Below are 55,894 nucleotides of genomic sequence, written 5' to 3' on the forward strand. Positions count from 1 at the left end.
CAGCGGCAACGCTGCCCCGCGCGAGCCGCGTGCTCCGCGTGAGCCTCGCGAACCGCGTCGCGAGTCGAGCGGCAACGGCCAGGGGCAGGGGCAGAATCAAGGCCAAGGCCAGGGTCGTAATGGTGGCGGCAGCCGCCAGCGCCAGGCGCAAGGCCAACGCGACGGTCAAGCTGCGCCCAAACCGCGCAACGGCCAATCGCAAGCGCGCGGCCAGCGACAGGGCAACGGTCAAGGCCAGGGCCAAGGCAATGGCAATGGACAAGGCGGGCAGGGCGGTCAACAACGCCGTGCATCGAACACGCAAGCCGCGCAGCCGGCCCACAAGGGACAGCCGGCCAAGCAGCCGTTCAATGGTTTGTTCGCCAAGGCGGCTGCGTTGCTCGGCGGTCGTAAAGCCTGACGTTCATGCACGACGACGGCCAACCCGCATCAGCTGACGCGCCCTACGACGGCCTGACGCCAGACAGCATCCTCGATGCGCTGGCGGAGGTCGGGCTGATGCCGGACGGCCGCATGTTCGCGCTCAACAGCTACGAAAACCGCGTGTACCAGGTCGGCGTGGAAGACAGCGCGCCGGTGGTGGTCAAGTTCTACCGCCCGGGCCGCTGGACCGACACGCAGATCGTCGAAGAGCACACCTTTACGGCCGAGCTGGCAGCGGCGGAAGTCCCCGTGATCGCGCCGCTGGAAATCGATGGCCGCACGCTGCACGCGTTCGAACGCTGGCACTTCGCGGTCTTCCCGCGCTGCGCGGGCCGCGTGCCCGCCATCGACCAGGACGACACGCTCGAATGGATGGGCCGCTTCCTTGGCCGCATCCATGCCATCGGCGCGCAGCGGCCGTTCATGGCCCGTCCGGCGCTCGACATCGACACCTTCGGCGTGCAATCGCGCGACTGGCTGCTCGAACACGATTTCATTCCGCCCGATTTGTTGCCGGCGTGGCGCAGCGTGGCCGACGCCGCACTCGACGGCGTGCGCCGCTGCTACGACCGCGCGGGCGACGTTTCGCTGCTGCGCCTGCACGGCGATTGCCACGCCTCGAACGTGCTGTGGATTGAAGAGGCCGACGCCAAGCAGGGTGATCCGCTGCGCAGCGCCGGCCCGCATTTCGTCGATTTTGACGACAGCCGTACCGGCCCCGCTGTGCAGGACCTGTGGATGCTGCTCTCGGGGGATCGCGCATCAATGCAATCGCAGCTCGCCAGCCTGCTGGCCGGCTATGAGGACTTCTGCGAATTCGACACGCGCGAGCTGTATCTGGTGGAAGCGCTGCGCACGCTGCGCTTGCTGCACTACAGCGCGTGGTTGGCGCGCCGGTGGAATGATCCGGCGTTTCCTGCCGCGTTTCCGTGGTTCAACACGCAACGCTACTGGCAGGACCGGGTGTTGGAATTGCGCGAGCAGATCGCGCTGTTGGACGAACCGCCGCTCTGGTGACACCGAGCGGCGGTTTTTCTTTGAGGCTAGGGCTTAGGCGAACTTGCCGGCCTGGAAGTCACGCACGGCCTGGAAGATTTCTTCCTGCGTGTTCATCACGAACGGGCCGTATTGCGCGATCGACTCGTTCAGCGGCTTGCCGGCCACCAGCAGCACGCGCGCCTCGGCATCGCCTGCACGGATGACCACACCGTCGCTGCCCTCCGTGTTGGCGAGGATGGCCATCTGCTTGTCTTCCACGCGCTGCAGCCCGGCGTTGCCGGCTGCTTCGGCGTCGCCCACCAGCGCACTGCCACGGAACACATAGACGAACGCGTTGTGTCCGGCCGGCAGCGCCTGCGCAAACGACGCGCCCGCCGGCAGCGTGATGTCGAGGTACAGCGGCTGTGTCGCTTCGCGCGTCATCGCGCCTTGCACACCGTGCGATTCACCGGCGATCACGCGCACGGCCACGCCGTCTTCCGTCGTGAACTCGGGGATCTCGTTCGACGGAATGTCGCGGTACCACGGCGTCGTCATCTTGTCGCGGGCAGGCAGGTTCAGCCACAGCTGGAAGCCTTCCATCACACCGTCTTCCTGTTCCGGCATTTCCGAGTGCACGACGCCGCTACCGGCCGTCATCCATTGCACGCCGCCGTGTTGCAGCAAGCCTTCGTGGCCGGCGCTGTCGCGGTGGCGCATGCGGCCCGCGATCATGTACGTCACCGTTTCAAAGCCGCGGTGCGGATGGTCGGGAAAACCGGCCAGATAGTCGTTCGGGTCGTCACTGCGGAAAGCGTCCAGCATCAGGAACGGATCGAGCCGGCGTTGCAGATTGTTCGTCAGCACGCGAGTGAGCTTCACGCCCGCGCCGTCCGAGGTGGGACGGCCGGTGATGATGCGTTCCACGCGGCGGCCACGTTGCACGAGCTGCACTTGCGGTTGCACGAGGGTTTCCATGTTGTTCTCCTGAAATTCGGCATTTGTCATACGCCGAATGTAGGGTAGTTGCCTCGTTTGCACTAGTCGGTTATTGTGGGAAAAAATGTTGCTTCAGGCGAGACAATAACAATAACGGCCGGCGCGCATCACGATAAGAGGAGGAAACCATGGATCTGAATCAATTGGCGCTGTTCGTGCGCGTGGTCGAAGCGGGGAGCTTCACGGCAGCGGCAACGCGGCTCGATTTGCCGAAATCGTCCGTCAGCCGCGGCATTGCCGCACTTGAGCAGGATTTGAACGTGCGACTGTTACAGCGCACCACGCGCACGCTCCATCTGACGGACGCGGGCCAGAGCCTGTATCAGGTGGCGTCACACGCACTGGAAGACATTGAACGCGCCACGACCTGTGCTGGGGAACTCCAGGACCTGCCGCGCGGCAAGGTCCGGATCACGTCTTCGGAAGACGTCGGCCGTCTGTTGGTAGCCCCGGTGGCGGCGCGCTTCATGCAGCAGTATCCGGAGATCGATCTGGACGTCGTGCTGACGCCGCGCAATGTCGATCTCGTGCAGGAAGGGTTTGACCTTGCTGTCCGCGTGGGGCGCTTGGCCGACAGTTCGCTGGTGGCGCGGTCGCTTGGCGTGTTGCGCATCGGCCTGTTTGCCTCGCCCGATTACCTGCAGCGCCGCGGTGCGCCCGACACAGTGCAAGCGCTGGCCGACCATTGCTGCCTCGATTTTCGCGGTACCGGCCGCGGCGAAACGCAATGGCGCCTCGTCGGCCCCGATGGCCTGAAAACCGTGGCCGTGCGCGCCCGCCTGAATGCCGACAGCCTGATCTACCTGGAAACGTTGATCGCGTCGGGCGCCGGGATCGGTCCGCTGCCGCTGTACGCGAGTGCCGTGGCGCGCGCCAACGCGCCGCTACCGCGCTTGGTGCGCGTGCTGCCCGACTATGCGACCAGCGGAGAACCGATCAACCTCGTCACACCGTCCGCTCGGTTCGTTCCCAAACGCGTCCGCCTGCTGATCGATATGCTGACCGAGTCGATTCGGCGAGAACTCGAAAACGCCGATCCCACCTGAGTATCGCCACCCGGAACGCGGGCGCGTCAAATGTTGTCACGAGTGCTCCGGTCACGCATATCCCACGGCATCATGCGCTTCGCATGTGCGGACCAGTACGTCGACCCTCCTTGACGTCATCCCCCGTAAGCGTCCCAGTGTTTCCCCCCGGTGCACTGCGATGTGTCCGGCACATGCGACCCTTGGGTGTTTCCGATCCCGTCACGTTGTGGGAAGCACCGCCGCCCGGACCTCGTTGTCCGGGCTTTTTTTTGTCCGGATTCCGTGGATATGGCGTCGGGCGGTTCAAGGGTCTTCACAAATTAGGACTCTTCTCATGGTTCGTAGCAAACCCCGCCATGAAAATTGCCGGCACGTAACACATGCAACGGATCGCCGATGGGTTGGGCGCTATCAACGCCAGCTCCAGCCTCCTGGCACGCATGTGCACAATTTCCATGGAGCCCGACATGCGTATCGCCTTGCTCGAAGACGACCCCTTCCAAAGCGAAGTCATCGTCCAGATACTGTCCCAATCGGGGCACGACGTGATGACGTACAACGATGGCGCAACGTTGCTGCGCATGCTCGGCCGTGCCTCGTACGACATGCTGATTCTCGACTGGCACACGCCCGGGATGCTGGGTATCGACGTGCTGAGCGTGGTGCGCAGCCGCCACCGGGAAGTGCTGCCGATCCTGTTCGTCACGGCTGAAGAAGGCGAGAAGAGCCTGGTGCGCGCACTCACGCAAGGCGCCGATGACTACATCGCCAAACCGTTCCGCATCGCTGAACTGCGTGCGCGTGTCGATGCGCTGCTGCGTCGTTCCTATCCGATTCCATATGGCCGCCTGCCGTTCGCGGTGGGGCCGTACCATTTCAGCCCGCAGCGACAGCAGGTCACGTTGCACGGCGAGCGGGTGACGCTGACAGCGATCGAATTCCAACTGGCATTGCTGCTGTTCTCGAACGTGGGCCGCACTCTTTCGCGCGACCACATCTTTGGGCAGGTGTGGGGCCGAAATTCCTCGGAGTACACGCGCACGATCGATAGCCACGTCTCCCGCATCCGCATGAAGCTGAATATCGAACCCGAGAACGAGGTGCGACTGGTTGCGGTGTACAAACACGGTTACCGGGTGGATCACTTGAAGCCGGCCGACGACATCAATGCGCTGTCCGACATGGACGTCGCATCGTACGGGGCCTGACCGGAAGCGGATTGATCTGCGCGGGAGGGGCGTCACGGCAGGAATGCGGGGCGCCCTTTTTTTCGTTCATCGGCTGGTATGCTCGGCACCTCTCATTCTTTGGACGAGGCCGGTGTGCCGCTTGTGAATCTCAATGCAGAGGCCGAAGCGCTGCCGCGCGCATGGTCGTCTCGCGTGCTGGAGCGTTTTGGCGGTGCCAACTTCAAGGTGCTGCGCATGGATGGCACGACGTATCCCGACGAAGTGCACGACTATGCCGAAGGCCTGCTGGTGATCGATGGCGAGTTGCGCCTGCGCATCCACGACCAAGCGGTGACGGTCTCGCGCGGTGAGCTGTACGTGGTGCCTGCCGGCGTGCCGCACAGCGTGGACGCCGGCAGCGCCGGCACGCTGGTCATTCTGGACGTGTAAGCGGGGCGTCGTCTGCCTCCGCAAGCTGCTTGATTCGCTGCAGCATCATCCGGCGGATCAGCCCGCTCGGAATGCGGATCAGCAACCAGTAAGGCGTGAAGCGGCGGCGCGCCTTGGTGCTGCAGCAATGCACGCACGTGCGCGTGGTCAGCAGCGTGCCGGCGCCCTCGGGCTGAGCGGCGAACGTCATGACAAGCTTGGCGACATCGGGGTCGGAGAACGCGCGAAATGCACTGGCTTCCACGCGAATGAGCCCGCCGGCGGCCTCCCAGAAACGGCCCACCAAGCCTACGGCAAATTCCTGATTTCCATCGCGGCCGAGAACCGTGAAATCGTGCAGGCCGAATCCGGCATCGATCCGTCGCGCACTGGGCCTGCCCAGCGCGGCGGCGATGCGCGCCGGGATGGCGCGCAGATGCAGGAATAGCCTGGCCACCGGGAAATCGGTGACATCGAGTTGCGAGACCATGTCGAGCACGCGTGCCGGGCATGCGTTGACGCGTATATGGTGCTGCTCGCTGAATTGATGCTCGGGAAGGAAGGTCTGCAACAGGCTCATGGCGATGGATGGCGTCGTGTCATGCCAGGGGCTTTTCGCTCCCAGCCGTGGAAGCCGCGGCCGGAGCGAATGCGGCATCACGTGCGGGCGGTTCTGCCAGGCTGCGTTTCATCAGCCATGCGACACCGGGCACGCGCAAGCCGGTGGCAAACACCACGTCTCGGATCCAACCGCCGTATTGCGCCTGGAAGCATGGCGTCAGCGCGCGGCTTAGCGTCTGGTAGGCCTGCACGGTGCGCAGACGGCGGGCGTGATAGGCGAGCGCGCCATCGGCGGCGCCATGGGCTTGCACGCAGGCCGCCAGTGCGAGTGCATCTTGCGCGGCCAGCGTGGTCCCCAGGCCGAGTTGCGGGCTCATGGCATGCGCGGCATCGCCGATGACGCAGTAGGGCGGTTTGGCCAACGCGCGCGGCCACGTGTGGCGATAGACGGCAAAAGGCATATCGTCGTGCGAGCCGATCTGCTCGACCATGGGCGCGGCTTGCGGCCACAGGCTCAGCACATGCGCCTTCCACTGTGTGATGTCGGTCTGGCGCCAGGCGTCGACGGCATCGCCGGGCAGGCTCCAGAACATCGACAGGCGCGTGCGGCTGCCATCCACGTCGGTGGGCAGCAGGCCCATCATCTCGCGCGTGCCGCGAAAGCGCTGCTGCAGCACACGCGGGTTCCACCCATCCACCCATCCTTGGAACCACAGCGTGCCCCATCGGTAGGTGCTCGACGGGCCGGCCAGGCCTGCGGGCTCACGCAGCGCAGACGCCGCGCCATCGGCAATCACAAACAGGTCGAAGGTGGATTCGCCCTGCGTGTGCCCGACCCGCGCGCGCGGACCATCATCAAGCAATTGCTGGATCGTGCAACCAAAGTGGAATGCTGCACCGGCATGCACGGCGGCGTCGTACAGCATGGACGACAGCGCGTGCCGCGTGACGGCGCGGCCGGGCGTCTCGGCGTAGTCGATGTCGAGCAGACGCCAGCCGCGATGGCTTATACCGATCAGCCGATCGATCGGCGCGCCGATGCCCTCGAGCTCACGGCCCACGCCGAGCGCCTCCAGCGCGCGGATGCCCTGCGGCTGGATCAGCAGGCCCGCGCCCATGGCGGTCAGCTGCGGGTGCTTTTCGAAGACGTGCACGTCGTGCCCCTGGCGGGCAAACGCGATGGCGGCGGCGAGGCCGGCGTTACCGGCGCCGGCAATGCCGATGGACAGCGGGCGGGATGCGGACATGAAGGCGTGGCGGATCGTTTGCGCAAGATGATAACGATACGGCACGCACGTTAAGGCTGTTCGCGCAGGCTGCGGAGATAATGCGCAGACCTCCCGCCCACCTCACAAGACCGGACGCGCCATGCAGATCAAATGGCTGGAAGACTTCAAGGAACTGGCCAAGACGCGCAGCTTCAGCCGCGCCGCCGAGAACCGCAACGTCACGCACCCCGCATTCGGCCGCCGGATCAAGGCGCTGGAAGAATGGGTGGGCACCGCGCTGGTCGAGCGCAACGAGCACCCGGTCACGCTCACGGCGGCAGGGCGCTTGTTTCTGGATGCAGCGGCCAATGCCGTCGACGGCCTGAACGATGCGCGCTTGCTGCTGAGGGAGGCGCAACTGCCCGTGGCGGTCAAGATCGGCACGGGGCGCACGCTGGCGCGCACGTTTGTCCCCGGGTGGTATGAGACGCTGGCGCGCCAGCGCGGCGTGTTTCCGCTCAGCGTGACGACGGGCGGCACGCAGGAAGGCGTGTTGGCACTTGCCGATGGCACCGTCGATTTGCTGATCGCCTACGCCAGCCCGCAGGCCGATGCGTTGCTCGATCCGCGCAAGTACGACCATTGCCTGCTGGGCAGCGAGACGCTCGTGCCGGTGAGCGCCCCCGACAAGCGCGGCCGCCCGCGCTTCACGCTGCCCGGTTCGGCCGCTGCGCCGCTGCCGTGGCTGGCCTTTGCGCGGGGGCTGACGTTGCGGCAGATGCTGGACAGCCATCTGGCCGCCGCTGATCGCAAGGCGCATCTGCAGCCTGTGTTCCAGGCGGATTTTTACGAAGCGGTGGAAGAGATGGCCTTGCGTGGATTCGGCATGGCGTGGCTGCCGTATCGGCTGGCCAGGCCGCATCTGAACGCGGGTGAACTGCGCCCCGCTGGCGACGACGCCTGGCACATCCACGTCAACATCCGCATGATGCGGGTGCGCAGCAACCAGAGCGTGCTGCTCGACGAGGTGTGGCAACGGGCCGTCGATAACGCCAATGCCCGTACCGATCTCGCCTGAGGCGCATCGCAAAAAGCCCAACCTTGTGCCGAAACGGCACAAACCGCCTCGGCGCGGCACCTAGACTCCTCCGCAACCTTCGCCCGCCAGCGCTGTTCGGCAAAACAGGCGGATCGGCACAGACCACGGGGAGACAACCATGCCAGCCCACACCCTCAACGCGAGCGGCGCAGCAGCACGCGCCGCCGACACCCATCGACATCCCGCGCCCTGGCGCGCCGTGCTGGCTGCCAGCGTCGGCAACGCGCTCGAATACTACGATCTGCTGATCTACGGCTATTTCGCCATCACCATCGGCAAGCTGTTCTTCCCGACGGGCGATGCGTGGAGTTCGCTGATGCTCTCCGTCGGCACGTTCGGCGTGTCGTTCATCATGCGGCCGCTGGGCTCGATGGTGCTTGGCAGCTATGCAGACCGCGTGGGCCGCAAGGCCGCGCTGACGTGGTCGATCCTGCTGATGATGCTGGGCACGGCGATGATCGCGTTCGCGCCGACATACGCATCGATCGGTCTATGGTCGCCGGCCATCGTGATCGTGGCGCGGCTGCTGCAGGGCTTTTCGGCCGGCGGAGAATTCGGATCTGCCACGGCGTTCATGATCGAGCACGCCAACGGCAAGCGCATGGGCTACAACGCGAGCTGGCAGGCCGCCACGCAGGGTCTCGCCACCTTGCTGGCAGCGGGCTTGAGCGCGTGGATCACCTACGCGCTGACCCCGGCACAGGTGGAGTCATGGAGCTGGCGTGTGGCGTTCCTGTTCGGCTTGCTGATCGGGCCGATTGGCGTCTACATCCGCCGCCATACGCCGGAAACGCCGGAGTTCGTGGCCATGCAGGCGGAAGCGCCGGCCGCGCTGCAGGAGCGCTCGCCGCTGCGCGACACGCTCACGCAGGGTTTGCCGGGGCTACTGCTGGGCGCGGGGGTGGTCGTGGCCGTCACCGCATTCAACTACGTGCAGAAGGTCTACATGCCGACCTATGCCATCAATCAACTCCACATCGCGACCAGTGCATCGCTGGTCTGCACGATGATCACGGGCGCGATGCTGATGATCATGGCGCCGGCGTTCGGCCTGCTGGCGGATCGTTTCGGCAGCATCCGCGTGGTGTCGATTGCGATGGTGGTGATTGCGCTGTCGACGTATCCGATGTTTGCCACGCTGGTGGCACAGCCGACGTTCTGGACGCTGCTGGTCATGCAGGCCATCGTTGGTGTATTGCTCGCAGCCATCCTGGCGCCGCTGCCTGCGTTGCTCGCCGACATTTTCCCGACGCGTACACGCGGCACGGGCCTGGCGCTGAGCTACAACCTGTCGGTAACGATCTTCGGCGGGTTCTCGCCGCTGATCGTCACGTGGCTGATCGGTGTCACGCACATCAAGACGTCGCCAAGTTTCTATGTGTTTGCGACCACGCTGATCAGCCTGGCCTCGCTGTGGACGCTGCGCGGGCGCGCTCGTGCGGCTCGCAACTGAACAGACTTCTCGTCACACCGAAGGATTTCGCATGATGACCCTGGAGGCGCTGCGCGCCACGCTCCCGGTCTACCCGATCGAGTTGCGCAAGCCTGATATCCGCCGTTGGAAAACCGGCACGCACGGCATCGATTACGTCCATACGTTCGACAGCGGAATGCCCGGCCCGCACGTCATGATCAACGCGCTCACGCACGGCAACGAGCTGTGCGGTGCGATTGCCGTGGATGCGCTGCTGGCTGCCGGCGTGTGTCCGGCACGTGGCAGGCTCACGCTGTCATTCGCCAACGTCGAGGCGTATGAGCGCTTCGATATCAACGACCCGGATGCCACGCGCTTCATCGATGAAGACCTCAACCGCGTGTGGTCTGCGGACAAGCTGGATGGCCCGGGCAACACGCTGGAACTGCGCCGCGCGCGCGAGTTGCGCCCGGTGATCGACACGGTGGATTACCTGCTCGATATCCACTCGATGCATGAGAAGGCCGAGCCGCTGATGCTGACCGGTCCGCATGCCAAAGGCGTCGCATTGGGCCGCCAGGTCGGTGCGCCTACGCATCTGATGATCGATGCCGGCCATGCTGCCGGCCGCCGCCTGCGCGACTACGGCGGCTTTGGCGATGCCGCCAGTACGAAGAACGCGCTGCTGATCGAATGCGGTCAGCACTTCGAGCGCGTGAGCCGCGATGTGGCGCTGGATGCGTGCGCGCGCTTCCTGGTGGCGCTGGGCACCGTCGATGCATCTACGGTATCGGAATGGCTGGGCATGGCGCCTGCGCTGGACGTGCGCTGCATTCGCGTGACGGATCCGGTCGTCGCCAACTCCACGGCGTTCCGCTTTGTGGACGACTATCGCGGCATGGAAACCATCGCGCGCGCCGGCACCGTCATCGCCACCGATGGCGAATCGAACATCGTCACGCCATACGACAACTGCGTGCTGCTGCAGCCGTCGCTGCGGCATCTGGCGCCCGGCGTGACCGTGGTCCGGCTCGGCAAACCGGAAGGCGGGGCTTAAGCGCCGAGCATGGCGCGCAACGTGCCGAGCACGACCTGGCGGCAGTTGCGCACCATCTTCTCTTCGGGGTCTCGATAGCCGGTCAGAAGCCACGCTGCACCGACGTTGGTCAGGGCGCCCACCAGGGCCAGGCCGATGATGCGTTGGTCGGCGCGCAGCTCGGCGTCGTCGTCATCCGGGGCGCCGGGCAGTTGGGCATTCGCCATGATCTGCTTGCCAAACTCCAGCAGGTTGCGCTGGTAGGTCGCGTCCGTTTCCGGGCTCACGCCCATCACTTCGAGCAGCAGCACGCGCGCCGCGCAGGGGTCACGCAAGAACGCGAAAAACGCGTGCAGGCCGGCGTCGACACGTGCCTCCAGCGTGTTGCTAACAGCGGCGGTGGCGTCCGACACCTGTGCGCGCAAGTCTTCGGCATGCTGCTGGTAGGTCGCACGCAGCAGGGCTTCGGTACTGTCGAACGCGGCGTAGAAATACCGATCATTGAGCTTCGCTTCCTGGCAGATCGCGCGCACGGTGGCCTTGCGAAAGCCCACCGTGCCGAAGACCCGCGTGCCAGCGCGGATCAACGCATCGCGGCGCTCTGCTGCGCGTGCCTCCGGCGGCACACCGCCGTACGGGCGGCCTTTTCTGGCGGGTGCGTCGGCTGTTTCAAGTGTTTTCTCCATTTCGCTATTTGACGTCAGGACGCCCGAAAATTAAAGTGGTGACGAATCACACCACATTTAAGACGAAATTTGCCACGCCCGCAGCCGGGTCGCGAACAGGAGACCGCATGGACACGACGATGAAGCACAGCGCCAGCCGGACCGCGCCCCGCAACCGGGCAGCCGCGCCGGATACCGACCTCGACGTGCTCATCGTCGGCGCGGGCCTTTCGGGCATTGGCGCGGCGTATCACCTGCGCGAGCGCTGCCCGTCGGCGCGTTTCACCATCCTCGAAGGGCGCGAAACCATCGGCGGCACATGGGACTTGTTCCGCTATCCGGGCATCCGCTCGGACTCCGACATGTTCACGCTCGGCTACAGCTTCCGGCCGTGGCACAGCAGCAAGGCCATCTCTGACGGCCAGACGATTCTCGATTACATCCGCGACACCGCGCGCGTGTTCGGCATCGACAAGTCGATCCGTTTCCGCCACAAGGTGACGGGCGCGAGCTGGGATTCCACCGCCGCGCGCTGGACCGTGCAGGCGCTGCGCAGCGATGGCACGCGCGAGGAGCCGGTGCAGTTCACCTGCAAGTTCCTCTACATGTGCAGCGGCTACTACGATTACGAAGAGGGCCACGCGCCGACGTGGCCCGAAATGGACACGTTCCAGGGCCGCATCGTCCATCCGCAGCACTGGCCGAACGATCTGTCGTACGCGGGCAAGCGCGTGGTGGTGATCGGCAGCGGCGCCACGGCCGTCACGCTGGTGCCCGCGATGGCCGGCACCGCGCAGCACGTGACGATGCTGCAGCGCTCGCCCACGTACATCGTGTCGCGGCCGGAGCAGGATGCCGTGGCCAACACGTTGCGCCGCTGGCTGCCGTCGGGCCTCGCTCACCGGCTGGTGCGTACGAAGAACGTGCTGCTGACGATGTACTTCTATAGCCTCGCGCGTCGCAAGCCCAAGGCATTCAAAGACTTCATCATCCGCATGGCCGGCAAGCAGATCGGTCCCGGCTTCGACGTGCGCAAACACCTGACCCCGCGCTACAACCCGTGGGACCAGCGCCTGTGTCTCGTGCCGGATGGCGATCTGTTCAAGACGATTCGCGCGGGCAAGGCGTCGATTGCGACGGACGAAATCGCACGCTTCACGCCGACCGGTCTGCAGCTCAAGAGCGGTGAACATCTCGACGCCGACGTGATCGTCACGGCCACGGGGCTCAAGCTGAAGGTGCTGGGCGGCGCGGCCATCACCGTCGACGGGCGTGCCGTGAATCTGGCCGAGACAGTGTCGTACAAGGGCATGATGTACAGCGGCGTGCCGAACCTGGCGTCGTCGTTCGGCTATACGAATGCGTCGTGGACGTTGAAGGCCGAGCTGATTGCGCAATACGTCTGCAGGCTGCTCAACCACATGCAGGCCAACGGTTTCGATACCTGCGTGCCGCGTCTTGATGACGAAGCCATGAGCCGCGAGCCCGCCGTCGATCTGACCTCTGGCTACATCCAACGCGCGGCGGCCATCCTGCCCAAACAGGGTGACAAGCAGCCGTGGAAGTCGTATCAGAACTACGCGCGCGATCTGATGATGCTGAAGTTCGGCACACTGGCCGACAGCGCCATGCAGTTCGAGCGTCGCGCTCAGCCGATCGGCGCGGCGCAGCCCGCCTAACCGCCTCCCGCTTTGGGGACACTATGACCAGCATCGTTCTTGGCGTCATCGCGCTTGCCATCCTGGCGCCTGTTGCGTTCACGTTTTTCATCGCTCGCCGCGTCACCAAGGGGTTTCCGCCCGAAGGCAAGTTCCTCGATGTCGGCGCAGATCGCGTGCATTACACCGATCGGGGCAAGGGGCCGGCCATCGTGTTCGTGCATGGCCTGTGCGGGAATCTGCGCAACTTTGCCTACCTGGATATGGAACGGCTGGCGCGCTCACACCGCGTGATCGTGATCGACCGACCGGGGGCAGGGCGATCCGTGCGCGGCGCCGATTCGCCGGCCAATATTTACGCGCAGGCGCGCATGGTCGCGCAGTGCATCGAGAAGCTTGGGCTCGACAAGCCCGTGCTGGTGGGGCATTCGCTTGGCGGGGCGATTTCACTGGCGGTCGGGCTGAACCATCCGCAAGTCATTCGCCGGCTCGCGTTGATTGCGCCGCTCACGCATGCAGAGAGCGCGCCTCCGGGTGCGTTCGGGGGCCTGGTGTTGCCGTCGCCGCTGGTGCGCAGGCTGGTGTCATGGACGCTGGCGATCCCCCTGTCGATCATCAACTCCCGCAAGGCCATCGCAGCGGTGTTCGCGCCCGAGGCCATGCCGAAGGATTTCCCGTTCAAGGGCGGCGGTCTGCTGGGGCTGCGTCCGCACGTGTTCTATGCGGCATCGTCGGATCTGGTCGCCGCCCCGGAAGATCTGCCCGACATGGAGCGCCGTTATGCATCGATGACGGTGCCTGTCGACGTGTTGTACGGCCGCGGAGACCGCATCCTCAACGTCAAGCGCCAGGGCGAAGCGCTCAAGCAGAAGCTGGATCGTGTGAACCTGCGCATCATCGACGGCGGCCATATGCTGCCCGTGACGCAGCCGGCGTTGACGACGGATTGGGTGTTGGCGGTGGCCGCCGAGGCGCCTGTGCAAGCCAGGGCGCTTGCGTAATGTGATGACCCTGGCGGCTGCCAGGGCTGCAGCAGAAAAGCAAAAAGCCCTGCCGAAGCAGGGCTTTTTGGTATTTGGTGGCGAATCAGGGACTCGAACCCCGGACCTGCGGATTATGATTCCGTCGCTCTAACCGACTGAGCTAATTCGCCGAAGAAGCGGGATTCTACCGTCTTCGGCGAATATGTCAACCCCCTGCGTCAGTCGTTGCGATAAATATCCACATCCTTGGTCTCGCGCACGAACAGCACACCGATCACGAAGGTGATGGCCGCGATCCAGATCGGGTACCACAGACCATGGTAGATATTGCCGTTCTGGGCTACCAGGGCGAACGAGATGGTCGGCAGCAGGCCCCCGAACCAGCCGTTGCCGATGTGATACGGCAGCGACATCGACGAGTACCGGATGCGCGTCGGGAACATCTCCACCAGCATCGCCGCGATCGGGCCGTAGACCATGGTCACGTAGATCACCAGGATCACCAGGATCACCAGCACCATGACCGTGTTCATCTGGGCGGGATCGGCCTTGGCGGGGTAGTTGGCCGCCTTGAGCGACTCGCTCACCTGCTTCTTGAAGTCGGCGATCTTCGTCTTGCTGTCGGCGTCGAAACTCTGACCGTCCGGCGTACGGGTGGCGTTGAGCGAGCTGATCTGCTTACCCGCGATCGACACCGAGGCCACCGTGCCGGCCGGGCCTTCGACCGTCTCGTAGCTGGCCGACGCCTGCGCCAGCGTACGCTTGGCGATGTCGCACGACGAGCGGAAGTCCACCTCGCGGGCGATCGGGCTGCCCTGGAACGAGCACTCCTTCGGATCGACCGTGATGGTGATCTGCGCGGTCTGCTGGGCACGCTCCAGCGCCGGGTTGGCGTAGTGCGTGAGCGCCTTGAACAGCGGGAAGTAGGTCAGCACCGCCAGCAGGCAGCCGGCCATGATGATCTTCTTGCGGCCGATGCGGTCCGACAGCGACCCGAAGAACACGAAGAACGGCGTGCCGATGGCAAGCGCCACGGCAATCAGCACGTTGGCCGTGAAGGCGTCGACCTTCAGCACCTGCGTGAGGAAGAACAGCGCGTAGAACTGGCCCGTGTACCAGACCACAGCCTGGCCGGCGGTCAGGCCGATCAGCGCCAGGATCACGATCTTCAGGTTGCGCCATTGGCCGAACGCTTCCGTCAGCGGGGCCTTGGAGGTCTTGCCCTCGGCCTTCATCTTCTGGAATGCCGGCGATTCGCTCATCGACAGGCGGATGTACACCGACGTGGCGAGCAGCAGGATCGAGACCAGGAACGGGATACGCCAGCCCCAGTCGTCGAACGCCTTGCCGGTCAGTTCGCGCACGGCCAGGATGACGACCAGCGAGAGGAACAAGCCCAGCGTGGCCGTCGTCTGGATCCATGACGTGTACGCGCCGCGGCGGCCGTGCGGGGCATGCTCGGCGACATACGTGGCAGCGCCGCCGTACTCGCCGCCCAGCGCCAGACCTTGCAGCATGCGCAGCGCGATCAGGATGATCGGCGCGGTGACGCCAATCGTGCCGTATGACGGAAGCAGGCCGACGATGAACGTCGACGTACCCATGATGACGATGGTGACCAGGAACGTGTACTTGCGCCCGATCATGTCGCCCAGACGGCCGAACACCAGCGCGCCGAACGGGCGTACCAGGAAGCCAGCGGCAAACGCCAGCAACGCAAAGATGAAGCCCGCCGTGGGGTCCAGGCCCGAGAAGAACTGCTTGGCGATGATGGCCGCCAACGAGCCGTAGAGATAGAAGTCGTACCACTCGAACACCGTCCCCAGCGACGAGGCGAAGATGACCTTCTTCTCCTCCTTCGTCATGGGCGCGGGCTGCACGCGCCCGGCGGGCGCGTTCGGTGCACTTTGCACGGTTGCCATGTTGTCTCCTGTTTTTGTCGTAGGTCGTCCCGCTGGGCACTGACATGACAACGCAAACGCTTTTCGCCCGCGGAAGTGTCAAGGATTGTGGGAGCCGAAACTTACGGCGTTCTGACAGGCATGTGCCTTTCGATGCACGCGAGGGGCGGTTCCGATCTCAAAGAAATCAAGCACTTGGGCTTGCGGCGTGGACTGCTGGTGCTGCGATCTGCCCCCTTGCCGGAATGCGTGCGCTGCATCATCGAACACCAGGCCGGCGGTGCTTCGCCAGACGGCATGCGCACCTACTGCGAATGTGCAAACGCACAAGATGGGGGGCGATCGCCAACCTCGCTTCGGGCGATCCGAGCGGCCGCGCCGCCCGTTTTCCACTGGATGTCGTCTGCGGTTTCTTACGTTGTTTTGCAGCGCTAGGGAAAACCACTATCGCAGTAAACCGCCGCCGACGGCGTGAGTAAGAGTTCAGTCAGTTTCGCTATCCAGAATCGCCGCACACATTCCAAGAGCAAACCAGGAGACAGGCGATGCAGGATGGATTGGTAGGAAAAATCGAGGCGCATCCGAAATATGCGCAGCTCAAACAGCGGCGCAACAAGCTAGGCCTCGTTCTGACAGTGCTGATGCTGGCCGTGTACTACGGCTACATCGCGCTGATCGCATTCGATAAGCCGTTTCTCGCCAAGCCCGTGGGCACAGGCGTGATGAGCGTGGGCGTGCCCGTCGGTATGGCGGTGATCATCTTCACCGTCGTCATTACCGGCATCTACGTACGCCGGGCCAACAGCGAATACGATCAACTGACGCAGGACATCCTGAAGGACGTCGCCAAATGAAGAAGATGCTTTCGATCCTGCTGGTGGCGTTGCTGGCCGCTGGCGCCTGCGGAGCCGCTCTGGCTGCCGGCGGCGATGTCGGACAGACCGCCAAGCAGGAAACCAACACCACTGCCATCGTGCTGTTCGCATTGTTTGTGGCCGGCACGCTTTGGATCACGAAGTGGGCTGCCAAGCGTACGCGCTCTGCGGCAGATTTCTACACGGCCGGGGGCGGCATCACCGGCTTCCAGAATGGCCTGGCCATCTCGGGCGACTACATGTCGGCAGCGTCCTTCCTGGGCATTTCCGCCGCCGTGATGACTTCCGGGTATGACGGCCTGATCTACTCCATCGGCTTCCTGGTCGGCTGGCCGATCATCACGTTCCTGATGGCAGAGCGGCTGCGCAACCTCGGCAAGTTCACCTTTGCAGACGTGGCCGGCTACCGGTTCGAGCAAGGCCCCATCCGCAGCTTTGCCGCCGTGGGCACGCTGGTGGTGGTGGCGTTCTACCTGATCGCTCAGATGGTGGGTGCAGGCCAGCTCATCAAGCTGCTGTTCGGGCTGGATTACTGGATCGCGGTGGTCATCGTCGGCGCGTTGATGATGGTCTACGTGCTCTTCGGCGGCATGACTGCAACCACCTGGGTGCAGATCATCAAGGCGTGCCTGCTGCTGGCCGGCGTGACGTTCATGGCCATCATGGTGCTGGCGCAGTACGGTTTCAGCCTGGAGGCGCTGTTCGCCAAGGCCGTGCAGGTCAAGACGGCCATTGCAGCCAACGCAGGCAAATCGCCTGACGAGGCCGCCAAGATCGGTCTGTCGGTGATGGCGCCGGGTGGCTTCATCAAGGACCCGATCTCGGCCATCTCGTTCGGCATGGCGCTGATGTTCGGCACCGCCGGTCTGCCGCACATCCTGATGCGTTTCTTCACGGTGCCCGATGCCAAGGAAGCGCGCAAATCAGTCTTCTGGGCGACCACCTGGATCGGCTACTTCTACATCCTGATCTTCATCATCGGCTTTGGTGCGATCACGCTGGTCCTGACGAACCCGGAACTGTCCGACGTGGCCAAGGGCGTCATCAAGGGCGGTGCGGGCACGGCCAACATGGCTGCTGTGCTGGTGGCCAAGACGGTGGGCGGCGATGTGTTCTACGGTTTCATCTCGGCCGTGGCCTTTGCAACGATTCTGGCGGTGGTGGCGGGGCTCACGCTGTCGGGTGCGTCGGCGGTGTCGCATGATCTCTACGCCACGGTCTTCAAGCATGGCAAGGCCAACAGCGCAGATGAGCTGCGGGTGTCGCGCATCACCACGTTGGTGCTGGGCGTGATCGCCGTGCTGCTGGGCATCGCGTTTGAGAAGCAGAACATCGCGTTCATGGTGTCGCTGGCGTTTGCGGTGGCGGCGTCGGCCAACTTCCCGGTGCTGTTCCTCTCGATGCTGTGGAAGGGCTGCACCACGCGTGGAGCCGTTATCGGCGGGTTCCTGGGGTTGATCTCGTCGGTGGGTCTGACGATCGTGTCGCCATCGGTGTGGGAAGCCACGCTCGGCTATCCGAAGGGTTCGGCGTGGTTCCCGTACACGTCGCCGGCGCTGTTCTCGATGACGATCGGCTTCGTCGGCGTGTGGCTGTTCTCGGTGCTGGACAGCAGTGTTCGCGCCAAGAACGAGAAGGCGTCGTTTGCCGCGCAGCAGGTTCGCTCGGAAACGGGCCTCGGTGCGGCTGGCGCATCGGGCCACTGATCGGCAACTGCTCACGCTGATCGGAGGCGGGCGACGCATCGCATCGCCCGCCTCCAAGGCAACCATGCCCAGCGCTTTCAGCTTCGCCGTCTGGCCGTTCGACTGCCTGAACCAGGACGAGCAGCGCCTGGTGCGCGAAGCCGTCGACATCGGCTACTACCCGGAAGGGCAGACCATTCTCGATACGGGTGTTGCACCGCTGCACCTGTTCCTGATCATCAAAGGCCACGTCGCCCAGTACGACGGCGACGAGCTCATCGCCACCTATGGCCCCGACGATTGCTTTGACGGCCGAGCGCTGGTGGCCGGCAAGGCGAGCAGCCGCTTCGTTGCTGCTGAAGAAGTCGTCGTCTATCAGGTTGCGCGGCAGGCCGTGCGTGACCTCATTGCCGCCAACGCCACTTTTGGCGCGCTGCTGTTCTCCGATCTGGGCAGCAAGCTCAGCGCCATTGCGCAGCGGCAAAGCATGGAAACGATGCAGTCGCTGGCCGTCTCGCACGTCAGCGACGCCTTCATCCGGCCCGCCCATTTTGTTGACGCCGACACGGACGTGGTGTCCGTGGTCAAGCTGTTCCAGGCACATAACACTTCCAACGTGCTGGTGCGTGATGGCACCAGCAGCCCACCGCGCGTGGGCATCTTCACACGCAGCTCCTTGCAGCGCGCCGTCCTGCAGGGCACACCGCTGGATCGTCTGCCGGTGGGGCAGATGAGCCAGTTCTCGCTCATCACCGTGCCCGCCTCCGCACAGATCGGCGACGCCCTGACGCTGATGCTGCGCCACCGCGTTCACCGCCTGGTCGTCACGCAGGGGGACGATATTCTGGGTCTGCTTGAATCGCTGGATGTGTTCAGCTTCCTGGCCAATCATTCGTATCTGCTGACCGTGCAGATCAACCTGGCGCAGGATCTAGACGCGCTCGCGCAGGTGGCCGCGCAGATCACGCGGATGGTCGCGCTGCTCACGCGTGGCGGCTCACGCATTGACCACGTTGCCAGCCTCGTACGCGAAATCAACGCGCGCCTGTTTGAGCGTGCCTGGCAGATGATCGCGCCACCGGAACTGGTGGAAAACAGTTGCCTGTTCGTCATGGGCAGCGAGGGGCGTGGCGAGCAACTGCTCAAGACCGATCAGGACAACGCGCTGGTGCTGCGCGATGGCTATGTGCCTCCGGGTGATCTGCAGCACATCGTCACGCGCTTCTCCGACGCGCTGGCCGCGTTCGGCTACCCGCCTTGCCCCGGCGGCATCATGCTCAGCCGGCCTGAGTGGTGCATGAACGCAAGCGACTTTGCGCGGCGCATTCGCGAATGGCTGATCCTGCCAAGCCCCGAGGGCTTGATGCATCTGGCCATCTTCTTCGATGCCCATGCGGTGTGCGGCGATGCCGCGTTGCTCAAACAACTGCGACGGACGTTGCTGGAACTGACGATCGACAACGACGCCGTTCTGGGCCGCTTTGCCGCTGCTGTTGAAGCCTTCAGTTCCGCGCCGGGCTGGCGCGATCGCCTGCTGGGGTTTGCCGATCCCGATCCGGTCATCGACGTGAAGAAGGAGGGCATCTTCCCGATCGTCCACGGCGTGCGCAGCCTTGCACTCGCCCACCAGATACTCGACGAGACCGGCACCGTGCCGCGCCTGGACGCGCTTGTGCGTGCCGAGGCCCTCGATGCGCAGATGGCTGGCGAGCTGGCCGAGAGCCTGCACTTCCTGATGACGCTGCGGCTCAAGGCCGGGCTCGCGGAGCTCGAGGCGCGTCAACCGCTGTCGTGCGACGTGCATCTGGCGCGCCTGTCGTCGCTGGAGCGTGACCTGCTCAAGGACGCGCTGGGCGCGGTCAAACGGTTCAAGGCGCTGCTGCGGCAACGCTGGCGGACGGAGTGGATGTGATCATCGGCGGCGGTTTTTCTGCCTGGCTGCAGGCACTGCGCAAGCGGCGCCTGCTGCGCAGGTTGCGCGATCCGGCGTTCCGCTTCCTGTTCGACGCTCCGCCCTTAGACGAGTGGATCGCGCTCGATTGCGAGACCACCGGCCTGAACGTGCGCACCGACGAAATCATCTCCATCGGCGCCGTCCGTATTGTCGGCAATCGCATCCTGACCAGCGAATGCCTGGAGTTGCTGATCCGCCCGCAAGGCGAGATGCGCCCCGAAAGCATCTGCGTGCATCGTCTGCGCAATCGCGACCTGGACAGCGGTGTGTCGATCGAGCAGGCCGTCCACACACTGCTGCATTTCATCGGCAGCAGGCCTTTGGTGGGCTACTACCTTGAGTTCGATGTGGCGATGCTCAATCGGGTGGTGATGCCTATGCTTGGCATCGGTCTGCCGCAGCCCAAGATTGAAGTCTCCGCCTTGTATTACGACCATCAGTTTCGCCAGCTGCCGCCGTATCGGCAGCAGGGCGATCCCGATCTGGACCTGCGCTTCGCCACCGTCATGAAGGAACTGGATTTGCCGACGTGGGACGCGCACGAGGCGCTCAACGACGCGGTAATGGCCGCGTTGGCCTTTGTGAAGCTGCGCCACTTGGGGGCGGCATAACGCGCGCGGCGCGGTGTCAGATGGACGGCGGCTGGGTGGGTTCCGACCCGTCGCCCTGCGCCGCTTCGTCGTCTTGTGTGGCTGCATCCGCAGCGCGGTTGGTGCGCCATGCATACAGCACGGTAATCAGCACATAGACGATGGGCGCACCCTGCGCGCCGACCCAGTAGGCGAAGGTCCAGTCCGAGTTGAAGACGTGCATCGACAGGTCCCGCGCAAAGAAGGCGACCACGAACGTCACCACAAACCACATCGCGAGCAGCGCCGCGATCCAGCGCATGTTGGCAACCCACCGGCGGCGCGCCGGGGTTCCGGGCGTGATGCTCATGCGGTGGCCTCGTCGCCGAGGGAGGCGCGATGCAACGTGATGCGAAAGCGCGCCCCCGCCAGCCGCGGCGACGCCTGATACACGTTGTCGAGCACCTCGATGTCGCCGCCGTGCTGCTGCACGATTTCCCGCACGATGGCCAGGCCCAGCCCGCTGCCCTCGGCCTGCGTGCCGAGAATGCGGTAGAAGCGCTGCATCACGCGTTCGCGCTCCGCCACGGGGATGCCGGGGCCGGTGTCGTCCACGTCGATGAAGACGAACGGCTCGAACGGCGCGGTGGTCACGCGCACGGTGACATGTCCGCCGTCGGGCGTGTAGCGGATCGCGTTGTCGAGCAGGTTGTTGAGCATCTCGGCGAGCATCGTCGCGTTGCCCGAAATCGTGACGGGCGGCCCAGGCTCCTCGAAGCCGAGGTCGATCTGCTTGGCCCACGCCTTGGGCAGCCAGTCGGCCACCACCTGGCGCGACAGCGCGCAGATATCCAGCGGCACCATGCCGTCGGTGGCCCCCATGTTTTCCATGCGCGCGAGCGAAAGCAGCTGCTTGACGAGGTGCGCGGTGCGATCCGAGCTGTCGGCGATATGTGCGAGCGTGCGGCGCAGTTCGTCGGGCGACTGTTCGCGCTGTGCCAACTCAGCCTGCATGCGCAGACCGGCCAGCGGCGTCTTCATCTGATGCGCGGCATCCGCAATGAAGCGCTTCTGCGTGTGCACCGATTGCTCAAGGCGCCCGAGCAAGTCATTGAACGATGCCACCAGCGGCGTCAGCTCCTGCGGCGCGGCACCTTCGTCGATGGGGCTGGTGTCGCCGGGGTTGCGCGCGCGGATGCGCTCCTGGATCGCATTGAGCGGCGCCAGCCCGCGCGTGAGCCCAAACCACACCAGGATCACCGCCAACGGCAGGATCACGAACTGCGGCAGGATCACGCCCTTGATGATTTCGTTGGCCAGTTGCGCGCGCTTGTCGAGCGTCTCCGCCACCTGGACCAGAGCGGGTTTGCCGTCCGAGCCCGGCCGCTGCACAAAGGTATAGGCAACGCGGATCTCTGTGCCGTGGATGTGGTCGTCGCGCAGTTGCACGAGGCCGCCCGCATTGGCGTCTTCTTCGGGCGGCAGCGGCAGGTCGCGGTCCCCGGAGACAAACTCGCCGTTGGTGCCCAGCACCTGGTAGTAAATGTTGTCGGTTTCGTCCGCACGCAAAATCTCACGCGCGGAGATCGGCAACTGCAGCGTCACGCGTCCGTTGACTTCGCGCAGTTGCTGGCTGAGCACGATCGCGCTCGATTCCAACGCGCGGTCGTATGGCGCATTCGCAATCGACTTGGCCACCAGGTACGTCACCGCAATGCTCATTGGCCACAGCAACAGCAGCGGCGCGAGCATCCAGTCGAGAATTTCGCCGAAGAGGGACCGGGCGACGGGCCGCGTGGCGTCGTCTTCGAGGTGGGGGAGGGTATCGGCGAGGTCGCTGTCGTCGTCGCGGCCATTGGCCCCGGGCGCCGTGTCGCCGCGCTCGCGCAGCGATGCGCGATGCCGACGCCACGGCCAGGCCAGCCGATCACCCATGGGCAGCAGTCGCGGTGGTGGTCGTGGGGGTGGCCATGCGTTCCAGGCAATAGCCCAGCCCGCGCACGGTCGCGATGCGGAGGCCTTCCACTTCGATCTTCTTGCGCAGCCGGTGGATGTAGACCTCGATGGCGTTGTTGCTGACTTCTTCGCCCCAGCCGCAGAGGTGGTCGACCAGCTGCTCTTTCGACACCAGGCGGCCGACGCGCGCCAGCAGAATCTCCAGCAGCCCAATCTCGCGCGCCGAGAGTTCCACCACCTGATCATGGATATAGGCAATGCGCCCGACCTGGTCGAATGCCAGCGGGCCGTGGCGCACGAGTGTGGCGCCGCCGCCCGTGCCGCGTCGCACCAGTGCACGCACGCGTGCTTCCAGCTCGGACAGCGCGAAAGGCTTGGCCATGTAATCGTCGGCGCCCAGGTCCAGGCCCTTGACGCGTTCTTCCACGCTGTCGGCGGCGGTCAGGATCAGCACCGGCAGCATGGCCCCGCGCGAGCGCAGGCGTTTGAGGACCTCCAGCCCCGACATACGGGGCAGGCCCACATCGAGAATCAGCAGGTCATAGGTCTGGGCCGTCTGCGCGGACAGCGCCGCGTCGGCAGTCGCCCCGTCGGAGGCCTGGTCGACGGCATAACCCGCCTGGCGCAGCGAGCGTGTAAGCCCGTCAGCCAGCGTGGCGTCGTCTTCGGCAATCAGGATGCGCATGCGTGTCTCCCCGCGATGCCGGGCAAGATACCTTGCCCATCCCGCCCGCTACATTGTTTTCGCGCGACATCTGTTCTGGAGACTTGTCAAAACCACTGGTTTTTTATACAGTACTCCGAATTCGCGGTGCTGTAGTCTTGGCGGCGCTAAAGTCATGGAATAGGTCGCGTCGGGGCAATCAGCCAGCGGCCCGTTGTTGCAGGCAACCGCTGGAATCGCAAGCCCTTGCGGCCCATTTATACACCAATTTGCACGAAGGACGACCATGGAAGACGGTAAGAAGGCAGCCGCGATGAGCGCAGAAAAGCAGAAGGCGCTGGCTGCCGCGCTCGCGCAGATCGAAAAGCAGTTCGGCAAGGGTTCCATCATGAAGATGGGCGACGCCGAGGTCGAGCCGGTCCAGGTCGTGTCGACGGGTTCGCTCGGGTTGGACGTGGCGCTGGGCGTTGGCGGCCTGCCGCGCGGCCGCGTCATTGAAATCTACGGTCCGGAATCGTCGGGTAAGACCACGCTGACACTGCAAGTGGTTGCCGAGATGCAGAAGCTGGGCGGCACGTGTGCCTTCATCGACGCAGAACATGCGCTTGACGTCACTTATGCGGACAAGATTGGCGTCAGCGTGCCGGACCTGCTGATCTCCCAGCCGGACACGGGTGAGCAGGCTCTGGAAATTGCCGACGCGCTGGTGCGCTCGGGCTCGGTTGACCTGATCGTCATCGACTCGGTGGCCGCGCTGGTGCCGAAGGCTGAAATTGAAGGCGAAATGGGCGACGCGTTGCCCGGCCTGCAGGCCCGTCTGATGAGCCAGGCGCTGCGCAAGCTGACCGGCACCATCAAGAAGACCAATTGCATGGTCATCTTCATCAACCAGATCCGCATGAAGATCGGTGTGATGTTCGGCTCGCCGGAAACGACCACGGGTGGTAACGCACTGAAGTTCTACGCTTCGGTGCGTCTGGACATCCGCCGTATCGGCTCGATCAAGAAGGGCGACGACGTGGTCGGCAACGAAACCAAGGTCAAGGTCGTCAAGAACAAGGTGGCGCCGCCGTTCCGCGAAGCCATTTTCGACATCCTTTATGGCCAGGGTGTGTCGCGCGAAGGCGAAATCATCGACCTTGGTGTGGAAGCCAAGATCGTCGAAAAGTCTGGCGCTTGGTACAGCTACGGCGGTGAGCGCATCGGCCAAGGCCGCGACAACTGCCGTGAATACCTGCGCGAGAACCCCGACCTCGCCCGTGACATCGAGAACAAGGTTCGCGAAGCACTGGGCGTGACGCCGATGGGCGCCGTCGCAGTGGCCGAGGAAATCGGAGAAGAGTAATTGGGTTGGCCGTCGGCGCAGATCGACGGCTCTATCGAGCTTCATACGCCTGCCGTCCCCCAACGGCGGGCGTTTTCTTTTTGAGCCTGAAATCGTATGCCGTTGCCGCGCCCACCGTTATCGCTGAAGGCTCGTGCGCTGGGCTATCTGTCTCGGCGCGAGCACAGTCGCGTCGAATTGCGCCGTAAGTTGGTGCCGCACGCCGAGTCTGTCGAAGAGGTCGACGCGCTGCTGGATTGGCTGGAAGGCGAGAATTGGCTCTCCAACACGCGCTTTGCCGAGAGCATGGTGCACCGCCGCGCTGGCCGTTACGGTACGGCTCGCCTGATGCAGGAGCTGAAAACCCATCAGCTTGGCGCAGAGACGCTGGGCGAGGTCAAGGCGCAATTGCAAAGTACGGAGGCGGCGCGAGCCAAAGCCTTGTGGGAAAAGCGCTTCGGCCGCCCGCCGGCGGACCTGGTCGAACGCGCCAAGCAGGTGCGCTACATGATGGCCCGCGGTTTCTCCCGTTCCGTCGTGTCGCGCATCATCGCCGGGGCCGATGAACTGTTGGAAGATGGCGACGAGTCGGCTTGAATGCCGTCCATCTCCCAACAATTCGCTCGGACAATCCGGCTGCGCATGAATCGCGTTGGTTGCACCTCACGCGGTTGTTGCAACCGCTTTCGCACTGCATTGCAGCAGGCGACCGGCTTGGCCGTGACGACGTGTTAAAATACTGGTCTTTGATACCGCCCCGAACCTCAATTCTGGTTGCAGGGCGGTATGTTCGTGTGTGGCGGCTGATGCGCTGTCGCATACGTCCCGTAGGCGATGCGCGCGATCCGCGTGTGCCGCCTCCATCGGTCCTATCGGTCTGTCTGGTCCATGCCTCTGTCTGCCCCCGTCCCGCGCGTCATGCGCCACCGCCGTGCCATCACGGTGGAGGCCTATTTGCGGGAAGACGGCCTGTGGGACATTGAAGCGCGCCTGACCGACACCAAGCCTCGCGATATCCCCCTGGCCAGCGGCGGCGTGCGTCCCGAAGGCCAGCCGCTGCATGACCTGTGGCTGCGCGTGACCATCGATACCCGCATGAACGTCGTGGATGCCGAAGCGTGTTCCGACTGGGTGCCGTACCCTACACATTGCGACACGATCGGCCCGGCCTACCGCAAACTCATCGGCCTGAACCTGATGAAGGGTTTTCGAAAGGCCTCGCGTGAGAGACTCGGCGGCGTGGCGGGCTGTACGCATCTGACCGAGTTGTGTGGCGTGCTGCCGACCGCCGCCATCCAGGCCTTCGCCGGCGATGTCTTTCCGGTGCGCGATAACTCCACCGACCTGCGTCCGATCGAGCCTGGCGAGAAGCCGCCGTACCAACTCCACGGCTGCCATGCCCTGCATCTTGAAGGCGAGGTGGTCCGCAAGCATTACCCGCGCTGGTTTGCATACCAGCCTGAAGCCAAGATCCAACCGCCACCCACCGAACTCGCGCCCGAGCCCTCGTCCTGAAGGGCACCGCGCTGTTCGCGTTTTCAATACTCATCACACTCACTCTGCCTAGCAAAGGAAACACGCATGAATATCCATGAGTACCAAGGCAAGGAAATCCTGCGCAAATACAATGTGCCGGTTCCGCGCGGCATTCCGGCCTTCTCGGTCGACGAGGCCATCAAGGCTGCTGAAACCCTGGGCGGCCCGGTGTGGGTCGTGAAGGCGCAGATTCATGCGGGTGGCCGTGGCAAGGGCGGCGGCGTGAAGGTTGCCAAGAGCATGGAGCAGGTCAAGGAATACGCCAGCAGCATCCTCGGCATGACGCTGGTGACGCACCAGACCGGTCCGGAAGGCAAGCTGGTCAAGCGTCTGCTGATCGAGGAAGGCGCGGACATCAAGAAGGAACTGTACGTGTCGCTGGTGGTGGATCGGGTGTCGCAGCAAGTGGCGCTGATGGCCTCGAGCGAAGGCGGCATGGACATCGAAGAAGTCGCCGCAACGCACCCGGAAAAGATCCACACGCTGCTGATCGATCCGCAAGCCGGTCTGCAAGACGCGCAGGCTGACGACATCGCCCGCAAGATCGGCGTGCCGGATGCTTCGATCGCGCAAGCTCGCCAAGCCCTGCAAGGCCTGTACAAGGCGTTCTGGGAAACCGACGCTTCGCAAGCTGAAATCAACCCGCTGATCCTGACCGGTGACGGCAAGGTCATCGCACTGGACGCCAAGTTCAACTTCGATTCGAACGCGCTGTTCCGTCACCCGGAAATCGTCGCCTACCGCGATCTGGATGAAGAAGACCCGGCGGAAATCGAAGCCTCGAAGTTCGACCTGGCCTACATCTCGCTCGACGGCAACATCGGCTGCCTCGTGAACGGCGCCGGCCTGGCCATGGCGACGATGGACACCATCAAGCTGTTCGGCGGCGAGCCGGCCAACTTCCTCGACGTGGGCGGCGGTGCCACCACCGAGAAAGTGACCGAAGCCTTCAAGCTGATGCTGAAGAACCCGGACGTGAAGGCGATCCTGGTCAACATCTTCGGCGGCATCATGCGTTGCGACGTGATTGCCGAAGGCGTGATCGCGGCGGCCAAGGCTGTGTCGCTGTCGGTGCCGCTGGTCGTGCGCATGAAGGGCACCAACGAAGACCTCGGCAAGAAGATGCTGGCTGACTCGGGTCTGCCCATCATCGCCGCAGACACGATGGCAGAGGCCGCCGAGAAGGTCGTGGCCGCAGCCGCCGGCAAGTAAGCCGCCCGCTGACCCAACCATACGCGAACGCGGGCGGCGCCTCGAAGTACGCAACCGTACGACGGCGCGGCTCGCTGCAACCAAGGATTACAGCATGTCGATTCTGATCAACAAAGACACCAAGGTCATCACCCAGGGGATCACCGGCAAGACCGGCCAGTTCCACACCCGCGGCTGCCGCGACTACGCCAACGGCAAGAACTGCTTCGTCGCCGGCGTGAACCCGAAGAAGGCCGGCGAAGATTTCGAAGGCATTCCCATCTACGCAACCGTCAAGGACGCCAAGGCACAGACCGGCGCAACCGTGTCGGTGATCTACGTGCCGCCCGCAGGCGCCGCTGATGCCATCTGGGAAGCTGTCGAAGCCGAACTGGACCTGGTGGTTTGCATCACCGAAGGCATCCCCGTGCGCGACATGATGATGGTCAAGGACAAGATGCGTAAGGCCGGCAGCAAGACGCTGCTGCTGGGTCCGAACTGCCCGGGCCTGATCACGCCGGACGAAATCAAGATCGGCATCATGCCGGGTCACATTCACCGCAAGGGCCGCATCGGCGTGGTGTCGCGCTCGGGCACGCTGACGTACGAAGCCGTGGGCCAGCTCACCGCGCTGGGCCTGGGTCAATCGTCGGCAGTCGGTATCGGCGGCGACCCGATCAACGGTCTGAAGCACATCGACGTGATGAAGATGTTCAACGATGATCCGGAAACGGACGCCGTGGTCATGATCGGCGAGATCGGCGGTCCGGACGAAGCCAACGCGGCTTACTGGATCAAGGACAACATGAAGAAGCCGGTGGTTGGCTTCATCGCTGGCGTGACGGCTCCTCCGGGCAAGCGCATGGGCCACGCCGGCGCGCTGATCTCGGGCGGTGCCGACACCGCACAAGCCAAGCTCGACATCATGGAAGAGTGCGGCATCAAGACCACCAAGAACCCGTCGGAAATGGCGCGTCTGCTCAAGGCGATGCTGTAATCGGCAAGGTTTGAGGTTGTGCGAGAACGGGGGCTTCGGCTCCCGTTTTTGTTTGATCGCGATGCAGCATGCGATCCAGGCACGACATGTGTATAAGCACCCAAGACGCTGCAAACCGATTTCCCCGCCAACCCGCAAGGACATCTTCGAGAACACTATGGCGCTCACCTCAAGCGCATTCTGGTTCGCACTCGGCTCCATCATCCTGACCAACATCGTGCTGTCGGGCGACAACGCGGTGGTCATCGCGCTGGCCGCGCGCAACTTGCCAAAGCGCCAGCAGAGGAGGGCCATTTTCTGGGGCAGCGCCGGCGCCATTGTGCTGCGCGTGGTGTTGACCGTGCTGGCCGTCAAGCTGCTTGCGCTGCCGTACCTGAAAACGATTGGTGCACTGCTGCTGGCCTACATCGGCGTGAAGCTGCTGACGGAAGCCGAAGACGAAGCCGCCGATCGCCATCAGCGTGCCGGCCTGTGGCCCGCCATCCAGACCATCCTGATCGCCGACTTTGTGATGTCGCTCGATAACGTGGTCGCTGTGGCCGCCGCGGCCGAGAAAGGACCGCCCGGCACGACGTTCCTGCTGCTGGTGTTGGGGCTTGGATTGTCCGTACCGCTGATCGTGTTCGGCAGCACGCTGCTGGTGGGGGTCATGGCGCGCTTCCCGGTCATCATCACGCTCGGGGCGGCGCTGCTTGGCTATCTGGCCGGCGACATGCTGGTCACCGATCCGATTGATGCGGCGTGGTTCGAGCGCGCCGTGCCGTATGCGGATGTAGTGGTGGGGTGCGTTGGGGCGCTGCTGGTCGTGAGCGTAGGCCGATGGCTCAGCCGGCGAACGTTGCGCCAGGCCTAGTCCGAACGAATCCCCACGGAAGTAGGTGATGACGGGTTCTGTCCGGAATTCTGTCAAGAACGGTCAGATTCACGCCAGAAATTTCGACAAAGCGCGCCAGTTCGTTTCCCTGAATATGGTGTGTGCCTTGGCATGGTCCGTGCACGTGGCCTCCCAATAACAAAATGCCTTTTGGGGAGAGGTCATGGGCTTCAAGCAGAGCAAGGGAACAAGGCGTCAGGCGGGCGGTTTTACGCTGATCGAATTGATGATTGTGGTGGCGATTGTTGGGATTCTGGCGGCGTTAGCGATTCCGGCTTATCAGGACTATACGATTCGGTCGCGGGTGACGGAGGGGCTGATCATTGCGGTGCAGGCGAAGGCGCTGGTGGTGGAGAATGCCGCAAACGCACAAAGCAGCCTATCTTTGGGCGCCGCTTCGCTACCGGCCACACGCAATGTGGCCTCATTAGATGTTGATAGTAGCTCTGGTGAAATTTCAATCGGGTTCACCTCTAGTGTGGCTGGAGCCGGCAGCAATACGCTAATTCTTACACCCTACTCGGGCACTGCGTCATCTACTTACGCGAACCTGAGTGCAGGATCTGCGCCTCCAGCGGTCGTGATGTGGGCCTGTTCGGCGAATGGCAAGCAAATGCCACCGAACGTCAACCGGATCGGGACGCCAACTTTGGAGGCTCGGTATGCTCCGGCGGAATGTAGATAGCGATCGTTGCGCGCAGGCGGGCGCTGGCGCACGCCATTTTTCTGTGATCAGGCGGCCACTGATGACTTGGTGCCCGCTCTGCAGAAATTGACGATCCACGTCACGGCATGTCAAAAACTGTCACTCCATGCCCAAGCAGTAGAGCGAATAGCGACAGTTTTGACACACAAGTTCACAGAATCGAGGTGGCACAGTCCCTGCTCTAATGGACCTGCATCATCCTTAACCAAATTTTTCCGGGGGAAAATTCAATGAAATCGATGCGTCGTCTGAACAAGCGTGTCCAGAAGGGTTTCACGCTGATCGAACTGATGATCGTGGTCGCGATCGTCGGTATTCTGGCCGCCATTGCCATTCCGGCTTATCAGGACTACACCATCCGCGCTCGAGTGACGGAAGGTCTCTCGTTGGCTGCTGCCGCTAAGGTGCTCGTGGCTGAAAACGCCGCGAACGCTCAAAGCGATCTATCGTCGGGCTTTGTAGCTCCCGCTGCCACGAAGAACGTATCGGCCATCGCCGTTGCTTCGTCCAACGGTGCCATCACGCTGACCTACACTTCTGCTGTGTCGAATGGCGTGACGCTGAGCCTGACGCCGTATGTGACGGTCGGCGCAACGAACAGCAACTTGGTTGTCAGTTCGGCTCCGGGTGCACCGATTCAGTGGAAGTGCGCTGCTGCTGGCGCAACTGCTCCGTCGGGCGTTACCATCACGGCTGGTACGCTGCTGGCTAAGTGGGCTCCGGCTGAGTGCCGCTAAGCTGCACTAACCGTTGATTAAAGAGCGCCTTCGGGCGCTCTTTTTATTTCGCCGATCCCATTTCACTTCAAATGCCTCAGTCGCGATTTTTGTTGTGGCCCCTTTGGGTTTTCGCAGCGGTTTGCTTTTGTGTGCCCTTCTTGGTCGCACCGCACACCTATCCAATTCCAACGTTTTATGCCGAATCCACGTCTGCATGGTGCTGGACTGCCTTCGCGTTGGTCGTGCTGGGGCTTAGTTGGCGTGGTAGGGCTGGCCCGCCAAGGATTGCGCTCGCTCCACTCGCTTTGAGTGTGGTGCTCGTCGTGCAACTGGGAATCGCGACCCCTCTCAATCCATTTTTTTCCTTTGCCGCATGTGTTTGTTTGCTGGCAGCGATGATTGTTTGTGGTTTGGGTGCTCGATGCCGGGACATGCCGGGTGTGGTTGAGGCCGTTGCGGTCGGTACGATTTTGGGCGGATTGGCAACGGTCGCAGTGGAGCAAGTCCACCTGTGGCGACTCCCGGGAGTACCGGACATTCTTGTCGGATTGCCCCCCACCGGGCTTGGCCGCCGCATGTGGGGCAACTTGAACCAGCCAAACCACGTGGCTTCGTACTTGGCGTTCGGTCTTGCCGCCTGCCTCTTCCTCTGGCAGCGACTCCGCTCGTTAGGTTTGCGCATTGTGCTAGGCATCGTGGTGCTGGTCTTTCTGTTTGGCACTGCGCTCACTGTTTCCCGCGTGGCGTGGCTACACCTGATCGCCGTAGGTGTGTTCGCGGGATGGTCTTTGGCCTCAAGAGCGACAGGCCGTCGTCGGTGGCTCGTTTTCGCGACGCCGGCGGTGGTATTGGTGATTGCCTATCAGTTGTGCAACTGGTTGATGGATTACGGCAACGTTCTGTGGCAATGGGGCTTGCCGACGTCATTGGGTGAACGCATGCAGCAGGGGGCGGGGTTGCGCCCACTGCTGTGGAACCATGCATGGCACATGTTCATTGCGCATCCCTGGCTCGGCGCAGGGTGGGGCGATTACGCGTGGAACCAATACGTCCAAACCGATGTGCTCGGTCATGTTGAGATGTCAATGAATGCGCACAACATCGTCCTCGACCTACTTGCAAAAGTCGGCGCGGCGGGGTTGCTTGCAGTTCTGCTGCCAGCAGTCGGGCTGATCTCGCTTCTCTGGAAGTCTCGGCTGACACCCGCAGCGGCTTTTTTATGGTCGGTGGTTGTTGTGCTGATCATTCATTCGATGCTGGAATATCCGCTGCACTATCTTTATTTCTTGATGCCTTTTGCATTTGCGCTTGGCTACCTGGATACGCGCACGTTGCGTTTTCCATCGCCCAGCATGACTTGGGTTCTGAGTGGCGTAGTTCTGGTGTGCTGTGGGGTACTGTCCACCCGAATGTGGATTGACTACAAGTCAGTCGAGCGTCTGTACTACGCACCTGGCGGGTTAAGTAAGGAGCTGCCGATATATCAAGCAAGCGGACAAATGCTTTTGGTGCCTTACGCAACGCTGGCCATTGCAATTAACTCGGGAATTACATATGAAATGGCGGCCGTTATGGCAGCATTGGAGCGCCAAGCAACCCAGTTTTATCCGGGAGCTGCTACATCGCAGCGCTACGCCCTCACGTTGGCGTTCCAAGGGAAGACGGAAGAGGCTGTGACGCAAGTTCGGCGTCTGCATAATCAATACTGGACCGACTACGCAGCGCAATCATCCCTGCTCACTCAATCCTGCGCGCAGAAGGCCGATGATCTTAAGGTGTTCTGCAATCGACTGAAGTCTGAGGGCCTGCTTGTTGGTATCAATTAGGGCCGTGAGAAAATTCTGAATGAAATTGAACGCCTCATTGAGGCGTTTTATTTTTTCATGCCGACTGATTTTGTGAAAATGAGTTGCGTCTTACGTCAACACACTATCGATTGATTACTCTCCTCTCCACCTCACCGGATTCAATGAGGGCTTATTCCGTTTTTTTTGGAGGGAGGAGAAAAATGCAGTTGCATTGCCTGTTCAACGCGCGACGCCAGCGCGGTTTTACTTTGATCGAGTTGATGATCGTCGTCGCGGTTGTCGGTATTCTGGCCGCGATCGCTGTGCCCGCCTATCAAGACTACGTCACACGTGCCCGCGTCAGCGAGGGGTTGGCCCTAGCCGCCTCGGCCAAGACCACTGTGGCAGAGAATGCCAGCGCAGGCGTGCCCTTCGACCAAGGCTATGCTTCCGACACCAAAGCCACGCGCTACGTTCAAGCGAAGGGCATCGTGATCAGCCAAAAGACTGGCGAAATTCAGATCAAATACACTGATCCGGTGGCGAAAGACGGTGAAAACGTCTTGGTACTCAAGCCGACAACCCATGACGAGGCTATGAGCGGATCGAGCGCGAGCAGTGTTCGGCCCACAGGTCCAATTCGTTGGGATTGCTATGCAAAGGACGCCACTGTCAGAGTCGGAACGGCGGAACTTGAGACGAAGCCGTCGCTGGCGGCAAACGTTGCTCCCGCAGAATGCCGTTAATTTAATCGCCGAATCACGAGAGCGCCGCCGGCGCTCTCTGTTCTTTCTAATCCGCCACCCAATCCCCCGACTTCCCCCCATGCTTTTCCAATAACCGCACATCCCCAATCACCATCCCCCGATCCACAGCCTTACACATATCGTAGATCGTCAGCAGTCCCACTTGCACCGCAGTCAGCGCTTCCATTTCCACGCCGGTCTGCCCACGCGTCTCCGCACGAACGGTGCAACGGACGCTGTGCTCAGCCTCATTCAGTTCAAACTCCACCCCCACCTTCGTCAACGCCAACGGATGACACAACGGAATCAAATCCGACGTCCGCTTGGACCCCTGAATCGCAGCAACGCGCGCAATCCCCAGCACATCGCCTTTTTTTGCATTGCCATCGCGCACCAGCGCAAACGTCTCGGGCAGCATGTGGATCGTGCCGGTGGCGACAGCCACGCGGTGCGTGACGGCTTTGTCGCCGACGTCGACCATGTGGGCTTGTCCGGCGGAATCGAAGTGGGTGAGTTGCGACATGAGTGACAGCGCGTTTTGCGAGGCAGGGTACGAAGCGTTTTATGATAACAAGCACCCGGCTTACGGCGATGTTGCCGCGCTGATTCCGCTCCCCGTGCTTTCCGTATGACGCTTTCCCTTTTTCGGCCGCGCGTCCGCAAGCTGACGGCCGCTGTGTTGTTGTCGACGTGGCTAGCGCCTCTGCCGTTGCCCGTGCTGGCGCAGGCGGCGGCGTCCGCGCCGGCAGCTTCGGTCAACCCTGGCCTGGGTTCTGCCGGGGCAGCCGATCAGGTGCAGAGCAACCTGAATCGCAGCGTGCAGATCGGTCGGCAGTCGCCGTACTTGCCGAAGGAGCCGACCGTCATTGACGCGCCGACGTACGAGTTGCCCGACATGGGCGATCCGTCGACGGCGTCGCTGTCGCCCGAGATGGAGCGGCGCCTCGGCGACCGCGTGATGCGCCAGATCCGCCGTGATCCGGATTTCGTGCCTGACCCGCTGATCACCGACTACCTCAACACCATCGGCTACAAGCTGATCGAAGCGGCGCGCCGTCAGCATGTCGCGGGCAGCACGTCGGCGTCGAGCTTCGAGCTGTTTGCCGTGCGGGATCCCGGCATCAACGCGTTTGCGTTGCCGGGTGGCTACATCGGCGTGAACACGGGTACGTTGGTCGCGACCGAGAGTGAATCGGAGCTGGCCTCGGTGCTCGGCCACGAAATCGGCCACGTGCTGCAGCGGCATATTGCGCGCGGCATTGATAAATCGGGCGAGTCGATGTGGATTGCGCTGGCGTCGATTCTGCTGGCCGGTCTGGCCGCCACCAAGAGCGGTGACGCCGCGCAGGCGCTGGCGATGGGCGGGCAGGCGGCGGCGGTGTCGAACCAGCTCGCGTTCTCGCGCGGCGCGGAGCGCGAGGCCGATCGCGTCGGTTTCATACTGCTCACGGGCGCGGGCTACAACCCGGACGGCATGCCGGACTTCTTCCGTCGCCTGCAGCGCGTCACGAACATTGCAGATACCGGCGTGATTCCCGGTTATGCGCGCACCCACCCGCTGACCGGCGAGCGCATCGCCGACATGGAAGACCGCGCGCGTGGCTTGCCGCATCCGCGCCAGCCGCGCCGCCCGGAATTTGGTTTCGCGAAGGTGCGTGCGCGTGTGCTGCAGGAAACGTCGACGAGCGGCTATATCGATGTGCGCAACGCGATGCGCTCGCAGCTGTCGTCAGCGCCGGATGCGCCGGTGGAGAGGCGCGCAGCCTTGTGGTACGGCGTGGCAGTTGCCAATCAGATGGCGGGGCGGCTGGATGACGCTGAACAAGCGCTGCAGGAAGCGCGGCGCCTGTACGGCAACATTCCCGGCATTACGTCGGGCAGCGTCGAGCTTGACGTCACGGCCATCGAACTTGCACGCGCGCGTAACCGTGCGCCGGAGGCGCTGACGTTGGCACGTGCGGCGCTGGCTGCGTATCCGCTGTCGCGCGCGGTGGGCATCAGCTATGCGCAAACGCTGCTGTCGGCCGGCCGGGCCGATGACGCGATTCCGTATCTGAAAGACAAGACTCGCGAAGATACTGCCCAGCCGATCTGGTGGGACATGCTCGCGCGGGCCTACGCCGACAAGGGTAAGCGCGTTGAGCAGCATCGCGCGCTGGCAGAGAAATACGCGCGGGATGGGGCGTGGGGGTCGGCCGTGGAGCAGCTGAAGCTCGCCCGCGATGCAGGCGATGCGGATTTCTACACGCTATCCGAAGTCGATGCGCGCTTGCACCAGATGGAGCGGCAATACCGCGAAGAGAAGGCGGAAGACAAGGCGCTGCCGAAGTAGGGCGCCCAGTCGATCCTATTCCGCTGGCTGGGCCACAAAGCCATAGCGCTTTGCGACTTCCGTGCGCGCAATCGGCTCAATGTCGAATGTCCGGTCTCCCAACGTCAGCGTTCCCAGCGCGGCTCCGCACGCTTCTCCGTGCCAGTTGGCCAACGAAGAAAACGGCTCCAGGTCATGATCGTGCAGCAGGGCGATGGTTTCCTCTGCTTCGAATCCCGCCACGCGGCCCGAGAGCAGCACGCTGCCTTGTTCGTCGACAAAGCAGCCGGTCGGCGAGAACGCAGCGCCCGTGGTCGTCGTGAAGGCTGGCGGCGTGCCACCGGCCGACAGCCGCGCCACCCAGGGCGTGTAGTCGAGTTCGACAAACACGCGCTGTGGCCCGTTCTGGAAGAACCAGCGTCCGGCATCGTCATGCGCGTAGTTGCGCACGATGAAGTCGATGAGCGCCGTGTGGCGAATCGGCTCGCCGGACAGTTTGTTGGCCTGCGCATATTCGTTGCGCATGCGCCATTGGCCGCGCCGATCCAGCGCCAGCCAGCCGAAGCAATTCGGCACGTTCGGCCACTTGGCCATGGCCTGGCGGACGATGTCATCCATGAGCGTGGTCCGTGTCGGATTGGCGGCCCAGCACATCATCGAAAAAGCGCAGGACGCGTGCGGGCATCCAATCGACCCGGCCTGTCTTGCCATGGCGCAGCAGGAAGCCGACGTGGCCGCCGTGCAGCGGCTGGTCCAGAGTGATGTCGGGTGACACGTCGGCCACGCCCGGCAGATGCTGTCCGGGCAGGAACGGATCATTGCGCGCGTTCAGCACCAGCGCCGGCACACGCACCTCGCGCAGCACGGGTTTCGACGAGGCGCGCGTCCAGTAGTCGAGCACGTCGCGAAAACCGTGCAGCGGCGCGGTGACGAGGTTGTCGAATTGGCCCAGTGTGCGCGTGGCCATCATGGCGTCGCGGTCGTACAGGCCGGAGTGCTGGTCGAGCTTCGCATTGGCCTTGGCTTTGAGCGTGCGCAGGAACATGCGCGTGTAGACCATGTTGAAGCCTTTGGACAGCGCTGCGCCGCCGGCGCGCATGTCCAGCGGTGCGGAGACCGTCGCAGCCGCGGTCACGTAGCGGGCATCGCTGCCGTGTTCGCCCAGGTAGCGCAGCAACGCATTGCCGCCCAGCGAGATGCCGACAACCAGCAGCTTGCGGCCCTGCGGCTGGCAAACCGTCCGATAAAGGCGTTCCAGGATCCACGCGATCTCGGCGCCATCCCCGCAGTGGTACATGCGCGGTGCGAGGTTCATCTCGCCCGAGCACCCGCGAAAGTGCGGAATGACGCCGGGCCAGCGGCGGCCGCGCAACGCGTCCATCAGCAGCCGCGCGTAATGGCTGCGTGAATCGCCCTCCAGGCCGTGGAACATGACGACGAGCGGCGCGTGCGCGTCGGTTTCGTGCGTGGTCCAGTCGAGGTCGATGAAGTCGTGGTCGGGCGTGTTCCAGCGTTCGCGCCGATACGCAATCCGCGGAAAGCGCCACAGGCGCGCGGGCACGATCGTCTGCGCATTGCCGCCGATCAGCCACCACGGTGAACGGAACGCGTGCGGCTCGAACGCCCTGCAAGCAGGGCGCTCAGATTCAGTTCAAGGGGAGTGGCGTGGCGAGACGGATGGGTCATCGAAAGAGACGGCGGCCACGCCGAGCGCGGCAGCTTAGTGCAGAGAGTGCGTGACGCTGGCGATGGACGCAGCCACGCGTTCTTCGGCAGCCTGGCTGGAATGCACGTGGGCGATGCGCCAGCCTTCGTGGTTCTGCATCAGCACGTAAGTCGTATGCACGTACAGATCGGCCTCGGTGGCGGTGGCCGAGAAGCGCAGCGCTTCCGTGGCTTCGAAGATCGACACCCCCAGCGACGAATGCACCTGCTGCGATAGGCATTCGATCCAGACCGGATTCTTCTCGACCAGCGCATCGAGGCAGCCGCGCAGCTGCTCGTGGCCGTGCAGGCGCTGGCCGTCGGGCAGGATGAAGCTCACCGAATCCTCGTCGAGCCACAGCTTGAGCGCGCTATCGGCATCGCGGCGCTTGAGCGCATCGCGATAGGCTTCGAGGATGTCCTCGGCGGCTTCGAACAGGCGGGCAAATCGTGGCATGGCGGTGAGCGTTAAGGAGAGCGTGTTACTGCGGCTGCAGCAGCCGGCGCAATTCATGAAACACCATCTCGGGGCCGATGTCGCGCAGGCAGCGCAAGTGGCCCAGCGGGCATTCGCGTGCAAAGCACGGGCTGCACTCCAGGTGGAGCCACATGATACTCGCAGCGGGCGACAGCGGCGGCGTGTGGCGGGGGTCGCTGGAGCCGAACACGGCCACCTGCGGGCGTCCCAGGGCAGCCGTCACGTGCATCAGGCCCGAATCGTTGCAGATCGCGGCTTCGGCACGGGCGAGCAGCTCGATGGCTTCGTCCAGCGAGGTCTCGCCGCACAGGTTGCGCACGAACGGCGCGCGCTCGACGATGGCGTTGGCCATGTCGCGGTCCTTGCCCGAACCGAGCGCGACGATCTGCGCGTACGGGAACGAGCGGCGCAGCATCTGCGCCAGCTCTGCGAAATGCTCGGCCGGCCAGCGCTTGGCCGGGCCGTATTCCGCGCCGGGGCAGAAGGCAATCAGCCGCGCGTTGCCCGGAATGCCGAACTTGGCGGACGTGGTGGCCACGCGCTGCACATCAACGTCCAGCTTCGGATCGGGCAGCGTGTCGGGCAGCTTGGCGTGCGGCTTGAAAGCCAGCGCCGCGTAGTGCAGCACCATGGGCGGACGCGCGTCTTTGGGCGGATTCGGGTACCGCACGTTCAGCACGCCCAGGCGCGACTCGCCCTTGTAGCCGATGCGCAGCGGAATGCCGGCCAGCCACGGGATCAGCGCGCTCTTGAACGAATTCGGCAGCACGTACGCTGCATCGAAGGTTTCGCCCTTGAGCTGCTGGGCGAACATCGTGCGGCTGCCGAGCTGCAGCTTGCCGTGGGCGAGTTCGGTGGGCAGCACGCGGGCGATTTCCGGCATGCGCGCGAGCACGGGCGCCACCCATTTCGGGGCGATCGCGTGGATCTGCGCGCGCGGATGCCGCGCCTTGAGTTGCGCGAACAGCGGCTGCGCCATCAGCGCATCACCGATCCAGTTGGGGGCGACGACGAGAATCTTGCGCATCATCGAATCGCCAGGCGAGTGCGGCGACCGGTGTACTGCAGGTGAATCGGGCTCAATGGTGGCCCTTCAGTTCAACGCCGGGGGCCAGCTTGTAGACGGTGCCGCAGTAGGGGCACTTGGCTTCGCCGGTGTCGGCGATGTCGAGGAACACGCGCGGGTGGTAATTCCAGGCCGGCGTTTTGGCGGTCGGGCAGTGCAGCGGCAGGTCGTCTGCGCCGATTTCGATCGTGGGTGCGGTTTGCGTGGTCATGGTGAGTGAGGAATGCCGGCGCGGTCTGAGCAGGTCAGCCACGCCGTGATATGGGCCGCAGGTTCAAGAACCGACAAAGGCGAAATTGTAAGGGGTGGGCGCAGGCGCGCCAACGCCGATTGTTGCAGTGCGTGGCGCCCGGCATGAATCGTTCGATCGGTGGGACGCGCGAGCTTTGCCGTTAAGCGGATGCTTAACATCAAAAGTATAATCGTGTGTTTCCTACGAGCCACCCATGTCGCCCCCGACGTTCCTGCGCGCCCGCGCTGCCGGCTGCCCCTGCCCGCCGCCTCAAAAAGAGTCTGATTCACCACTTTTGGGGGCGCCATGGCGCTAGTCCGCTGGGCGGCGGCATTGCAGCGCCGCTGGGAGGCCATCGACCCGGCCGAACGCGCGGGCTTCTTTGCCGGCGTGCGTGCCTATATGCCGTCGATGCCGCCGGTGCTGGCCTGGGGGCTGGTGACGGGCGTGGCGATGAGCAAATCGGTACTGACGATCCCGCAGGCCATCGGCATGACGATCTTCGTGTATGCCGGGTCGTCGCAGCTGGCGGTGCTACCGCTGTTGGCGGCGGGGCTGCCGATCTGGACGGCGCTGCTGACGGCCTTCATCGTGAATGTGCGCTTCATCATCTTCAGCGCCGGGCTGATGCAGCATTTCGGGCACCTGCCGTTCATGCGGCGCGTGGTCCTGGGTGTGTTCAACGGCGATCTGCCGTTCGTGCTGTTCACTCAGCAGTACCCCTCGGCCGCGCCTCAGGCGGGCAAGGAGGGCTATTACTGGGGCATGGTCCTGCTGAGCTTCGTGGGCTGGCAGGTGTCATCCATCCTGGGCATCGTTGCGGCGAGCCTGTTTCCGGATGCGTGGGGCCTGGCATTGGCCGGGACGCTTGCGCTCATTCCTGTCATGGTGTCGACCATTCGTAGCCGTGCCACGCTTATGGCGGTGGCTGTGGCGGCGGTGCTGGCGCTGGTTGCCTTCAAGCTGCCGTATCGATTGAGCCTCGTGATTGCCGTGACCGGCGCGATGGCCGCCGGCCTGGCTGCAGACGAAGCGGCTGCGCGCCTGCAATGGCAACGGCGCCACGCTGCCCGCGCCGCAGTCGAAGAGGACGAAGCATGAGCGCAGTCGAAATCTGGCTCGTCATTGCGGGGATGACCGTGGTGACGATCGTCACGCGCTCGCTGTTCCTGATCGTGGGCAACCGCCTGACCCTGCCCACGCGCGTGCAGCACGCCCTGCGTTTCGCGCCGGCTGCCGCGCTCGTCGCCATCGTTCTGCCCGATCTGCTATGGAACCAGGGGCACTTCGACGCCAACTGGACCAACCCGCGCCTGATGGCCGGCATTGCCGCCACCGCGTTCTACGTCGCCACGCGGCGCATGCTCGGCATGATCTTCGTCGGCATGGGGGTCTTTACCGTGCTGCGCCTCTGGGGATGAACATGTCGGCTTCCAATCGCAACGGCGTGATCTTCGCGTTTCTGGCCTACACGATGTGGGGCCTGTTTCCGCTGTACTTCAAGCTGCTCAAGGCGGTGTCGCCGGTCGAGATTCTGTCGCACCGGGTGATCTGGTCATTGGCCGTGATGGTGGTGATCCTGCTCGTGAAGCGGCATTGGGCGTGGCTGTGGGCGTTGCGGACGCAACCGCGCGTGGTGGGGCGCTACGCAGCCAGCACCAGCCTGTTGGCCGCGAACTGGCTGACTTACATCTGGGCCGTCAACCACGACCATGTGCTGGAAGCCAGCCTGGGCTATTTCATCAACCCGCTCGTGGTGGTGATGCTGGCCGCGCTGGTGCTGGGCGAGCGGCTGCGGCCGGTGCAGTGGGTTTCAGTGGCGCTGGCCGCTGCGGGCGTGGCGTGGCTGACGTGGCAGGCGGGCACGCTGCCGTGGATCGCCCTGGCGCTGGCGTTTTCGTTTGGGTTCTACGGTCTGCTGCGCAAGACTTCGCCGCTGGGCGCGCTGGAAGGCCTGACGCTGGAAACATTGCTGCTGTTTCCGCTGGCGCTGGCCTACCTCGGCTGGCTGGCTTCGCAGCATCAGAACGCCTTCCTGGCCGCATCACCGGGCACGCAGCTGCTCCTGGCGCTGGCCGGTCCGCTGACGGCGCTGCCGCTGCTGCTGTTTGGCGCCGGCGCCCGGCGTATTCCGTTGTCGCTGCTGGGTTTGCTGCAGTACGTGAGCCCGACGCTGCAGCTGCTGCTGGGCGTCTGGCTCTATAACGAGCCGTTTGCGGGCCCCAAGGTGGCCGGCTATGTGCTGATCTGGGCAGGTCTGGCCGTGTATTCGGCCGAAAGCTGGATGCAACTGCGCCGCCGCACGCCGCTGCCGGCGTAGTCCCCGCCAATCGGCCTCGGCAAGACGGCCGAGCCCCGGGGGACTCCGCCGAGAAACGCACGTTTTGACCAGGCGCATCGGGTAAAATCGCTGTTTTCCGCGATTTCTTCCGAAGCTGCCATGCCTCACGTTCTGCGTCTGTCCGATCTCATCTCCGAAGGAAAGCTTGCCGGTAAGCGCGTGTTCATCCGCGCCGACCTCAACGTGCCGCAAGACGATGCCGGCAACATCACCGAAGACACGCGCATCCGCGCTTCCGTGCCGGCCGTCAAGGCTGCCCTGGACGCCGGTGCCGCCGTCATGGTGACCTCGCACCTGGGCCGTCCGACCGAGGGCGAATTCAAGCCGGAAGATTCGCTGGCACCGGTTGCCAAGCGCCTGTCCGAACTGCTCGGCCGTGACGTGAAGCTCGTCCAGAACTGGGTGGATGGCGTGGATGTCGCGCCCGGCCAGGTCGTGCTGCTGGAAAACTGCCGCGTGAACAAGGGCGAGAAGAAGAACAGCGACGAGTTGGCCCAGAAGATGGCCAAGCTGTGCGACGTGTACGTCAACGACGCCTTCGGCACCGCCCACCGCGCGGAAGCCACCACGCACGGCATCGCCAAGTTTGCTCCCGTCGCCTGCGCCGGCCCGCTGCTGGCCGCCGAGCTGGACGCGCTGGGCAAGGCGCTGGGCCAGCCGGCCCGTCCGCTGGTGGCCATCGTGGCCGGCTCGAAGGTGTCGACCAAGCTGACCATCCTGAAATCGCTGGCCGACAAGGTCGACAACCTGATCGTGGGCGGTGGTATTGCCAACACGTTCATGCTGGCCGCCGGCCTGAAGATCGGCAAATCGCTGGCGGAAGCCGACCTCGTGGGCGATGCCAAGGCCATCATCGAGATGCTGGCGGCGCGCGGCGCGTCGGTACCCATTCCCGTTGACGTGGTGTGCGCCAAGGAATTCAGCGCCACCGCGGCCGCTACCGTCAAGGACGTGGCCGATGTGGCCGACGACGACATGATCCTCGACATCGGCCCGAAGACGGCCGCGCAACTGGCCGAACAACTGAAGAGCGCCGGCACCATCGTCTGGAACGGCCCGGTCGGCGTATTCGAGTTCGACCAGTTCGGCAATGGCACGAAGGTGCTGGCCGAGGCGATTGCTGCCTCGTCGGGTTTCTCGATTGCGGGCGGCGGCGACACGCTGGCTGCCATCGCCAAGTACAACATTGCCGACAAGGTGGGCTACATCTCCACCGGCGGCGGTGCGTTCCTCGAATTCCTGGAAGGCAAGACGTTGCCGGCCGTCGAAATCCTGGAGCAACGCGCGCAGAACCCGGCCGTTGTCGCCTGACGCAAACGCCGCGAACATTCCCACCACAACAACGAGACACCGCCGCCCATGACCCGTGCTACCAAGATCGTCGCAACGCTCGGCCCCGCGTCCAGCACGCAGGAAGTCCTGACCCGCATGATCGCTGCGGGGGTCGACGTGGTGCGGTTGAACTTCTCGCACGGGGCGGCGCAGGATCACATCGATCGCGCGCAGCTGGTGCGCGAAGTGGCGCGCTCGGTGGGCCGCGAGGTGGCCATCATGGCCGACCTGCAGGGCCCGAAGATCCGCGTCGGCAAGTTCGAGAACGGCAAGATCACGCTCGAGCCGGGCGATCGCTTTACGCTCGACGCTCGCTGCGAGCTGGGCAACCAGGAGCGCGTCGGCCTGGACTACAAGGAACTGCCGCGCGATGTGGGCCCGGGCGATCTGCTGCTGCTCAACGACGGGCTGATCGTGCTGCAGGTCGAGCGCGTGGTGGGTGAAGAGATCGAGACCATCGTCAAGATCGGCGGCGATCTGTCCAACAACAAGGGCATCAACCGCCAGGGCGGCGGGCTGTCGGCGCCGGCGCTGACCGCAAAGGACATGGAAGACATCAAGACCGCGATGGCGCTGGGCGCCGATTACGTCGCGGTCAGCTTCCCGAAGAACGCGACCGACATGGAAATGGCGCGCCAACTGGCCGCCGTGGCCGGCGCGCCGCATAACCACAAGACCCGCATGATCGCCAAGATCGAGCGTGCCGAGGCCATCCGCCCGGGCGTGCTCGAAGAGATCCTGGCGGCGTCCGACGGCATCATGGTCGCGCGTGGCGACCTCGCGGTGGAAGTCGGCAACGCGGCCGTGCCGGCGCTGCAGAAGCGCATGATCAAGCTGGCCCGCGAAAACAACAAGCTCGCCATCACCGCCACGCAGATGATGGAATCGATGATCGTCAACCCCGTGCCGACGCGCGCCGAGGTGTCGGACGTTGCCAACGCCGTCCTCGACGGCACCGACGCGGTGATGCTGTCGGCGGAAACGGCCGCTGGCCGCTACCCGGTCGAGACCATCGAAGCCATGGCTGCCATCTGCGTAGAAGCCGAGAAGTCGCAATCCGTACATCTGGATGCAGACTTCCTCGACCAGACCTTCAGCCGCATCGACCAGTCGATCGCCATGGGCGCGCTGTTCACGGCGCACCACCTGCAGGTCAAGGCGATTGCCGCGCTCACCGATTCGGGCGCCACGGCGCTCTGGATGAGCCGCCACGGCATCAACATTCCCATTTATGCGATGACGCCGAACGTGGCCTCGCAGCGCAAGATGGCCCTGTACCGCAACGTGCAGTCGCTGCCGCTGGCCAACAGCACCGACCGCGACGAAGCGCTGCACCAGGCCGAAGAACTGCTGGTCGCGCGCGGCGTCGTGCAGCGCGGCGACTTCATCGTCCTGACCGTCGGCGAGCCGATGGGCCAGGCCGGCGGCACCAACACGCTCAAGATTGTTCGCGTCGGCATGCACTGACGCCCACGACGAACGCCGTTTGCTACGTCTTCTAGATGACCACGCGTTCCTGAGACCGAATACAGATCGATCCATAGGAGAAAACCATGCCACTCGTCTCGATGCGCCAACTGCTGGACCACGCCGCTGAAAACGGCTACGGCCTGCCGGCATTCAACGTGAACAACCTGGAGCAAGTCCAGGCCGTGATGGAAGCTGCCAAGGAAGCCGGCGCACCCGTCATCCTGCAAGCCAGCGCAGGCGCCCGCAAATACGCCGGCGAATCGTTCATCAAGCACCTGATCCAGGCCGCTGTCGAGGCTTATCCGGAGATCCCGCTGGTCATGCATCAGGATCACGGCCAAAGCCCGGCCATCTGCCAGGGCGCCATCGACCTGGGCTTCGGCTCGGTCATGATGGACGGCTCGCTGCGCGAAGACGGCAAGACGCCGGCCGATTTCGATTACAACGTCGACGTCACCCGCCGCGTGGTCGAGATGGCCCACAAGGTTGGCGTGACCGTTGAAGGCGAACTCGGCTGCCTGGGCTCGCTGGAAACCGGCATGGCTGGCGAGGAAGACGGCCACGGCGCGGAAGGCAAGCTCGACCACTCGTCCCTGCTGACCGACCCGGAAGAGGCTGCCCAGTTCGTCAAGGCGACGCAACTGGACGCGCTGGCGATCGCCATCGGCACAAGCCACGGCGCCTACAAGTTCACGCGCAAGCCGACCGGCGACATCCTGGCGATCAGCCGCGTGAAGGAAATCCACGCCCGCATCCCGAACACCCACCTGGTGATGCACGGCTCGTCGAGCGTGCCGCAAGAGCTGCTGGCCATCATCAACCAGTACGGCGGCAAGATGAAGGAAACCTACGGCGTGCCCGTCGAGGAAATCCAGGAAGCCATCAAGTACGGCGTGCGCAAGATCAACATCGACACCGACATCCGCCTGGCCATGACGGGCGCGGTGCGCAAGTTCCTGGCCGAAAACCCGGACAAGTTCGACGCCCGCGAATGGCTCAAGCCGGCGCGCGAAGCCGCCAAGCAAATCTGCAAGGCGCGCTATATCCAGTTCGGCTGCGAAGGTCAGGCTGGCAAGATCAAGCCGATCGGCCTGTCGGTGATGGCGCAGAAGTACCAAAGCGGCGATCTGGCGCAAGTGGTGCAATAAGCATTTTGCGTCACATTTAGCAAACGGCTGGCACTGCGCCAGCCGTTTTGCATTGCATGGGCCACCGCATGGGCCACGTATAATGCTGGCCTTCCACGTTTTCTTCTCTCCTCCGGGTTCCGCCGTGTCCGCCGCATCCAACAACCCCGCTGCATCCTCCGCCCTTTACGAATCGTCGATCACCAGCTTGCCGTTGCTCGGCCGTGGCAAGGTGCGCGAGAACTACGCTGTCGGCGACGACAAGCTGCTGATGGTCACCACTGACCGCCTCTCGGCGTTTGACGTGATTCTCGGTCAGCCGATTCCGGACAAGGGCCGTGTGCTCGCGCAGATGTCGGATTTCTGGTTCAACAAGCTGCGCCACATCGTGCCGACGCACGAGACCGGCATCGCCCCGGAAACCGTGGTGGCCCCGAATGAAGTCGACCAGGTGCGCGGCCGCGCGATCGTGGTCAAGCGGCTGAAGCCGATCCTGGTGGAAGCCGTGGTGCGTGGCTACCTTGCCGGCAGCGGCTGGAAGGATTACCAAGCGACCGGCGCTGTCTGCGGCGTGCATCTGGCCCCTGGCCTGCAGAACGCGCAGAAGCTGCCCGAGCCGATCTTCACGCCAGCCGCCAAGGCCGAGATGGGCGAGCACGACGAGAACATCTCGTTCGATGAGGTCGAGCGCCGCATCGGCCCGGACCTCGCCGCGCAGATCCGCGATGTGAGCATCCGCCTGTACAAGGAAGCCTCCGACTTTGCCGCCACGCGCGGCATCATCATCGCCGACACGAAGTTCGAGTTTGGCTTGGATGAAAACGGCACGCTCACGCTGATGGACGAGGCGCTGACCGCAGACTCGTCGCGCTTCTGGCCGGCCGATTCGTACCAGGTCGGCACGAACCCGCCGTCGTTCGACAAGCAGTTCGTGCGCGACTGGCTCGAAGCCGTGCGCATTGACGGCAAGCCCTGGCCGAAGACTGCGCCGGCGCCGCAGCTGCCTGCCGACGTGATCGAAAAAACCGCTGACAAATACCGCGAAGCGCTGACCCGCCTGACCGGTGAATCCCTGCGTTAAACCGGAGCGATGACAATGACCGCACAGCAATCCGCTCCGCTCGTTGGCGTGGTGATGGGCTCCAGCTCCGACTGGGAAGTGATGCGCCACGCCGTCGACATGCTCACGCAGTTCGGCATTCCGTTCGAGGCGCAGGTTGTTTCTGCGCACCGCATGCCGGACGACATGTTCCGTTACGCCGAAGCCGCACGCGGCCGCGGTTTGCGCGCCATCATCGCCGGCGCGGGCGGGGCAGCGCACCTGCCGGGCATGATCGCCGCAAAGACGATCGTGCCGGTGTTCGGCGTGCCGGTGCCGTCCAAGTACCTGCGCGGCGAAGACTCGCTGCTTTCCATCGTGCAGATGCCCAAGGGCATTCCGGTGTCGACATTCGCGATTGGCGAAGCCGGTGCGGCCAACGCAGCGCTGGCTGCCATCGCGACCATCGCCACCACCGACGCGGCCCTGGCCGACAAGCTCGAAGCGTTCCGCGCCCAGCAGACGGAAGTCGCACGCGGCATGACGCTCCCTGTGCACGGCGCCTAAGCAACCTACGACCCGATTCATGGCCGACGACCTGAACCCGCGCCTGGCGCAAGCCCACACCGCGGAATCCCGCGCGCTGAACGTTCCCAACGCGATCCTGCCCGATGCCTGGCTTGGCATGCTCGGCGGCGGCCAGCTCGGCCGCATGTTCACGCACGCCGCGCAGGCCATGGGCTACAAGGTCTGCGTGCTCGACCCGGACCCGAACAGCCCCGCCGGCACCATCGCCGAGCGCCATCTGTGCGCGGGCTATACCGACGAAGCCGCACTGGCCGAGATGGCTGCGCTGTGTCCGGCCGTCACCACCGAATTCGAGAATGTGCCGGCCATGGCGCTCGACCGCCTGGAGCAACTCGGCGCGTTTGTGGCGCCGCGCGCCAACTGCGTATCGATCGCGCAGAACCGCATCGCCGAGAAGAAATTCTTCGCGTTGTGCGCCGCACGCACCGGCATCCATCCCGCACCGAGCTGGGTGATCGAGCACGAAGCCGACATCGAACAACTGCCGGCCGACCTGCTGCCCGGCATCCTGAAGATTGCCCGCATGGGCTACGACGGAAAGGGCCAGGCGCGTGTCTCGACGGTTGACGAGTTGCGCGCAGCCTGGGCCGCCATGCAGCACGTGCCGTGCGTGCTGGAGAAGATGTTGCCGCTGGCGTACGAGGTGTCCGTGCTCGCCGCCCGCGGCGCCGATGGCAGCACGGCCACGTGGCCCCTGGCAGAGAACGCGCACCGTGACGGCATCCTCTTTTCGACGATCATGCCGTCGCGCAGCGTGTCGGACGACATTGCCACGCGCACCCGCGCCGCCGCCGCGATGATCGCCGAAGAAATGGGCTACGTCGGAGTGCTGTGCATCGAGTTCTTCGTGCTGCAGGACGGCTCGCTCGTCGCCAACGAAATGGCGCCGCGCCCGCACAACTCCGGCCACATCACCATGGATGTGTGCGAGACCAGCCAGTTCGAGCAGCAGGTGCGCGCCATGGCCCGCCTGCCGCTGGGCAGCACGCGCCAGCACTCCCCGGGGCGCATGCTGAATGTGCTGGGCGACGTCTGGTTCGAATACGGCCTGGAACGTACGCCCGCGTGGCACGAAGTGATGGGCCACAGCGGTGCGAAGGTCCACCTGTATGGCAAGGCCGATGCACGCCCGGGCCGCAAGATGGGCCACGTGAACTGCGTCGGCACCTCGCCGGAAGTGGTGGACGAGGCGTTCCGCCATGCCGCGCACGTGCTCGGTTTGCAGCCCGACTGAAGACGAGTCGCCCATGCCGCATCGGACCAAAACGCCCTACACCATGCCTTCCGCTCAACGCCTTGATGAGGCCGCGCGCAGGCTGGAGGCCGGCGAGCTGGTCGCTTTCCCGACCGAGACCGTGTACGGACTCGGCGCCGATGCGGAAAGCCCGCAGGCCATCGCCAAGATCTACGCGGCCAAGGGGCGCCCGTCCAATCACCCCGTCATCGTGCACGTGGTGGATGGTGCCGATATTTCGTACTGGACCGACGATGTGCCCGGCATCGCGTTGCAGCTCATCGAAGCCTTCTGGCCGGGGCCGCTGACGCTGATCCTGAAGCGTGCGCCGCACATCCCTGCCGCCGTGGCGGGCGGGCAGGACAGCATCGGGCTGCGTTGCCCGTCGCACCCGGTGGCGCAGGCGTTGCTCTCGCGCTTCAAGCGGGGGCGCGGCGGCATTGCAGCGCCGTCGGCCAACAAGTTCGGCCAGGTCAGCCCGACCACCGCGCAGCACGTTCGGGACGAATTCGGCGATGCCGTCTTCGTGCTCGAAGGTGACGGCGTGGACGTGGGCATTGAGTCGACCATCATCGATCTGTCGCGGCTGGATCAGGGCATTGGCCCCGTGCTGCTGCGCCCGGGCGCCATCACGCCGGAAGACATCGAGCGTGTGACAGGCGAATTGCCGGCGCTTCCTGATGCTGCTGCACCGCGCGCTTCGGGCACGTTGAAGGCGCACTACGCGCCGCGCACGCCGTTGTATTTGCTGTCGGCCGCCGAGGTGCCTGCACGCCTCGCTGCACTGCCCGCGGACAAGCGCATCGTGTGGCTCGGTGCCCCCGTGGCACTACGTGACGGCTGCGATCAACGCGTCGCTCCGGCCACGCCCGCCGCCTATGCCAATGCGCTCTACGCGCTCTTGCGCGAACTCGATCGCGGCGGTTACGACGCCATCTGGGTGGAAACCCTAGCCGACACGCCCGCCTGGGCTGCGGTCAACGATCGCCTGCGTCGCGCGGCCGCCGCGTTCACCGCGTAGTTCGAGTCGGACCTCTAATTCTTCCGGGCCGCGCGTCCGCCGTGCGCCCAGCAACCTCGCTACACTTGGGCGTTGTGTCGTTCCGCGTGCTTCAAACGCGTACGGCGAGGTTACGCACCGCGGCACCACAAACCATAAAAATTCCACACGGAGACAGACATCATGAAGTTGCGTCAATGGATGGGCGTCGTCGCATCGGCGACCCTGGCCTTGAGCCTGGCCGCTTGCGGCGGTGGTGAAAGCGATCAGAGCGGCAACCCCAACGTCGCCAAGGTGCAGCGCATGGTGGTGTTCGGCGACAGCCTGAGCGACGCCGGAACCTACACGCCGGCAGCGGCTGCCGTGGGCGGCGGCAAGTTCACGACAAACCCTGGCCCGATCTGGGCGGAAACCGTGGCCGCGCAACTCGGTGTGGCGCTCACGCCGGCCGTGATGGGTTACGCCACCTCGGTGCAGAACTGCCCGAAACCCGGTTGCTTCGACTATGCGCAAGGCGGCTCGCGCGTGACCGACCCCAACGGTATCGGGCACAACGGTGGCGCAGGGGCGCTCACGTATCCCGTCAAACAGCAACTCGCCAACTTCTACGCGGCCAGCAACAACACCTTCAACGGCAACAACGACGTGGTGTTCGTCTTTGGCGGCAACAACGACATCTTCTACTGGGCTGCCGCTGTCGCGACACCCAACTCGGGCGTGACGCCCGCCATCGCTACCGCACAGGTGCAACAAGCGGCGACCGATCTGGTCGGGTATGTAAAGGACATGATCAGCAAGAACGCGACGCAACTCTACGTGTTCAACCTGCCCGACAGCAGTCTGACGCCGCAGGGCGTGGCGGGCGGCGCGACCGGCCAGGCATTGCTGCATGCGCTGGTGGGCGCGTTCAACGCCACACTGCAAGCTGGCTTGGCAGGTACCAGCGCGCGCGTGATCGACTTCAACTCGCAGCTGACTGCCGTGATCCAGAATGGCGCGACGTTCGGGTTCAGCAATACCAGCGTGCCGGCGTGTGATGCCACCAAGATCAACGCGCTCGTGCCGGGCGCGGGCGGCAGCTCGCTGTTCTGCTCGGCCAACACGTTGGTGGCCACGGGCGCCGATACCTCCTACCTGTTTGCCGACGGCGTGCATCCCACCACGGGCGGCCATCGCCTGATTGCAAGCAATGTGCTGCAGCGCCTGCTTGCAGACAATCTGGTGCATTGACTCGGCACATCGTGCTTGGCAAAACGCCCGCTTTACGCGGGCGTTTTTGTTTGCAGCGATGGTCGCGTTACTTTGCATCGGCCGTCGGCAGAGTCACCGCCAGGCGGGCTAGCGTGGCCTTGAGCACATCGTTCTGCGGCGAGATGGCGAGCCCCTGCTTGAAGCAATCCTGCGCTTCGTCTGCGCGACCCAGCTTCCACAGCACTTCGCCCTTGTGCGCGAGGCCTTCCGCGCGTGCTTCGCGTACCGCCTCATCGCTCGCTTCGTAGTCGGCGCCCGGTTGTGCGAAGACGGCGATGGAGCGGTCGAACCACGTCAGCGCTTCATCGTTGCGGCCGAGCCGGTACAGCGCCCAGCCTTTGCTGTCGAGGGCGAATGGGTCGTCCGGATGCTTGGCCAGATAGGCCTCGATCATCGACAGGCCGCGTTCCACGCGCACCCCAGCATCGGCGAGTTCATAGCCGTAGCTGTTGAGGCGATCTTCCGGCACCGGTTGCAGATCGAGGGCGAGGTCGATGCGCGCGTCGTCGCGTTCGGCAATCGCCAGCGACATCAGCTTGCGCGCGATGCGGCTCTGTAAGTCTTCGCTGAGTGTGGCCGCGTTGGCGGAGAGCGTGCCGAGGTACTGCGTGTAGAGATCGGGTGCGCCGGGCGTGTTGCCGCTGTCGGCGATCGCGCGGGCTTCGCCTGCACACCATGCGTCGTCGGCCCGCGTGAAGGTCACGGTGTTTTCAAGCTGCACGGTGCGCGACTCGCGTGATTGCACGTAGGCGGTATACCCGCCGGCGTTGGAGCGCCCGCAGAACAGGTATTCGCCCACCACATCGACCAAATAGGGGTGGCCCTCGATCGGCGTGCCGCCGAGGGAATCGACCAAGCGGAACGATTCGCCAAGCTCACCATGGCCGACCACCGGATTGAGCACCCAGCGTGCCGCCGCATAGCGCTTCGGCAGCCGGACCTTGGCGGTGCGCCCGGCGCTGTCAGTGGTGCCGAAGATCACGCTGTTGGTTTCGCCCTCGCGCGGCGGCTTGCCGGCGATGGTGTGGTCGGGCAGGAACAGGCGGTAGCGCGCGTTGGGCATCGGGCGCCGGGTCACCGGGTCGACGAGCACGAACTGGTGGACCTGCGCGCCGCGCCCGAGCGTGGCATTCGGGGCGACCCAATCGCGCGCAGTGGCTGGGAAGGCGGCGCAAAAAAATGCCGCGCCAAGCAGCGCGGCCGATAGACGGGAAAGCATGTTGTTGGGTGGGGGCTGGCGGAAAAACCGGATGGCCCCATCATAGCCAAGCTGCCTTGCCCGGATGTTAAGAGTGCTTCATATGGCAGCGCCGGCGAGTTGTTGTACGGCAAACGCGTAGACCGCGTCGATGTCGTTCAAATCCAGCACGGCCACGCCTTCCGGTGCCTGCACGGCATCGGGGGTATCGGTCGCGACGGCCACCACGCCGCCAATCTCTGGCCACAGCGGCGGGCGGCCCAGCGAAGGGCGGAACACTTCGATTTTTGGGAAGGTGCTGCGCTTGTAGCCTTCAACGATGACGAGGTCGGTGGCGGGAGAAAGCAGCGCCAGCACGTCGTCGAGTTCAGGTTCCACGGCGTTGGCGTATTCGCGCATCAGCACGAGGCGTTCACCGCCCACGAGCACGACTTCGGCGCTGCCGGCTTCGCGCATGCGGTGCGAATCCTTGCCGGGCGAATCGAGATCGAAGCCGTGATGCGTGTGCTTGATGGCCGCAACGCGGCGCCCGTCACGCACGAAGCGGGCGATGAGCTGTTCGACGAGCGTGGTCTTGCCGCTGCCCGACGTGCCGGTGATGCCCAGCAGGGCCTTGCGGGAACTCATCGCTGTGCGCCCTGGTAGATCCATTGCAGCAGCGCATCGTGTGCGGCCTGGCCGGCGCTGGCGTTTGGGTGGTTGATCATGCTGACCACCACGAAGCGCTGGCCGCCTTCGCCTTCCACATACCCCGCGATGGCGCGCACGTCGTTGAGCGTGCCGGTCTTGATCTCGGCGTTGCCCGCCACCCCGGCACGTGTCAGGCGGTTGCGCATGGTGCCGTCCACGCCGACAACGGGCAGCGCATCGCGCAGCACGCCGCCGTTCGGGTTGGCGTCAGCCTGCTGCAGCAGCGCCCCATGTTGCGTGCGCTGATGCGCTCCACACGCGACAGGCCGGAACCGTTTTCCAGCACCAGCTCCGGCATCGTCAGGTTCTGTTTGGCGAGCCAGCGGTTGATGACCTCGGTGGATTGCCGCACCGATGCCGGCTTGCGGCCGATTTCCGCGCCGATGGTCAGGAAGAGCTGCCGCGCCATCACGTTGTTCGAATACTTGTCGATGTCGTGCACGACTTCCGACAACGGCGGGCCGTAGTGCGTGGCCAGCAGAACGGCCTGGCGCGGCACCTTGCCTTCGCGCAAGCCCGGCGTGAAACGCGTCGTACCACCGGCCTGCTGCCACAGTGCGAGGAAGCCGCCCCAGATGAAGTCGGCATGCGTAAGCGCGGCGATATTGAAGACGCGTTCCCCGCACGCGGCGGCGTAGCGGCCGTCGAAGCTGGCGAGTACATGCCCGTCGGTTTGCGTGGAGATGTTCGCGCCGGAGCTTGTCTTCCAGTCGCCGCAGCCGCCGCGCGTGGTACGCAACTGGTTGTCGATCTGCAACTGCGCCAGCGGCGGCGATACATCGATGTTGACCGCGCCATTGCCGGCATCCGGCGACAGCGTGAACGTCAGTGTCTTGAACGAATACAGCAGCGCGTCGGGCGCAACGTTGTAGGCACGCGCGCTGTCGCCGTCCAGCGGCGGCGCTTCTGAGAGGCCGCTTTCGAAATAGGTGCGATCCAGCACGATGTTGCCGGCCAGTTCGTCCACGCCGGCGCGGCGCACGTCGGTCACCAGCTTGACGAGTTCTTCGGGAATCAGCTTCGGATCGCCCTGGCCACGCAGGTACAGGTTGCCGTTGAGCGTGCCGTTGACGGGAGCGCTGTCGGCATAGGCCGTGGTCTTCCAGCGAAAATCCGGGCCGAGCAGGTCCAGCCCCGCGAAGGTGGTCAGCAGCTTCATGGTCGACGCCGGGTTCATTCCGGTGTCGGCGTTCCATTGCAGGATGGGCGTGGCCGTGCCGGTGCGGATGACGAACACGCTGACCGCATCCAGCGGGATATGCGCGCGCGCAAAGGCCAACGCCACGTTGGCAGGCAACCCGGCCGGGTTATGCGCAGCTTGGCGTGCCTGCGTGGCGGTAGGGCGCGGCGCCGCGTTGGCCTTGGCTTTCTTGGCATGCGCCAGCGGCGAGGCCGCAATGGCGAGGAGCACCGCGCAGGCAAGCGCGCTGCGCGACAGGTTGAGCAAACGGGTCGGACGAATTCGGGCCATCGGCGGGGGGCAGAGTGGGGCGCACATGCGTGCGCCAAGTGCAGACGCAGGCATGTTAACGCAGCGACCCCACACTTCGGCCGACAAGCAATGGGGCGTTCACCGCCCAATTCTTTCGGAGTCGCCTCTGTGTGACGGTTCAGTCATGGGCGCCGACGCGTTTGCGCATGTCGGCGGTCACCGACTGGCGTGTGCCGGCATAGTCCGCCCAGGGGTCGCCCTTGAGCTTGGCCAACCGATCCGGCAGCGTGCGCAGCGTCCACTGGGCAGACGACTGCAGCCCTTCGAGTTCGTCATGGCGGATCGGCACCGACACCGGCAACCCCGTCCGCGCGCGCACCGAATAGGCGGCCACCGTGCTCGCGCCGCGGTTGTTGCGCAGGTAGTCGATGAAGATCTTTCCCACGCGGTTCTGCGGCCCCATCTTGGCGACAAAGCGGTCGGGGAAGGTTGCGGCCATGTGCTGCACCACGGCTTGTGCGAACGTCTTGAGCGTGTCCCAACCGGAAGACTCGCGGCGCGTGAGTGGCACCACCACATGCATGCCGTGGCCGCCGCTGGTTTTCAGGAAGGCCGTCAGCCCAAGTTCATCCAGCATGGCCAGCATGAGTTGCGTGGCCTCGATCACCCGGGCGAAGGGCAGCGCCGGGTCCGGGTCGATGTCGAAGACGATGCGGTCAGGCTGTTCGATGCGGTCGGCCAGCGCATTCCACGTGTGGAACTCCACCGTGCCCATCTGCACTGCGCCGACCAGCGCCTCCGCCGAGTTGATCGCCAGCAGCGACGGATGCCCCGGATCGAGCGATGGGTCCAGCTGCGTGATGCCTTGCAGCTTGAGCGCCGCGGAATGTTTTTGAAAGAAGCGCTCGCCGTCGATGCCATCGGGCGCCCGCACCAGCGACGTCGGCCGGTTGTGCAGATGCGGCAGCATCCACTCGGCCACGCCCGCGTAATAGCGTGCGAGGTCGGCCTTGGTGGTGCCGCTCGCTTTCTCGATCACGCGATCCGGATGCGTGACGTCGACATCGGCGATGCGTTCGGCACCGGGCCGCACCTTGCGTTCGGCAGCATTCACGGCGCGGGTCTCCTTGCGGGCAGCGGCGCTGGGCGGCTTGGCTTGTTCACGCACGATATTGCGCGCTGGCTTGTCGTCGCGCAAACCTTGGAAGACGGCTTGCCGCACGATGCCTTCGCGCGTCCATTCGGCAAAGGCGATTTCGGCCACGCGCTCTGGCTTGACCCATTGCACGTCGCGCGCATCGCTGCCGGTGGGCGGGTTCGCAAAGGGCGGCGTGTCGACGGTCAGCCCCGTCAATTCATGATGCAAAGCGTGCAGGCTCGTCTCGTTGAAGCCTGTGCCGACGCGCCCCGCATAGCGCAGCTTGCCCGCGTCGTCATAGACGCCGAGCAGCAATGCGCCGAAGCCGCTGCGGCTGCCCTTGGGCGCGCTGTAGCCGCCGATCACGAACTCCTGCCGCTGCCCGCATTTGAGCTTGATCCACGCGGGGCTGCGGCCGGCGCGGTACGGCGCATCGGCGCGTTTGCCGATCACGCCTTCGAGCGACATGCTGCACGCGGAAGACAGCAGGTCTTCGGGCTCTGCGTTGAACGTGCCCGAGAACAGCACCGCGTCGCGGTCGAGATCCCCCGGGGCCGCCTCGAGAATGCGCTGCAGCAGCGCCCGCCGCTCGCGCAACGGCACGCCGCGCAAATCCATGCCGTTGCAGAACGGAATGTCGAACAGGTAGTAGGCAATGTGTTCGGCATGCGCGGTTTCGAAGGCGTTCTGCAGCGCCTGGAAGTCGGGCACGCCGCGCTCGCCCATCACCACGACTTCACCGTCGAGCCACGCCTCACGCAGGCCCAGCGCCTGCAGCGTGCGCGCCTGACGCGGCAGCTTGGCCGTCCAGTCGCGGCCGTTGCGGCTGAACAGGCGCACGGTGTTGCCGTCGATGCGCGCGAGGATGCGGTAGCCGTCGAACTTCACTTCGTAGTCCCATTCGCCCTGCGTGGGCGGCCCAGCGACGAGCGTGGCGAGTTGGGGCTCCAGCGTCCTGGGCAACGTGGCGGGCACGGCGCCGGCGGGCGGTTGGACTTGCGCCGGTTCCGAGCGCTCCGTCTTGCCATCATCGGCCTTGGCCTTTCCTTTGGCCTTGGGTTTCGCGCCGACGTTCTCTCCGGTGATCACGCTTGCGGGCAAGGCCTGCGTCACGTCGTAGTCGCTGGAT

51 protein-coding genes, 1 tRNA gene and 3 pseudogenes (1 of these 55 cut by a window edge) are annotated in these 55,894 nt (G+C 64.3%); 36 read left to right on the forward strand and 19 right to left on the reverse strand.

Annotation, left to right across the window (positions count from 1 at the left end):
- A pseudogene (locus FUT88_RS07165) lies at window positions 1-400 on the forward strand (RNA helicase); the annotation flags it as partial.
- A 5-nt stretch (window positions 401-405) separates the two neighbouring features.
- Window positions 406-1,440: a serine/threonine protein kinase gene (locus FUT88_RS07170; RefSeq protein WP_147214395.1), complete on the forward strand. Its 1,035-nt coding sequence runs from the start codon at window positions 406-408 to the stop codon at window positions 1,438-1,440.
- Window positions 1,441-1,473: 33 nt separating this feature from the next.
- On the opposite strand, the gene FUT88_RS07175 is transcribed toward FUT88_RS07170, so the two are convergent.
- Window positions 1,474-2,379: a pirin family protein gene (locus tag FUT88_RS07175; protein ID WP_147214396.1), complete on the reverse strand. Its 906-nt coding sequence runs from the start codon at window positions 2,377-2,379 to the stop codon at window positions 1,474-1,476.
- Window positions 2,380-2,528: 149 nt separating this feature from the next.
- On the opposite strand from FUT88_RS07175, the gene FUT88_RS07180 reads away from it, so the two are divergent.
- The 3 genes from FUT88_RS07180 to FUT88_RS07190 all read left to right on the forward strand — a co-directional run bounded on the left by FUT88_RS07180 (window position 2,529) and on the right by FUT88_RS07190 (window position 5,047).
- Complete coding sequence (locus FUT88_RS07180; RefSeq protein ID WP_147214397.1) at window positions 2,529-3,446, forward strand: LysR family transcriptional regulator; 918 nt, start codon at window positions 2,529-2,531, stop codon at window positions 3,444-3,446.
- A gap of 449 nt (window positions 3,447-3,895) precedes the next feature.
- Entirely contained in the window at window positions 3,896-4,636 is a 741-nt protein-coding gene (locus tag FUT88_RS07185; protein ID WP_147214398.1) for a response regulator transcription factor, read from the forward strand.
- 78 nt (window positions 4,637-4,714) lie between these two features.
- A complete protein-coding gene (locus FUT88_RS07190; RefSeq protein ID WP_147214399.1) occupies window positions 4,715-5,047 on the forward strand; it encodes a cupin domain-containing protein in 333 nt (110 codons plus the stop codon).
- Here the strand turns inward: FUT88_RS07190 and FUT88_RS07195 are convergent.
- Window positions 5,031-5,606 (reverse strand): hypothetical protein, encoded by a 576-nt coding sequence (locus FUT88_RS07195; RefSeq protein WP_147214444.1) that lies wholly within the window; start codon window positions 5,604-5,606, stop codon window positions 5,031-5,033. The genes FUT88_RS07190 and FUT88_RS07195 overlap by 17 nt on opposite strands.
- A 19-nt stretch (window positions 5,607-5,625) precedes the next feature.
- Complete coding sequence (locus FUT88_RS07200; protein WP_147214400.1) at window positions 5,626-6,834, reverse strand: FAD-dependent oxidoreductase; 1,209 nt, start codon at window positions 6,832-6,834, stop codon at window positions 5,626-5,628.
- Window positions 6,835-6,955: 121 nt separating this feature from the next.
- Here FUT88_RS07200 and FUT88_RS07205 point away from each other — a divergent pair, with 121 nt between their 5' ends.
- The 3 genes from FUT88_RS07205 to FUT88_RS07215 all read left to right on the forward strand — a co-directional run bounded on the left by FUT88_RS07205 (window position 6,956) and on the right by FUT88_RS07215 (window position 10,365).
- On the forward strand, window positions 6,956-7,873 hold the full coding sequence (locus tag FUT88_RS07205; RefSeq protein WP_147214401.1) for a LysR family transcriptional regulator: 918 nt from the start codon (window positions 6,956-6,958) through the stop codon (window positions 7,871-7,873).
- A 139-nt stretch (window positions 7,874-8,012) separates the two neighbouring features.
- A complete protein-coding gene (locus FUT88_RS07210; RefSeq protein ID WP_147214402.1) occupies window positions 8,013-9,347 on the forward strand; it encodes an MFS transporter in 1,335 nt (444 codons plus the stop codon).
- Window positions 9,348-9,378: 31 nt separating this feature from the next.
- Window positions 9,379-10,365 carry a M14 family metallopeptidase gene (locus tag FUT88_RS07215; protein ID WP_147214403.1) on the forward strand — a complete coding sequence of 329 codons (987 nt, stop codon included), beginning with the start codon at window positions 9,379-9,381 and terminating at the stop codon, window positions 10,363-10,365.
- On the opposite strand, the gene FUT88_RS07220 is transcribed toward FUT88_RS07215, so the two are convergent.
- On the reverse strand, window positions 10,362-11,030 hold the full coding sequence (locus FUT88_RS07220; RefSeq protein WP_147214404.1) for a TetR/AcrR family transcriptional regulator: 669 nt from the start codon (window positions 11,028-11,030) through the stop codon (window positions 10,362-10,364). The two genes, FUT88_RS07215 and FUT88_RS07220, sit on opposite strands and share 4 nt — an antisense overlap.
- 107 nt (window positions 11,031-11,137) lie before the next feature.
- On the opposite strand from FUT88_RS07220, the gene FUT88_RS07225 reads away from it, so the two are divergent.
- Both FUT88_RS07225 and FUT88_RS07230 read left to right on the forward strand, forming a co-directional pair.
- Entirely contained in the window at window positions 11,138-12,688 is a 1,551-nt protein-coding gene (locus FUT88_RS07225) for a flavin-containing monooxygenase (RefSeq protein WP_147214405.1), read from the forward strand.
- Between the two features lie 23 nt (window positions 12,689-12,711).
- Window positions 12,712-13,668 carry an alpha/beta fold hydrolase gene (locus tag FUT88_RS07230; protein ID WP_147214406.1) on the forward strand — a complete coding sequence of 319 codons (957 nt, stop codon included), beginning with the start codon at window positions 12,712-12,714 and terminating at the stop codon, window positions 13,666-13,668.
- A gap of 75 nt (window positions 13,669-13,743) precedes the next feature.
- On the opposite strand, the gene FUT88_RS07235 is transcribed toward FUT88_RS07230, so the two are convergent.
- A tRNA-Met gene (locus FUT88_RS07235) sits at window positions 13,744-13,820 on the reverse strand.
- 48 nt (window positions 13,821-13,868) lie between these two features.
- Complete coding sequence (locus FUT88_RS07240) at window positions 13,869-15,572, reverse strand: MFS transporter (protein WP_147214407.1); 1,704 nt, start codon at window positions 15,570-15,572, stop codon at window positions 13,869-13,871.
- 524 nt (window positions 15,573-16,096) lie between these two features.
- On the opposite strand from FUT88_RS07240, the gene FUT88_RS07245 reads away from it, so the two are divergent.
- The 4 genes from FUT88_RS07245 (at window position 16,097) to FUT88_RS07260 (ending at window position 20,676) form a co-directional block, all read left to right on the forward strand.
- Entirely contained in the window at window positions 16,097-16,405 is a 309-nt protein-coding gene (locus FUT88_RS07245) for a DUF485 domain-containing protein (protein ID WP_147214408.1), read from the forward strand.
- Window positions 16,402-18,132 carry a cation acetate symporter gene (locus FUT88_RS07250; RefSeq protein WP_147214409.1) on the forward strand — a complete coding sequence of 577 codons (1,731 nt, stop codon included), beginning with the start codon at window positions 16,402-16,404 and terminating at the stop codon, window positions 18,130-18,132. The genes FUT88_RS07245 and FUT88_RS07250 overlap by 4 nt, the downstream gene beginning before the upstream one ends.
- Window positions 18,133-18,196: 64 nt before the next feature.
- Window positions 18,197-20,023, forward strand: a complete 1,827-nt coding sequence (locus tag FUT88_RS07255; RefSeq protein WP_147214410.1) for a DUF294 nucleotidyltransferase-like domain-containing protein — start codon at window positions 18,197-18,199, stop codon at window positions 20,021-20,023.
- Window positions 20,023-20,676, forward strand: coding sequence for a 3'-5' exonuclease (locus FUT88_RS07260; RefSeq protein ID WP_410003872.1), 654 nt, complete (start codon window positions 20,023-20,025; stop codon window positions 20,674-20,676). Before FUT88_RS07255 ends, FUT88_RS07260 begins: the two co-directional genes overlap by 1 nt.
- Window positions 20,677-20,692: 16 nt before the next feature.
- Here FUT88_RS07260 and FUT88_RS07265 read toward each other — a convergent pair whose 3' ends face one another.
- The 3 genes from FUT88_RS07265 to FUT88_RS07275 are packed head-to-tail and all read right to left on the reverse strand — an operon-like array spanning window position 20,693 to window position 23,275.
- Complete coding sequence (locus tag FUT88_RS07265) at window positions 20,693-21,004, reverse strand: sodium/substrate symporter small subunit (protein ID WP_147214411.1); 312 nt, start codon at window positions 21,002-21,004, stop codon at window positions 20,693-20,695.
- The gene (locus FUT88_RS07270; RefSeq protein ID WP_147214412.1) at window positions 21,001-22,569 is read right to left on the reverse strand and encodes a sensor histidine kinase; all 1,569 of its coding nucleotides are present in this window, start codon (window positions 22,567-22,569) and stop codon (window positions 21,001-21,003) included. The genes FUT88_RS07265 and FUT88_RS07270 overlap by 4 nt, the downstream gene beginning before the upstream one ends.
- Window positions 22,562-23,275: a response regulator transcription factor gene (locus tag FUT88_RS07275; protein WP_147214413.1), complete on the reverse strand. Its 714-nt coding sequence runs from the start codon at window positions 23,273-23,275 to the stop codon at window positions 22,562-22,564. Before FUT88_RS07275 ends, FUT88_RS07270 begins: the two co-directional genes overlap by 8 nt.
- A 265-nt stretch (window positions 23,276-23,540) precedes the next feature.
- Here FUT88_RS07275 and recA point away from each other — a divergent pair, with 265 nt between their 5' ends.
- From recA to FUT88_RS07325, 10 genes are all read left to right on the forward strand, one after another.
- Entirely contained in the window at window positions 23,541-24,599 is a 1,059-nt protein-coding gene (recA, locus tag FUT88_RS07280) for a recombinase RecA (RefSeq protein ID WP_027678137.1), read from the forward strand.
- 96 nt (window positions 24,600-24,695) lie between these two features.
- Window positions 24,696-25,175, forward strand: a complete 480-nt coding sequence (gene recX / locus FUT88_RS07285) for a recombination regulator RecX (RefSeq protein ID WP_147214414.1) — start codon at window positions 24,696-24,698, stop codon at window positions 25,173-25,175.
- Between the two features lie 291 nt (window positions 25,176-25,466).
- The gene (locus FUT88_RS07290; RefSeq protein WP_102064571.1) at window positions 25,467-26,093 is read left to right on the forward strand and encodes a DUF2889 domain-containing protein; all 627 of its coding nucleotides are present in this window, start codon (window positions 25,467-25,469) and stop codon (window positions 26,091-26,093) included.
- Window positions 26,094-26,159: 66 nt separating this feature from the next.
- Window positions 26,160-27,326, forward strand: a complete 1,167-nt coding sequence (sucC, locus tag FUT88_RS07295; protein ID WP_147214415.1) for an ADP-forming succinate--CoA ligase subunit beta — start codon at window positions 26,160-26,162, stop codon at window positions 27,324-27,326.
- A 94-nt stretch (window positions 27,327-27,420) separates the two neighbouring features.
- Entirely contained in the window at window positions 27,421-28,302 is an 882-nt protein-coding gene (sucD, locus tag FUT88_RS07300) for a succinate--CoA ligase subunit alpha (RefSeq protein WP_009239052.1), read from the forward strand.
- Window positions 28,303-28,459: 157 nt separating this feature from the next.
- Complete coding sequence (locus tag FUT88_RS07305; RefSeq protein ID WP_147214416.1) at window positions 28,460-29,155, forward strand: TerC family protein; 696 nt, start codon at window positions 28,460-28,462, stop codon at window positions 29,153-29,155.
- A 184-nt stretch (window positions 29,156-29,339) separates the two neighbouring features.
- Window positions 29,340-29,861: a pilin gene (locus FUT88_RS07310; protein ID WP_147214417.1), complete on the forward strand. Its 522-nt coding sequence runs from the start codon at window positions 29,340-29,342 to the stop codon at window positions 29,859-29,861.
- A gap of 251 nt (window positions 29,862-30,112) precedes the next feature.
- On the forward strand, window positions 30,113-30,619 hold the full coding sequence (locus tag FUT88_RS07315; protein WP_147214418.1) for a pilin: 507 nt from the start codon (window positions 30,113-30,115) through the stop codon (window positions 30,617-30,619).
- A 71-nt stretch (window positions 30,620-30,690) separates the two neighbouring features.
- Window positions 30,691-32,427, forward strand: coding sequence for a PglL family O-oligosaccharyltransferase (locus FUT88_RS07320; protein ID WP_147214419.1), 1,737 nt, complete (start codon window positions 30,691-30,693; stop codon window positions 32,425-32,427).
- Window positions 32,428-32,609: 182 nt separating this feature from the next.
- On the forward strand, window positions 32,610-33,134 hold the full coding sequence (locus tag FUT88_RS07325) for a pilin (protein ID WP_147214420.1): 525 nt from the start codon (window positions 32,610-32,612) through the stop codon (window positions 33,132-33,134).
- A gap of 46 nt (window positions 33,135-33,180) precedes the next feature.
- Here the strand turns inward: FUT88_RS07325 and moaC are convergent, their stop codons facing one another.
- Window positions 33,181-33,657: a cyclic pyranopterin monophosphate synthase MoaC gene (gene moaC, locus FUT88_RS07330; RefSeq protein ID WP_147214421.1), complete on the reverse strand. Its 477-nt coding sequence runs from the start codon at window positions 33,655-33,657 to the stop codon at window positions 33,181-33,183.
- A 105-nt stretch (window positions 33,658-33,762) separates the two neighbouring features.
- On the opposite strand from moaC, the gene FUT88_RS07335 reads away from it, so the two are divergent.
- Complete coding sequence (locus FUT88_RS07335; RefSeq protein WP_147214422.1) at window positions 33,763-35,466, forward strand: M48 family metalloprotease; 1,704 nt, start codon at window positions 33,763-33,765, stop codon at window positions 35,464-35,466.
- A gap of 15 nt (window positions 35,467-35,481) precedes the next feature.
- On the opposite strand, the gene FUT88_RS07340 is transcribed toward FUT88_RS07335, so the two are convergent.
- From FUT88_RS07340 to FUT88_RS07360, 5 genes and pseudogenes are all read right to left on the reverse strand, one after another.
- On the reverse strand, window positions 35,482-36,063 hold the full coding sequence (locus FUT88_RS07340) for a DUF2946 family protein (RefSeq protein WP_147214423.1): 582 nt from the start codon (window positions 36,061-36,063) through the stop codon (window positions 35,482-35,484).
- Window positions 36,056-37,131 (reverse strand): annotated as a pseudogene (locus FUT88_RS07345) (YheT family hydrolase). Before FUT88_RS07345 ends, FUT88_RS07340 begins: the two are co-directional and overlap by 8 nt.
- Before the next feature lie 34 nt (window positions 37,132-37,165).
- Window positions 37,166-37,606: a YybH family protein gene (locus FUT88_RS07350; RefSeq protein WP_147214425.1), complete on the reverse strand. Its 441-nt coding sequence runs from the start codon at window positions 37,604-37,606 to the stop codon at window positions 37,166-37,168.
- Window positions 37,607-37,631: 25 nt separating this feature from the next.
- Window positions 37,632-38,657, reverse strand: a complete 1,026-nt coding sequence (waaF, locus tag FUT88_RS07355; protein ID WP_147214426.1) for a lipopolysaccharide heptosyltransferase II — start codon at window positions 38,655-38,657, stop codon at window positions 37,632-37,634.
- 49 nt (window positions 38,658-38,706) lie between these two features.
- Window positions 38,707-38,904, reverse strand: a complete 198-nt coding sequence (locus tag FUT88_RS07360; protein WP_004636130.1) for a zinc-finger domain-containing protein — start codon at window positions 38,902-38,904, stop codon at window positions 38,707-38,709.
- Between the two features lie 327 nt (window positions 38,905-39,231).
- Here FUT88_RS07360 and FUT88_RS07365 point away from each other — a divergent pair, with 327 nt between their 5' ends.
- From FUT88_RS07365 to FUT88_RS07415, 11 genes are all read left to right on the forward strand, one after another.
- Entirely contained in the window at window positions 39,232-40,026 is a 795-nt protein-coding gene (locus FUT88_RS07365; RefSeq protein WP_147214427.1) for an AzlC family ABC transporter permease, read from the forward strand.
- Entirely contained in the window at window positions 40,023-40,346 is a 324-nt protein-coding gene (locus FUT88_RS07370) for an AzlD domain-containing protein (protein WP_147214428.1), read from the forward strand. Before FUT88_RS07365 ends, FUT88_RS07370 begins: the two co-directional genes overlap by 4 nt.
- A gap of 2 nt (window positions 40,347-40,348) precedes the next feature.
- Window positions 40,349-41,245, forward strand: coding sequence for an EamA family transporter RarD (gene rarD / locus FUT88_RS07375; protein WP_147214429.1), 897 nt, complete (start codon window positions 40,349-40,351; stop codon window positions 41,243-41,245).
- A 120-nt stretch (window positions 41,246-41,365) separates the two neighbouring features.
- On the forward strand, window positions 41,366-42,577 hold the full coding sequence (locus FUT88_RS07380) for a phosphoglycerate kinase (RefSeq protein WP_147214430.1): 1,212 nt from the start codon (window positions 41,366-41,368) through the stop codon (window positions 42,575-42,577).
- A gap of 48 nt (window positions 42,578-42,625) precedes the next feature.
- A complete protein-coding gene (pyk, locus tag FUT88_RS07385; RefSeq protein WP_147214431.1) occupies window positions 42,626-44,065 on the forward strand; it encodes a pyruvate kinase in 1,440 nt (479 codons plus the stop codon).
- An 86-nt stretch (window positions 44,066-44,151) separates the two neighbouring features.
- On the forward strand, window positions 44,152-45,216 hold the full coding sequence (gene fba, locus FUT88_RS07390) for a class II fructose-bisphosphate aldolase (RefSeq protein ID WP_004636117.1): 1,065 nt from the start codon (window positions 44,152-44,154) through the stop codon (window positions 45,214-45,216).
- Window positions 45,217-45,298: 82 nt separating this feature from the next.
- Window positions 45,299-46,276: a phosphoribosylaminoimidazolesuccinocarboxamide synthase gene (locus FUT88_RS07395; protein WP_261797067.1), complete on the forward strand. Its 978-nt coding sequence runs from the start codon at window positions 45,299-45,301 to the stop codon at window positions 46,274-46,276.
- Window positions 46,277-46,291: 15 nt separating this feature from the next.
- Entirely contained in the window at window positions 46,292-46,801 is a 510-nt protein-coding gene (gene purE, locus FUT88_RS07400) for a 5-(carboxyamino)imidazole ribonucleotide mutase (RefSeq protein WP_147214432.1), read from the forward strand.
- Between the two features lie 19 nt (window positions 46,802-46,820).
- A complete protein-coding gene (locus FUT88_RS07405) occupies window positions 46,821-48,056 on the forward strand; it encodes a 5-(carboxyamino)imidazole ribonucleotide synthase (RefSeq protein ID WP_102064588.1) in 1,236 nt (411 codons plus the stop codon).
- Window positions 48,057-48,069: 13 nt separating this feature from the next.
- Window positions 48,070-49,077 (forward strand): L-threonylcarbamoyladenylate synthase, encoded by a 1,008-nt coding sequence (locus FUT88_RS07410; protein WP_147214433.1) that lies wholly within the window; start codon window positions 48,070-48,072, stop codon window positions 49,075-49,077.
- Window positions 49,078-49,239: 162 nt separating this feature from the next.
- Window positions 49,240-50,286, forward strand: a complete 1,047-nt coding sequence (locus tag FUT88_RS07415) for an SGNH/GDSL hydrolase family protein (protein WP_147214434.1) — start codon at window positions 49,240-49,242, stop codon at window positions 50,284-50,286.
- Between the two features lie 67 nt (window positions 50,287-50,353).
- On the opposite strand, the gene FUT88_RS07420 is transcribed toward FUT88_RS07415, so the two are convergent.
- The 4 genes and pseudogenes from FUT88_RS07420 to ligD all read right to left on the reverse strand — a co-directional run.
- Entirely contained in the window at window positions 50,354-51,526 is a 1,173-nt protein-coding gene (locus tag FUT88_RS07420; RefSeq protein WP_147214435.1) for a tetratricopeptide repeat protein, read from the reverse strand.
- A gap of 78 nt (window positions 51,527-51,604) precedes the next feature.
- Window positions 51,605-52,132, reverse strand: a complete 528-nt coding sequence (mobB, locus tag FUT88_RS07425; RefSeq protein WP_147214436.1) for a molybdopterin-guanine dinucleotide biosynthesis protein B — start codon at window positions 52,130-52,132, stop codon at window positions 51,605-51,607.
- Window positions 52,129-53,666: pseudogene (dacB, locus tag FUT88_RS07430) on the reverse strand (D-alanyl-D-alanine carboxypeptidase/D-alanyl-D-alanine-endopeptidase). The gene mobB and the pseudogene dacB overlap by 4 nt, the downstream one beginning before the upstream one ends.
- A 139-nt stretch (window positions 53,667-53,805) precedes the next feature.
- A protein-coding gene (gene ligD / locus FUT88_RS07435; RefSeq protein WP_147214437.1) for a DNA ligase D crosses the window boundary here: on the reverse strand, window positions 53,806-55,894 show its 3' portion. It continues 515 nt past the right edge of the window; 2,089 of the gene's 2,604 nt are visible here — the last part of the coding sequence; its start codon lies beyond the right edge, outside the window; it ends in the stop codon at window positions 53,806-53,808.

The organism is Ralstonia sp. TCR112 (genome assembly GCF_007997035.1).
Classification (GTDB): Bacteria; Pseudomonadota; Gammaproteobacteria; order Burkholderiales; family Burkholderiaceae; genus Ralstonia; species Ralstonia edaphi.

What these genes read in the sequence shown, in the direction of transcription:
- FUT88_RS07200 (WP_147214400.1), bottom strand. Translation starts at nt 6,834, where the DNA reads ATGTCCGCATCCCGCCCGCTGTCCATCGGCATTGCCGGCGCCGGTAAC.
- FUT88_RS07380 (WP_147214430.1), top strand. Translation starts at nt 41,366, where the DNA reads ATGCCTCACGTTCTGCGTCTGTCCGATCTCATCTCCGAAGGAAAGCTT.
- recA (WP_027678137.1), top strand. Translation starts at nt 23,541, where the DNA reads ATGGAAGACGGTAAGAAGGCAGCCGCGATGAGCGCAGAAAAGCAGAAG.
- FUT88_RS07340 (WP_147214423.1), bottom strand. Translation starts at nt 36,063, where the DNA reads ATGGATGACATCGTCCGCCAGGCCATGGCCAAGTGGCCGAACGTGCCG.
- waaF (WP_147214426.1), bottom strand. Translation starts at nt 38,657, where the DNA reads ATGATGCGCAAGATTCTCGTCGTCGCCCCCAACTGGATCGGTGATGCG.
- FUT88_RS07180 (WP_147214397.1), top strand. Translation starts at nt 2,529, where the DNA reads ATGGATCTGAATCAATTGGCGCTGTTCGTGCGCGTGGTCGAAGCGGGG.
- FUT88_RS07350 (WP_147214425.1), bottom strand. Translation starts at nt 37,606, where the DNA reads ATGCCACGATTTGCCCGCCTGTTCGAAGCCGCCGAGGACATCCTCGAA.
- FUT88_RS07250 (WP_147214409.1), top strand. Translation starts at nt 16,402, where the DNA reads ATGAAGAAGATGCTTTCGATCCTGCTGGTGGCGTTGCTGGCCGCTGGC.
- FUT88_RS07190 (WP_147214399.1), top strand. Translation starts at nt 4,715, where the DNA reads ATGCTCGGCACCTCTCATTCTTTGGACGAGGCCGGTGTGCCGCTTGTG.
- FUT88_RS07185 (WP_147214398.1), top strand. Translation starts at nt 3,896, where the DNA reads ATGCGTATCGCCTTGCTCGAAGACGACCCCTTCCAAAGCGAAGTCATC.
- sucC (WP_147214415.1), top strand. Translation starts at nt 26,160, where the DNA reads ATGAATATCCATGAGTACCAAGGCAAGGAAATCCTGCGCAAATACAAT.
- rarD (WP_147214429.1), top strand. Translation starts at nt 40,349, where the DNA reads ATGTCGGCTTCCAATCGCAACGGCGTGATCTTCGCGTTTCTGGCCTAC.
- pyk (WP_147214431.1), top strand. Translation starts at nt 42,626, where the DNA reads ATGACCCGTGCTACCAAGATCGTCGCAACGCTCGGCCCCGCGTCCAGC.
- moaC (WP_147214421.1), bottom strand. Translation starts at nt 33,657, where the DNA reads ATGTCGCAACTCACCCACTTCGATTCCGCCGGACAAGCCCACATGGTC.
- fba (WP_004636117.1), top strand. Translation starts at nt 44,152, where the DNA reads ATGCCACTCGTCTCGATGCGCCAACTGCTGGACCACGCCGCTGAAAAC.
- FUT88_RS07415 (WP_147214434.1), top strand. Translation starts at nt 49,240, where the DNA reads ATGAAGTTGCGTCAATGGATGGGCGTCGTCGCATCGGCGACCCTGGCC.
- FUT88_RS07240 (WP_147214407.1), bottom strand. Translation starts at nt 15,572, where the DNA reads ATGGCAACCGTGCAAAGTGCACCGAACGCGCCCGCCGGGCGCGTGCAG.
- FUT88_RS07370 (WP_147214428.1), top strand. Translation starts at nt 40,023, where the DNA reads ATGAGCGCAGTCGAAATCTGGCTCGTCATTGCGGGGATGACCGTGGTG.
- FUT88_RS07325 (WP_147214420.1), top strand. Translation starts at nt 32,610, where the DNA reads ATGCAGTTGCATTGCCTGTTCAACGCGCGACGCCAGCGCGGTTTTACT.
- FUT88_RS07320 (WP_147214419.1), top strand. Translation starts at nt 30,691, where the DNA reads ATGCCTCAGTCGCGATTTTTGTTGTGGCCCCTTTGGGTTTTCGCAGCG.
- FUT88_RS07270 (WP_147214412.1), bottom strand. Translation starts at nt 22,569, where the DNA reads ATGGGTGATCGGCTGGCCTGGCCGTGGCGTCGGCATCGCGCATCGCTG.
- mobB (WP_147214436.1), bottom strand. Translation starts at nt 52,132, where the DNA reads ATGAGTTCCCGCAAGGCCCTGCTGGGCATCACCGGCACGTCGGGCAGC.
- FUT88_RS07170 (WP_147214395.1), top strand. Translation starts at nt 406, where the DNA reads ATGCACGACGACGGCCAACCCGCATCAGCTGACGCGCCCTACGACGGC.
- FUT88_RS07245 (WP_147214408.1), top strand. Translation starts at nt 16,097, where the DNA reads ATGCAGGATGGATTGGTAGGAAAAATCGAGGCGCATCCGAAATATGCG.
- FUT88_RS07205 (WP_147214401.1), top strand. Translation starts at nt 6,956, where the DNA reads ATGCAGATCAAATGGCTGGAAGACTTCAAGGAACTGGCCAAGACGCGC.
- FUT88_RS07310 (WP_147214417.1), top strand. Translation starts at nt 29,340, where the DNA reads ATGGGCTTCAAGCAGAGCAAGGGAACAAGGCGTCAGGCGGGCGGTTTT.
- recX (WP_147214414.1), top strand. Translation starts at nt 24,696, where the DNA reads ATGCCGTTGCCGCGCCCACCGTTATCGCTGAAGGCTCGTGCGCTGGGC.
- FUT88_RS07335 (WP_147214422.1), top strand. Translation starts at nt 33,763, where the DNA reads ATGACGCTTTCCCTTTTTCGGCCGCGCGTCCGCAAGCTGACGGCCGCT.
- FUT88_RS07175 (WP_147214396.1), bottom strand. Translation starts at nt 2,379, where the DNA reads ATGGAAACCCTCGTGCAACCGCAAGTGCAGCTCGTGCAACGTGGCCGC.
- purE (WP_147214432.1), top strand. Translation starts at nt 46,292, where the DNA reads ATGACCGCACAGCAATCCGCTCCGCTCGTTGGCGTGGTGATGGGCTCC.
- FUT88_RS07365 (WP_147214427.1), top strand. Translation starts at nt 39,232, where the DNA reads ATGGCGCTAGTCCGCTGGGCGGCGGCATTGCAGCGCCGCTGGGAGGCC.
- FUT88_RS07360 (WP_004636130.1), bottom strand. Translation starts at nt 38,904, where the DNA reads ATGACCACGCAAACCGCACCCACGATCGAAATCGGCGCAGACGACCTG.
- FUT88_RS07290 (WP_102064571.1), top strand. Translation starts at nt 25,467, where the DNA reads ATGCCTCTGTCTGCCCCCGTCCCGCGCGTCATGCGCCACCGCCGTGCC.
- FUT88_RS07315 (WP_147214418.1), top strand. Translation starts at nt 30,113, where the DNA reads ATGAAATCGATGCGTCGTCTGAACAAGCGTGTCCAGAAGGGTTTCACG.
- FUT88_RS07420 (WP_147214435.1), bottom strand. Translation starts at nt 51,526, where the DNA reads ATGCTTTCCCGTCTATCGGCCGCGCTGCTTGGCGCGGCATTTTTTTGC.
- FUT88_RS07230 (WP_147214406.1), top strand. Translation starts at nt 12,712, where the DNA reads ATGACCAGCATCGTTCTTGGCGTCATCGCGCTTGCCATCCTGGCGCCT.
- sucD (WP_009239052.1), top strand. Translation starts at nt 27,421, where the DNA reads ATGTCGATTCTGATCAACAAAGACACCAAGGTCATCACCCAGGGGATC.
- FUT88_RS07275 (WP_147214413.1), bottom strand. Translation starts at nt 23,275, where the DNA reads ATGCGCATCCTGATTGCCGAAGACGACGCCACGCTGGCTGACGGGCTT.
- FUT88_RS07255 (WP_147214410.1), top strand. Translation starts at nt 18,197, where the DNA reads ATGCCCAGCGCTTTCAGCTTCGCCGTCTGGCCGTTCGACTGCCTGAAC.
- FUT88_RS07305 (WP_147214416.1), top strand. Translation starts at nt 28,460, where the DNA reads ATGGCGCTCACCTCAAGCGCATTCTGGTTCGCACTCGGCTCCATCATC.
- FUT88_RS07225 (WP_147214405.1), top strand. Translation starts at nt 11,138, where the DNA reads ATGGACACGACGATGAAGCACAGCGCCAGCCGGACCGCGCCCCGCAAC.
- FUT88_RS07410 (WP_147214433.1), top strand. Translation starts at nt 48,070, where the DNA reads ATGCCGCATCGGACCAAAACGCCCTACACCATGCCTTCCGCTCAACGC.
- FUT88_RS07395 (WP_261797067.1), top strand. Translation starts at nt 45,299, where the DNA reads ATGCTGGCCTTCCACGTTTTCTTCTCTCCTCCGGGTTCCGCCGTGTCC.
- FUT88_RS07215 (WP_147214403.1), top strand. Translation starts at nt 9,379, where the DNA reads ATGATGACCCTGGAGGCGCTGCGCGCCACGCTCCCGGTCTACCCGATC.
- FUT88_RS07405 (WP_102064588.1), top strand. Translation starts at nt 46,821, where the DNA reads ATGGCCGACGACCTGAACCCGCGCCTGGCGCAAGCCCACACCGCGGAA.
- FUT88_RS07265 (WP_147214411.1), bottom strand. Translation starts at nt 21,004, where the DNA reads ATGAGCATCACGCCCGGAACCCCGGCGCGCCGCCGGTGGGTTGCCAAC.
- FUT88_RS07220 (WP_147214404.1), bottom strand. Translation starts at nt 11,030, where the DNA reads ATGGAGAAAACACTTGAAACAGCCGACGCACCCGCCAGAAAAGGCCGC.
- FUT88_RS07210 (WP_147214402.1), top strand. Translation starts at nt 8,013, where the DNA reads ATGCCAGCCCACACCCTCAACGCGAGCGGCGCAGCAGCACGCGCCGCC.
- FUT88_RS07195 (WP_147214444.1), bottom strand. Translation starts at nt 5,606, where the DNA reads ATGAGCCTGTTGCAGACCTTCCTTCCCGAGCATCAATTCAGCGAGCAG.